Below are 57,510 nucleotides of genomic sequence, written 5' to 3'. Positions count from 1 at the left end.
ATCGACTGCAGTTGGATCTATTTTGCAAATTAGTGGCTACCTGCCTGGAGCAGTTTCGCCCGAAGACCACGCCGCCACTGGCAAATGCCGAGCGTCTGAACGGTCACTGTGAGGAGCTGTATGAGCTGATTTCATCGCTCAATAACATTCTTAATCTGTATATGCCCGCTACCCAGGAGGCAGAACACCGCTTCGCGATGGGCGAATTGCCTACGGAAGTGATGGAGATTTGTCAGCGTCTGGCAAAGCTAACAGAAATGCTGCGCGGTCTGGCGGAACTGTTCCTCAACGATCTCAGCGAAAAAACCGGCACTCACGATATCGTGCGTCTGCATCGGGTTATTTTGCAGATGAACCGGGCGCTTGGCATGTTTGAGGCGCAAAGCAAACTGTGGCGGCTGGCATCGCTCGCGCAGTCGTCAGGTGCACCGGTAAGTAAATGGGCGACGCGCGAGGTGCGTGACGGGCAGATCCACGTCTGGTTCCACTGCGTGGGGATTCGTGTGAGCGATCAGCTAGAACGACTGCTGTGGCGTAGCGTCCCGCATATTATTGTCACTTCCGCAACGCTGCGCTCGCTCAACAGCTTCTCGCGTTTGCAGGAGATGAGCGGTCTGAAGGAAAAAGCAGGAGACCGGTTTGTCGCGCTGGATTCACCGTTTAATCACGTTGAACAGGGCAAAATCGTCATTCCGCAAATGCGCTATGAACCGTTAATTGATAACGAAGAGCAGCATATCGCGGAAATGGCCGCCTATTTTCGTGAACAGCTGGAGAGTAAAAAGCATCAGGGCATGCTGGTACTCTTTGCCAGCGGTCGGGCGATGCAGCGTTTTCTTGAGCACGTTACCGATTTGCGCCTGCTGTTGTTGGTGCAGGGCGATCAGCCGCGCTACCGTCTGGTGGAGTTGCACCGCAAACGGGTGACCAACGGCGAGCGCAGCGTGCTGGTTGGGCTGCAATCTTTTGCTGAAGGTCTGGACTTGAAAGGCGATCTGCTGACTCAGGTGCATATTCACAAAATTGCTTTTCCGCCTATCGACAGTCCGGTGGTGATCACCGAGGGCGAGTGGTTGAAAAGCCTGAACCGCTACCCCTTCGAGGTGCAGAGCCTGCCTGCGGCGTCGTTCAATTTGATCCAGCAGGTTGGGCGACTCATCCGTAGCCATGGCTGCTGGGGAGAAGTGGTTATTTATGACAAGCGTTTATTGACCAAAAGCTATGGCAAGCGTTTACTGAACGCGTTACCCATATTTCCGATAGAGCAACCTGCTGTGCCAGACGTTATAGTAAAACCAAAAGAAAAAGCGAAACCCACGCGCCGCCGTCGGCGTTAACGATGCGAGCAACAGGCAAGGAGTTATCGATGGATTACCGCAAAATCATTAAAGAGATTGGGCGAGGAAAAAATCACGCGCGTGACCTGGACAAGGATACCGCTCGCGGACTGTATACCCATATGATGAACGGCGACGTACCTGACCTCGAGATGGGCGGGGTACTGATTGCGCTACGTATCAAGGGCGAAGGTGAAGCGGAGATGCTGGGCTTTTACGAAGCGATGCAAAACCACACCATTCGCCTGACTCCGCCGGTAGCCAAACCCATGCCGATTGTCATTCCCAGCTACAATGGTGCGCGCAAGCAGGCGAATTTGACTCCGCTGCTGGCGATTTTATTGCATAAACTTGGCTTCCCGGTGGTGGTGCACGGCGTCAGTGAGGATCCGACCCGCGTGCTGACTGAAACCATTTTCGAACTGATGGGAATTACGCCAACGCTGCATGCCGGGCAGGCGCAGGCAAAGCTGGATGGTCATGAGCCGGTGTTTATTCCGGTGAGCGCGCTGTGCCCTCCGCTGGAGAAACAGCTGGCGATGCGCTGGCGCATGGGTGTGCGTAACAGTGCGCACACGCTGGCTAAATTAGCCACGCCGTTTGCTGAAGATGCCGCGCTGCGTCTTTCCAGCGTGTCCCACCCGGAATACGTTTCGCGCGTGGCGAAGTTCTTCGGCGATATCGGTGGGCGCGGCCTGTTGATGCATGGTACCGAGGGCGAAGTGTATGCCAACCCGCAGCGTTGCCCGCAGATAAGCCTGATCGATTCATCCGGTGTGCGAGTGCTACAAGACCGACAGAGCGAGATGCCTGACGAGCCGGTACCGCTACCGGTAGCAAAAGACCCGGAAACCACCGCGCGCTGGATTGAGCGTTGTCTGGCTGGCAGCGAGCCTGTTCCGGCATCGTTGAAAATCCAGATGGCCTGCTGCCTGGTGGCAACCGGTGAGTCCGTCTCACTGGCTGAAGGACTTGCCCGCGTCGAGCAAAGTTTCTAAACCATTTGTTATCCCGACGGGCCTGTTGCCTGGCCTGTCGGTTCTCTCTTTTCGGCAATGTGAAATTTCTGCACGTTTATTGACCTCCAGCGCACCGTGGCGCAGCATAGTTTGTTGAAAAATAAGAAACACAACAAACACGCGACACAAAGGAGATAACAATGAACAGTGGACATCGCTTCCATGTGCCAACGCTGCACGCCTTTATCCAGGCCGTTTTTCATCAGATGGGAAGCAATGATCAGGAGGCGCGGCTGGTGGCCGACCATCTGATAGCCTCTAACCTCGCCGGTCACGACTCCCATGGCATCGGTATGATCCCAAGCTATATTCGCTCATTCTCGCAGGGGCATCTGCAGATCAACCGTCATGCCAAAGTGGTAAAAGATGCGGGGGCGGTGATTACGCTTGACGGCGACTGTGCGTTTGGTCAGGTGGCGGCGCACGAGGCAATAACGCTTGGAATCGAAAAGGCGCGTCAGTACGGAATCGCCGCTGTGGCATTACATAATTCGCACCATATCGGCCGTATTGGCTACTGGGCGGAGCAATGTGCGGCAGCAGGTTTTGTCTCGGTGCATTTTGTGAATGTGGTGGGGATCCCGATGGTCGCACCGTTTCATGGCCGCGATAGCCGTTTTGGCACCAATCCCTTCTGCGTCGTATTCCCGCGCAAAAATACCTTCCCACTGTTGCTGGACTATGCAACCAGCGCCATCGCGTTTGGCAAAACCCGTGTGGCATGGCATAAGGGCGAGCCGGTGGCTCCAGGATGCCTGATTGATGTGGCGGGTGTGCCCACTACCGATCCTGCGGTAATGCAGGTTTCTCCGCTGGGGTCGTTGCTGACCTTTGCCGAGCACAAGGGGTATGCGCTGGCGGCGATGTGCGAAATTATGGGCGGTGCGCTTTCTGGCGGTAAAACCACACATGAAGAGAGCCTGCAGACCAGCGCGGACGCCATCATTAACTGTATGACCACCATCATTATGAATCCACAACTGTTCGGCGCGCCGGACTGCGACAACCAGGTCGCGGCATTTGCTGAGTGGGTGAAAGCGTCCCCGCATGCTGAAGATGCCCCGATCCTGTTGCCTGGGGAGTGGGAGGTGAATACTCGCGAGGAACGGCTGGAACACGGTATTCCGCTGGATGCCGGAAGCTGGCAAGCGATTTGTGAGGCGGCACTGCAAATTGGGATGCCAGACACCGTGTTGCAGGAATTCTGTCAACGGCTGGAAAAATAGGCAAAAAAAAGCCCGTCTAGTGGCGGACGGGCAAACAAAGGGTAACAAACAGGGTCAATGAGGGTTGGAGCATTGGGTCGTACAGGTAATCTTTCGGTTATTTATAGATAACCGCGGTGCCGCTCATTTTGTCTTTGCCGATAGCGGAAGTGATGCTGTAGCCAGTTGCACCAGCTGCATTCGCTTTCTCAGCCAGTTTGGCTTCCAGGCCGTCCAGCGTAGTAGCGCCGTCAGCAGATACCACACCAATTTTGTTCATGTTTTGCGCCTGAGTAGAGGAAACCGGCTCGGCAGCGAAAACGCCAAATGACAGGGTAGACAGGGCGATGGCAGCAACAGCAAATTTGATATTTTTCATGATTAATCTCTCGCAGGGTTGTTCTGTTAGTCAGTGTTCTTTAAGAAGACGTTGTTCCGTCGATGCGATAAGTATCACGTTTTTTTTGGTGAGAGAAAATCGAATAGAATTGACCACATCAATCAAATAAATTGAATGACAAATAACTTATTGAATATTAATAAATTCGAGTAAGGGATTTACAGTTCTTGTCATTGCGCTTTACAGAGAAGGCGACAACGGCACATTTTGCTACACAGGGTGCAAAAAATCGTGCTCGTAAAGGAAATCGTATGCGCTGAAACTTTTGGTAAAGATAAGTCAACGTAGCTGGCTGTCTTTCGAACCTCTGCGATTATATCCTGAAAATGCTGAGTTATGTGAATCTTTATCCTGTTGGCAGGCGATGCACAAGCGTACCCCTGGCACGGCCTCACGTCTGGCCTGAGGGATAGGATTGCCGCATTCTTCGCATTCATACAGACTTTCCCCCGTCGGTAACTCACCGCGAGCGCGGGCAACAGCATCTTCAATAGTATTGTTGATCTGTTCGTTAACCGCGTCGTCATTTGCCCATCCGGATGCCATGTGTACCTCCTGCTGATGTCTACAGACTAAGTATAGCGAAGGTGATGGCTGAAAAACGACCACGCGCCAGCAGTATCAGATTTCAGACCATTCACGCAGCAGGTTATGGTAGAGATTGAGTAATGACAGGATCTCGCTGCTCTCCCCATGGCGAGCTTTCAGGGATTGAATGTTTTTATCCAGTTCAAAAAGCATGGCGCGATTTTTGTCGTCACGGACCATCGACTGTATCCACATAAAAGACGCTACACGAACGCCATGGGTCACTGGCGTGATGCAATGTAGGCTGCTGGAAGGGTAAAGCACCAGATCGCCTGCCGGAAGCTTCACCGCATGCTGGCCGTAAGTATCATTGACCAGCAGTTCTCCCCCTTCATAATCATTCGGGTTACTCAGGAATAAAGTTGCGGAAAGGTCCGTGCGCATCCAGCCGTTTTGCGGATGGCTACGCACCGCACCGTCAACGTGAAAACCGTAGGTCTCGTTGTCCTGGTAGCGATTAAACAGCGGTGTGGAGAGCGTTTTCGGTAGTGCTGCGGCGAAGAAAAGCGCGCTGTTATTTACCGCAGTCTGTACCGCCTGTTGTAAAACGCCGTAGCGTTCACTTTGCGTATTCACCTGCTGGTTGTTTTTTACCTGCGCCCCCTGAGCGCCGGTGGTTGCGCGGCCATCAACCCAGTCGGCAGCGTCCAGTTGTTCATGAAACCAGGCTACATCCTGCGCCGACAGAACGCCGGGAATGTGGTACATCATCAGTATTTCTCCTGAAAGTGGGGCTTACGCCCCACGCGATGGATTAGAAATGCATATTGGCGGTGAGCAGGAAAGTTCTTGGCTCGCCCGGATGATAACGGTATCCACTCTTGTTTATGGAGGATACATAATCGGTGTCGAACAGGTTATAGACGTTTAGCTGGAAATCGAGATTGTGATTCACGCGATAGCCCAGTTTGGCGTCAGCGACCCAGTAACCTTCAGTGTAGGATGGCGTACCCACTGCACCGTCGGAACCGCGATGCATACTACCCACGTAGCGAGCGCCTGCGCCAACGGAGATATCATCGGTAGCCTGATACTGGTTCCACAGCGTGAACGCATGTTCCGGTGTATATGGCAGGGAAGAGGAGCCATCCTGAGCAACGTTTTTACCGCTGTGGATGGTCGCGCGTTGCTGGGTGTAACCCCCAATAATCTGCCATGCGGGGGTGATGTTGCCTGCTACCGAGAGCTCGTAGCCTTCAACGCGTTTCTCTCCGTACTGGGAATAGGTACCGTCGTCGTTCTGCTCAACTTCATTCTCAATATCCGTGCGGAAAATCGCAGCGGTTAACAGCAGGCGCTTATCCAGCACCTCCCATTTGGTGCCGATCTCGCTGGTTTTCGCTTTCTGCGGTTTGAAATCGGTACGATTCGCACTGTTACCGCTGCCGCCCTGAGCAAGAGCAAAGTTGCTGCCGCCCGGCGGTTGCTGAGAAACGGCATAGTTGATGTACACGTTACCGTTATCGGTCAGGTGATACAGCGCGCCAGCTTTCCAGTTCACCAGATTGCCTGATTTGGCAGTATCCACAGTGGTGACCGGGGAACCTTTAGCCACGCCTGTCGGGCACGCGACTGCGCCGCGACCGGAAGCGCCGCAAGCGGTGGCGCTGTCATATTCTGTGCGGTAATTGTCGAGGCGAATACCACCGTTCAGCTCGAATTCACGGGTAATTTGTAGCGTATCAAAAGCGTATACACCGAAGGTGTCTGTTTGCCCGTTAGCGTTGGCGCCGTTACGAGACAATCCGCCGATATTCACATTGCTGTCGGGGTGATAGATATTCACCGGTGGTGGGGTGATCGGCGCCACGCCATAGTTGGTTTGTGTTTCGCGCGTCAGCTCCACACCGGTGCTGATGTCGTGACCGATGGAGCCCGTGTAGAACGTTGAGGTCAGGTTGGTCTGGTTGGTCAAGATCTTATTGCTGACATCCTTGGTATTTGCCAGGCGTGACCAGGTCCAGCTGTCGACGCTGCTGGTGGGTTGGGTGATGTTAGACGCGCCGCCCATCACCGCTGTCATCAGATAATCCTGTTTAATGCGCGACCAGCGGGTGGTGTTGCGAATAGTGGTGCTGTCGTTCAGGTCATGTTCAAAACGCATCGTCGCGGTATCGGTTGTCGAATCGTCATAATCCGAGTTGGTACCGTAGAAATTATGCGTATCCACTTTGCCTGAATGATTCAGTGCAGAAGTCCCCGCAGAAGGTGCGGAATATCCCGGCAGGCCAATGGTAGGGATGCCGCCATCCGGCGTGTTGTGCTGGGTGACATGTAGATAGTTCAGGTACAGTCGGTTCTCAGTCCCTAAGCCAAAAGCGAGAGAGGGGGCCACACCGTAACGTTCATTCTTAACATTATCGCGACCAGCATCATGCGTTTTTTCGCCCATCAGGTTTAAACGTGCGGCGGTGGTCTCGCCGATGACCTGGTTAATGTCCAGCGTACCACGGCGGAACCAGGCGCTACCGACGCTGGCCGAAGCATCGATTCCTGAGTCGGTGCGTGGCTGTTTGCTGATCATATTGATAGACCCAGTCGGTGCGCTACGTCCATAGTCGGTACCGGAAGGACCTTTGATTACTTCCACCTGTTCGGTATTGAAGGTGTCGCGCGTGATGCTGCCAATATCACGGATACCGTCGATATAAATACTGTTCGAGGTATCCGCACCACGCATGTAAACCGCGTCTCCGGTGCTGGAGTTACCATTCTCACCCGCGAAAAATGCGCCAACGCCCGGGACGTTTTTCAGCGCGTCGGTCAGATTTGTTGCGCCTTGATCCTTAATCACCTGCTCAGAAATCACCGTCATGGTGCGGGTTGTATCCGCCACCGGACGGGAGAATTTAGGGTCGGCAGACTGTGTTGGGGCGTACAGCGAAGGTTTGGCCGCTTCAACGACCAGAGTGTCTTCTTGTTTTTTATCCTGGTCGTCCGCAGCGACAGCCTGAGCTATAGGGGACAGGCCAATGCACAGACCGGCAAAAAAAGTCAGTGAGTGAAAGCTACTGGACGGCAAGTTGCGATTTTTATCCATGTTAATGAGTGACTTATTATTGTTTGAGTGGACGGTTTCACTCGCGCGAAGGGACATCTCTATGGATGTTATACCCTGCAGGCCTCGCGGAAATGAATATGTAATTGATAATGATTTTGATAAGCATTACTAATCAGTGCGACGTTTTAGCATTCATTAATTCAAAAATAAATACATTTATTTACATTGGATTCAAAATGCCAACATATTGATTACAAATTGAGCTGCAATGAAGTGAACCGCACGCAGAAAACTGCATTCGGGGTGAATGCAGTTGGGCTGAGATGGGGGTTACTTATAGATGGTTGCGGTACCGTACATCTGATTTTTGCCGCCCGCAGAATCAACGACAAAGCCTTTTGCCCCTTGCTCTTTCGCTTTCTCTGCCAGCTTGTCTTCGAGGTCGCTCAGGTTAGAGGCGCCGGTAGCGGATACTGTGCCGGAAGCTTGTAGCTGACCGGTAGCTGAGCTGGTGTATGGCTGTGCAGCAAAGGAGGCAAATGTCATGCCGGAAAGTACGGTAGCAGCAAGTAATGTGAGGCATTTCTTCATGGTGATATCCTCTGAAAAACAACAGGTGTGCCTGATAAGTTTAGGTCGTCAGCGGATGACATTTACCGCAAAAAATTGGTGATGAGCTGTCTGTTTTTTGAACAATTCGCAAAGCGTCAAACAGGTGTAAAAAATCAAATTTCCTTGTTGTGTGTGTTTACCGCGTGGCGTTATGCGGGTATCTTACGCCGCTGTTAAAAGGAGAATGCTATGTCCGCCCTGAAACCGGGATTACACCCACGCAACCGCCACAATGGCCGTTATGATCTTGCGACTTTATGCCAGGTTACGCCCGAGCTGACGCAATTTCTCACCCTCACGCCCGGCGGCGAGCAGAGTGTTGATTTCGCGAATCCGCAGGCAGTAAAGGCGCTCAATAAAGCACTACTGGCGCATTTTTATGCGGTGAAAAACTGGGATATTCCAGATGGTTTTTTGTGTCCGCCGGTGCCTGGTCGTGCTGACTACATACACCATTTGGCCGATCTGTTGAGTGAAACCAGCGGAACCATTCCGGCAAATGCGAGCGTGCTGGACGTGGGAGTTGGGGCAAACTGTATTTATCCACTGATCGGCGTGCATGAATATGGCTGGCGATTCACGGGTAGTGAAACCAGTAGCGAAGCGTTTAACAGCGCTCAGGCGATCGTCAACGCCAATCCGGGATTAACCCGTGCTATTCGTCTGCGTCGCCAGAAAGATGCAACGGCAATCTTCAACGGCATCATTCACAAAAATGAGCAGTATGAAGCCACATTATGTAACCCGCCATTCCATGATTCTGCGGCCTCAGCCCGCGCCGGAAGCGAGCGCAAACGCCGTAATCTGGGACAGGACAAAGACGATGCGCTGAACTTTGGCGGACAGCAGCAGGAGTTGTGGTGTGAAGGCGGTGAAGTGGCGTTCATCAAAAAAATGATCGCCGAAAGCCAGGCCTTTGGTCGCCAGGTGATGTGGTTTACCACGCTGGTTTCGCGCGGTGAGAACTTGCCTCCACTGTATCACGCGCTAACGGATGCGGGCGCGGTGAAAGTGGTTAAGAAAGAGATGGCCCAGGGGCAAAAGCAGAGTCGCTTTATTGCCTGGACCTTTATGGATAACGATCAGCGTCGTCGTTTTATGGCGCGTAAACGCTAAAGCGTTGGCTCGGTTGGCGGTAGCGGTTCGCTTGCAGCCGACGCAGGACCATTCCCTGGTGCAGGTAACACTTGATACGTCTGTACCGGGGCGCGTATGTTGGCCAGATCGAAGTATTTCTTCACCTGGCTGTCGAGCGCAAAACGTACCGTCCACTGCTTCAGCGGTAAGGTGGTAAACGAGACCCGTAGCGTGAATGCCGTATTGGTTAATCCTACAATCCCGGCAAACGACGGCTCGCCGATAATCAGCCCGCGAATATCATCTTTTTCCATCACCGCAGCAACTGCGTCTTTCAACGCCTGATTCGCTTTATCCGCATCCTCATGGCGGTCTACGTCGTAATTGGCGACGACCGATCCAATTCCACGCACAAAGTTGGCGAAGGTCGTAATCGATGACCAGGGAATGATATGGTACGCCCCGGTGTCCTGACGCACGCCCACAGAACGAATGGACATTCGTTCAACCGTACCGGTGAGTGGACCGATGGTCACCAGGTCGCCGGTGTTCATGCCATTTTCAAACTGAATAAAAATCCCGGTAATAATATCTTTTACCAGCGTTTGCGAGCCGAAAGAGATAGCCAACCCCAGCGCCCCGGCCCCGGCCAGCAATGGGGCGATATTAACGCCAATTTCCGACAGCACAATCATGATGGTGATCGTGCTGATGATCACCGCCAGCGCGTTGCGAAACAGCGTCAACAGGGTTCGGGTACGAGCGCTGGGTAGCGGGCGTCCGTGAATATCGGAAGCCAGACGATTTTCAATCAGGCTGGCAAGGATCGTCCAGCCGATGGCGGAGAAGAATAAAATCAGCACGATACGGATCAGAATATCCACTGTTTTTTCTCCTGCGCCGTAATGCAGCCAGTTCCAGAGGTCGAACAATCCCCAGGCATTCAATAGCAGCATCACCGCAACGCACACCGTCAGGATCCTGGCCACGCTTAACGCCGTCGACAGCCAGCCATTCAGTCGTTTTTGTAATTCCGGATAGCTGCGCTGGGTGTGTGGCGAAAGGGTAATAGTTTTGGCTATCCAGCGGGAAAACATGCCGGAAACAAAGGCGGCAATTCCAATGATTACCAGGCTGCGCAGCGTAGCGCCCATCATGAATTTCAGGCTGTTGCCCGGATCAAACAGCGAAAAGAAAAACAGCACAATGAAGTAGGCGCTGGCCAGCCAGTGCCATACCAACGCAAAGGCACGGATAAACAGGCTGAAAAAAGCTAACGATCTTTCTGCCAGATTCTGTAAATGCAGCGTTATCTCTTTCTTGTTTCTGAAAATCAGGTACAGCGCCCATAGCGTGATACACAGCATGATGATGACGTTGGCCATCGCGCCGACCTGCACATTGACCTGATTGGAGATAATGGGAACGGCAACTATAAGCCCGTAACCAATCAAACTGCTTAATGAACTCAAACGCCGATTCCAGTAGCGCGCACCGGCATCCTGAATGTTAAACGGGCGTAGTTCAGCCACCGTTGGGCAAAATATCAGACGCAAAATGGCTTTGAAGAACTCAATCAGGGCAAAGGCATTGAGAAACAGGCTTTGCTGAAAGGCGATGGTGCGACTGCCGGCATTCATTCTGTCGCTCAGTATCTGCCCGACAAACAATGTCAGCGCCAGCAGAAGCAAATCAATAATGAATGCGCCAACGATCATCGCCGGAAGCTGCAGCCAGTTGCTGCGTTCGCGGTTTTTCCGCCGTGCCCATTGCCCCATTTTGCGATACAGAGGCAGCGCGCACAGGCGGATCAGCCAGTAAAACCCGAACACTGACGCCGCCAGCATTAAAAAATGAGTCAGGGCATTGGTGAACGTTTGCGAGTTAAAGGTCTTGTGCGGTGCATCGGTAATATTGCGATAAAGCTGGGCAAAGCGGCTGGAGAGCGCCTCACCGTAGTGCCGGGTGACATCCGTGACGTTTTCCAGTACCGTTTTTTCTTCCGTTAACGTGGGTGGGACAATGGTTGGCACCGGCTCAGCAGGGGGCGCAGTTGCCACTTTGCGTAATTGATCGATCAGTTCCTTCCGCGAGGTGTCATTTTCCAGCACATCAGCCAGTGCGCCGTAAGCCGCTTTCTTCTGTTCAACATCTGGCTCCTTTGCCGGGGCGGTTTGTGCGTTGGTTGACGTTGGCGTGGTGACGCCAGGTATCGTCACTGCTTGTGCCGGAAGACTCAACAGACAAACAAAGATGAACAGGATCCAGCGCATGACTCCTCCCATGAGAAAATAAATTCAAAAGGATAAGTATAGATGTCAGGGCGGGAGGGAATTGAAATGAGAGGATTCTGGTGAAAAACCTCCCTTCGGGCGAAGGGAGGTTGAGCTATCAGGAAACGTGCTGCAAGAATTCCTGTAAGCGTTGGCTGGGTGGATTTTCAATCAGGGCCTGCGGATTACCGTCTTCGGCAATTCGTCCCTTATCAATGAAAATCAGGCGTGAAGCCACTTTTTCGGCAAAGCCAATTTCGTGGGTCACAATCACCATGGTCATCCCTTCTTCCGCCAGGTCCTGCATAACTTTCAGAACTTCATGGCGCAGTTCCGGGTCGAGTGCTGAGGTTGGCTCATCAAACAGCATCATTTTCGGTTTTACCGCCAGCGCACGGGCGATAGCCACACGCTGTTGTTGACCGCCGGACAGTTCAGAAGGGTAGTGATGTGCACGTTCGGCCAGACCCACTTTTGCCAGCAGCTCTTTCGCCAGTTTCTCGGCCTGTTCTTTATTCGCCCCGCGTACGCGCTGCGGTCCAAACATGACGTTTTCCAGCGCCGTCAGATGTGGGAACAGGTAAAACTGCTGAAATACCATTCCGGCTTCCTGACGGATTAAGCGCTCGTCTACCTTCGGATCGTTTACTTTCAGACCGTCGACGATCAGATCGCCGGAGGTTATCTCTTCCAGCTTGTTAATGCAGCGCAGCAGTGTAGATTTACCGGATCCTGACGGCCCGATAATCACCACGACTTCACCCTGCTGAATGTTCAGATCAATATTGTGCAGCACCTGGGTTGGACCAAAGTGCTTAGAAACGTTTTTAAATTCAATCACAGGATTTTCATCCTTCTTTCCAGACGACGCAGAATGAAGCTCAGCACCAGCGTAATGATCAGATAGAACACCGCAACGGCGCTCCAGATTTCCAGTGCGCGGAAGTTACCGGCAATGATTTCCTGGCCCTGACGGGTCAGTTCAGCGACGCCAATGACAATAAACAGCGAGGTATCTTTAATGCTGATGATCCACTGGTTGCCCAGCGGCGGCAGCATACGACGCAGTGCGAGAGGTAAAATAACGTGGCGGATCGTCTCTGTGCGTGAAAGTCCAAGCGCCAAACCGGCTTCGCTGAACCCTTTATGGATTGAGAGCACCGCACCGCGGGTGATTTCCGCAATATAGGCCCCGGAGTTGATCATGATGGTGACAACGGCGGCGCTAAAGGGGTCAATGCGTAAATCGTTAAATGCCATTGGCAGAGCGAAGTAAATAAACATTACCTGCACAACGATTGGCGTACCGCGAATGACTTCGATAAACACCAGCGCTACGTGGTTGGCGATCCAACCGCCGAAAGTGCGCGCAAACCCTGCTGCAAGTCCGATTATCAGACCGCCAGCCAGACCGAGGACCGAGATCCACAGGGTCATTTTGGCGCCTTCAATCAAAAGCGGGATGGCGGGCCAGATGGCACTCCAGTCAAACTGCATATGTCGTTCCTGTTACCGTGGTGTAAATATTCAAATGCCCGTTTTGCCGGATGTGCTGTGCTTATCCGGCCTACAGGTCTCAAAAATCCAGGCGTAGGCCCGGTAAGCATCACGCTACCGGGCAACGCTGCCGGTTATTATTTAGGTTCAGTACCGAACCATTTTTTGTAGATTTCGTTGTAAGTACCGTTCTCTTTCAGCGTTTTCAGTGCGCCGTTCACTTTCTCACGCAGGTCGTCGCTGCCTTTCGGGAAGGCGATACCGTACTGCTGGGCTTCCAGCGATTCGCCTACAGCTTTGAACTGACCATTGCCAGCTGTTTTGATGAAGTAAAGAATGTTTGGTGTGTCGTGCAGTACAGCGTCTGCGCGGTTGGTGCCCAGTTCCATATATGCGTTATCGATGTTCGGGAACTGACGCAGGTCTTTGGTTTTGATATTCGCTTTCGCGTAATCAACGGAACCGGTGCCACTCTTAACCGCAACGACTTTTCCATCCAGATCTTTTACGCTTTTGACGTCGTTGTTATTCGCTTTCACCATCACTAACAGACCGCTTTTGTAGTAGCCGTCGGAGAAGTCGATCGCTTTTTTACGCTCATCGGTGATGGTGATACCTGCCAGTGCCAGGTCGATATTTTTGGTTTGCAGAGCCGGGATGATGCCGCTGAAATCCATTGGTTTCAGTTCATAATCCAGTTTCAGTTCTTTGGCCACGGCAGCCCACAGATCCACATCAAAACCAACGTATTTGTCACCCTGTTTGAATTCAAACGGTACAAACGCGGTGTCGGTTGCGACAACCAGTTTCTTGTCTGCGGCATGGGAGGACACCGCAAAAGCCAGGGTAAGTGCAGCCAGTGAAACTTTTAATACAGACTTCATAGGATTTCCTTTTATATCCACGGGGCGATCCCCTGCGAGAACAAATGGCTTAATGAAAAAATCGTGCCAATTTTGCAACTCATTGTTTTAACAAGAGGGTGTCTCGTTTTGTTGCACAATAAGTAGGGCAAAGTGAGTAATCTGCACTGTTTTGGGGCACTCATTTGGTGCGAACCAGTCACGGTGCAAACGGTATGACTATTTAGCGTAAAAATTGTTGATAAAACAATCTTTCGTTAACGATTGTGTGAGGTGATTATTACAAATAATTTACTTTGGAGTGACGAGTGATCAATGTTATGCACCATAGATGTGCAAAACCCCCGCCGGAGCGAGGGTTATATAGGTAATTTTTATGTCTGCTGTTACTCAATGTTGGCTTCGATAAACCACAGGAATTTATCGAGGTCGCGAGAAGCTGCGGTAAAGATATCCGCGGTATCTTCGTCTTTTGCTTCGCTGATAGCTTTACGTACGCTGTTTGCAACTACGGCATAACGTTCGGCCAGCTCTTTTAAGTGGTCCTGTACGCTATGGATATCCAGCGGGTAACTTTTCAGAGGCGTTTTGCTATTAATAACCTGAGTTGTGCCCAGTGCCACACCGCCCAACTGTACGGCGCGTTCAGCCATGGTGTCGAGGTGATCGGTCAAAGCTGTACGGAAGCCATCCAGCATTTCATGTACTGCAATGAAGTTTGCACCGCGCATGTTCCAGTGAGCCTGTTTGGTGATCAATGACAGGTCAATGAATTGGATTACTTGCTGATTCAGCAGTTCTACGGTCGCTTTCTTTTCGCTATCAGACACATCGTTGCGGGTATAAAGGAGGGCGGATGCTTTTGTTTTTACCAGTTTCGCGGTACTCATATTTTCATATCCTCTTGATATTTATGTCCCAACTCTTCAACGGAATTAAGTATAGCGCTAAATTTGGATTTTTGTTTCCGGTGTTGCCTATCACTTTAATAGCGAAGACGAGGGTAAATATAAAATATCAAATAAAATCAATGCAATGAGTGTTTTGTTACTTGTGTGGTGTTATTTTTATGTTAATTTTAAGATTAAATGAAATATGCGGATGAGAAAATTATATTTATTAGAATTATTATCACGCAGATTTACAATTGGATATTCTGCATGATTATGCAAACCATGCAGAATATTACGTGGTTAATTCACGTCGACTTGTTTTATTTGTGGCTCTTTACGAATAGTGAGCGTAGAGCCCATTGATGCGACAATAATGGCGCCCAGAGCGAACGTCTGGATAAGCGTCAGCGTTTCACCGAGGAAGATCATTCCGGAAATCGCGGCCAGCGCAGGTTCCATGCTCATCAATGTACCGAAAGTACGCGTAGGCAGGCGCGTTAACGCAATCATCTCCAGCGAATAGGGAAGCGCAGTAGAGAGGACTGCAATGGCCAGACCTAACGGCAAAATGGACCAGTGCCACAGGGCATCTCCGGCCTGGAGTGCGCCGATTGGTACAAATACCAGTGCTGCAATAAATGACCCTACCGCGACGGTCGCAGGACCGTGTTCCGCGCCGGCTCGCTGCCCGGTAAGAATATAGATGGCCCAGCAGGCACCAGCCCCCAGCGCCAGTGCAGCACCCGTTAAATCTACGTGAGAAACGTCCTGACCCAGAGGCAGCAGGAACCAAAGCCCGAGCACTGCCAACGCAACCCAAATGAAATCCACCGGGCGTCGGGATGAAAACAGCGCTACCGCGAGCGGGCCGGTAAATTCCAGCGCCACGGCGATTCCCAGTGGGACGGTTTGGATTGACAGGTAGAAAAGGTAGTTCATCCCGCCCAGAGACAGGCCATAAAACAGTAGCGGCAGGCGTTGTTCTTTGGCGAATCGTAAACGCCAGGGCTTAAAGAAAGTGATAAGAATGAGCGTACCCAGCGCAAGGCGCAGCGCGGTAACGCCTGGCGCACCGACGAGTGGGAACAACGATTTTGCCAGTGATGCTCCGCTTTGAATGGAGGACATAGCAATAAGCAAAACCAAAATAGGCAACCAGACTGGCGCTTTACGTGACAACCCCGGCATCCTTTCTCCTGTCAAATGATGATTACACATCTCCATCTGTGCCACGCTTCAGCATTGTTACGACGCAGATGATTTTATGTATAGAAAAGTAAAACAGCGAGTGTAATGGAATTACGCTCAACTGGTTGAGTATTCGTTGAAAAAAAAATTGCTCAGTTCCGTACAATGGCATGAAAACGATGGATTAATAATCTGTGTGATTAGGAATGTTCTGGATGAATGTGCCATATTGTGCGCGCAATAATGGTATTTTCAATTGAAAAAGTGATGTTAATTGAAAGAGATAGCGGGTTTTTGAAATGTTCTGTTACATGAAAGACCCCGTTAGACATCGCGAATCGCAAAGAGTTTCCCATCAATTTTTGGTATATTTAAAACTTAAGATTTACTTGAAGCACATTTGAGGTGGTTATGAAAAAAATTGCATGTCTTTCAGCACTGGCCGCTGTTCTGGCTTTCTCCGCAGGTACTGCTGTAGCTGCTACTTCTACCGTTACCGGTGGTTACGCTCAGAGCGATGCTCAGGGCGCAGCGAACAAAATGAACGGTTTCAACCTGAAGTATCGCTACGAGCAGGACAACAACCCGCTGGGTGTTATCGGTTCCTTTACTTACACTGAAAAAGATCGTACCGATGCTTCTGGCGACTACAACAAAACCCAATACTACGGCATCACTGCTGGTCCGGCTTACCGTCTGAACGACTGGGCAAGCATCTACGGCGTTGTGGGTGTTGGTTACGGTAAATTCCAGAACGTAGAATCTTCGACTTACAACCACAGCACCAGCGACTACGGTTTCTCTTATGGTGCGGGCCTGCAGTTCAACCCGATCGAAAACGTTGCTCTGGACTTCTCCTACGAGCAGAGCCGTATTCGTAGCGTTGACGTTGGCACCTGGATTGCTGGCGTGGGTTACCGCTTCTAATCACTTCGGTGATATGAAAAATCCGCCTTTTGGGGCGGATTTTTTTTGTCTGTAATCCTGGAAGGAAGTTCGTTGTAGGCCGGATAAGACACAGTGCGTCTTATCCGGCCTACAAGCGTATTATTTGGTTGAGAAAATATCGGTACCCAGATGGTTGTAGTCCACCTTCTGCAGTTTGAAGTTGGTGATGTACACCGGCCCGGCTTTTTTCTCTGAGATAAAGCGGTAGCTGTTGGTGATTTCCTTTGCGCTGATCCCTGTCCACTGCGAGAAAAAACTGAGGAAATCATTGGCGGAGCGACGGGCTTTAATCACCCGATGCGCTTTATCATCGCTCGAAAGCACCATGAAAGGCACCTGGAAATTCTGCTGGAACTGATCGTCATGCGCCAGGTACTGCACCTCTTTTCCCCGCTCTTTAAACGCGAGGCCATGATCGGAGAAATAGACCATCGAGAAACTATTACCGCTGTTACGTAACTGCTCGTAAAGCTGGCGAAGCAGGTCATCCGTCTGCGTCATGGTGTACAGATAACAAGATGTCTCTTTTGACTGGACGAAAGTCTCGTATTTACCCTGTGTTCGGTCACAGGCCTGCGGATGCGAGCCCATTAAATGCAGCACGATGAGCTGTGGCTGAGTGCGCTCGGTTGCCAGCACCTGGGCAGTCATCTTCAACAGCGCTTCGTCACGGGTGTTTTTATCCGCTTCGAAGTCACCGCTTTTGAGGAACTGAACCTCATCAGCGCGCTTCGCAATGCTGGCGATGGCCGTATCGTATTCACCAATCTGTCCCTGATTGGAAAACCACCATGTCTGGAAGCCCGCACGGTTAGCCAGGGTGACAAAGTTATCCTGGAACTGGGGTTTATTATCCACTACCCGATTAAGCGTTAAGCCGAGCGATTTTTGCGTTGAACCGCTGGCAGCAATGTAATCCGCGAAGATATAGCCGTTAACGGAGCTGGCAAACGGGGTGTTATCCCAGTGACCGCCAAACGCGCCTAACGCATCGCGGCGGGCGCTTTCACCGATCACCACGACGTAGGTGTGATACTTCGGTTTAACGGCGGTTACCGTCCAGCTGTCTTTTACGCTCGACAGTTTCGCCATACGCTCTTGTTCGTCGAGCACTTCGTTGTTATTGACGATAACGTCCTTGGCGAAACGGAAAACCGGATAGCCAGTATCTTTCAGCTTGAACACGCCGCCCCAGGCCAGGTTTTGTACCGGGGTAACAAAGAATGCGACAACGCTAAACAGCAAACAAATGCTGTCGAACTTATTCCAGCTGCGCTGCTGCACATCTTTTTTACGGCGTACGGCGATAACGCCAAGGGCAAAAATAAACACTCCAACCAGATAACTGTACCAGGGGAAGATGGTCAGGATCTCGGTTGACTCTTCCATATTGGTTGAGTGCAGCGCCAGTAAGGTATTGAAGTTCGGTGAGCCGTAAGCCTGGCCGAACGGAAAATACATTGCCGCAACGAGTGAGCAAATGCCAATCAGTGCTTTCTGCGCGCGCGGCGCGCTACGCCACAGCAGCATCAATATACAGGTGAAAGCAACGCTATAGAGCAGGCTAAGTGGATAGCCCAGTGCAAGGTTGATCAGCAGAGACTGTAAGAAATAGAGGCCAGTCCACGGACTAATTGCCCGGCTACGAGCAATGATTGAATCTTTGAGGGTTAAATTCATATGCCACTGTTACAAAAACGCCATGTGCTTACCCTGGCGCTAAGGGTCATTGCCTGCCTGAGAGAGCGAGAAGAGGGATAGGGTCCGCATCCGCGAGCCGCAATATACGCAGGGCTGCGAAAAGATAGAGTGTGCGCAAGAGAAGGTCAACTACTACAAAGAAATTGTTTTGCGAGGGACGTGGCAAAACTGACAAAAAGAAGGGTTATTGAGACGAAAACCACCACCGTACCCGGATGACGGTAGGAAAATGAAGCGGCGTACCGCGACGCCGCATTATTTTTCTGAAGGTTTATCCTGCTCTGGTTTGCTGTTAATCATGTCACACAGCATAGAGATCAGCATCAACCGTACTTTAAAGGGAGAGTGGCTAAACACGCGTATACACCTCTTAAATTCATTCATGTAAACCTCCTGACTTCACGATCCCATCAGTCCTTGAGGGATGTCTTTATTATATACAGATATAGCACAGGCTATATTATATAGCTATTGCTAAAACGTTAATTTTTTGTGCCCACGCAACTCTGGTTTACAATGAGCGCTCTCTAATCAGATGCCGTTAACGCGTCACAGTAACGAGGAAGCAGAATGAGTCGTCGCGCAGGTATGCCAACAACAAAAAAAGTGACGCAATTGGTGAATGTCGAAGAACACGTTGAAGGATTTCGCCAGGTCCGGGAGGCGCATCGCCGAGAACTGATTGATGACTACGTAGAGCTGATTTCCGATCTCATTATTGAGGTGGGTGAAGCGCGCCAGGTGGATATGGCAGCGCGACTTGGGGTTTCTCAGCCGACGGTTGCTAAAATGCTTAAGCGCCTTGCTTCAGTCGGATTGATTGAAATGATTCCGTGGCGTGGGGTGTTTTTAACCGCAGAAGGTGAACGACTAGCCCAGGAGAGCCGGGAACGTCATCAGATTGTGGAAAATTTCCTGTTGATGTTAGGCATCAGCCCGGAAATTGCCCGTCGCGACGCGGAGGGGATGGAGCATCACGTCAGTAAGGAAACGCTGGAGGCTTTTAGCCGGTTTACGCAACAGCAAGGAACTGGCTCTGAATGAGTTTTCCTTTATTACGTGCCTTACAGCGCGATCGTTTTTTCCAGCTGTTAATCATCGTTGGGGTTGTACTGAGTCTGTTCACGCCATTTACGCCCCGGTCCTGGCCAGGGGCGATTGACTGGCACACGATTATCACGCTTAGCGGCCTGATGTTACTGACCAAAGGCGTAGAGCTAAGCGGTTATTTCGATGTGTTAGGGCGCAAGATGACCCGCCGCTTCAAAACAGAGCGCCAGCTGGCGATATTTATGGTGCTGGCGGCGGCGTTGTTGTCGACGTTTCTGACCAACGACGTTGCATTGTTTATTGTTGTTCCGCTAACCATCACGCTGAAAAAATTATGTGCCATTCCGGTGAATCGCCTGATTATCTTTGAGGCGCTGGCGGTAAATGCCGGATCGTTGCTCACGCCAATAGGCAATCCACAAAACATTCTGATGTGGGGACGCTCAGGCTTATCGTTTACCGCGTTTACCTGGCAAATGGCGCCGCTTGCGGGGGCCATGATGCTGACGCTGGTGGTGCTGTGCTGGTTCAGTTTCCCACCTAAAGCGTTGCACTATCATACCGGTACGCGCGCACCTGACTGGCAACCACGCCTGGTATGGAGCTGTCTGGCGCTGTATATCGTCTTCCTTGCGGCGCTGGAGTTAAAGCAAGAGCTGTGGGGTCTGGCGATTGTGGCGGCAGGGTTCATGGTGCTGGCGCGTCGCGTGATCCTCAGCGTGGACTGGACGTTGCTGTTAGTGTTTATGGCGATGTTCATTGATGTGCATTTGCTGACGCAGCTCCCGGCCTTGCAGGGGATTACCCACCAGATTGGCACGCTCTCAGCACCGCGACTTTGGTTAACGGCTATTGGCTTGTCGCAGTTTATCAGTAATGTGCCCAGTACGATTTTGCTGCTGAACTATGTCCCGCCGACGCTGCTGCTGGCCTGGGCGGTTAATGTGGGCGGCTTTGGGCTGTTGCCGGGATCGCTGGCGAATCTCATTGCGTTACGGATGGCAAACGACCGACGGATCTGGTGGCGTTTTCATTGGTATTCGGTACCGATGCTGATATGGGCGGCGCTGGTGGGGTATGGTTTGCTGCTGTTGATGTAATTGATGTGGTGTGCCGGATGGCGGCTGGCGCCTAATCCGGCCTACTGCGTGGGTAGGCCCGATAAGCGTAGCGCCATCGGGCATATATAGCAGATTAGTTCAGACGAACCGGCATACCTGAACGGTTCTGTACCGCCTGCTCAACGACGGCCTGATCGACGTCAGACTGGCCGGTGATGCTGGTAATGCTCTTGGTCAGGGTAATCGGTACGATTTCTCCGCCTTCGAACTGTGCTTCAGTCGTAGACAGTGGGTTATGTACTTCGATGTAACGGCTGCCGTCTGGTTCGGTAGTGGCTTTTACCGGCTCATCGATAAACTGTACGCGGGTGCCGACTGGCACATTTTCAAACAGGAATTTGATGTCGTCGTTACGCAGACGCACGCAACCGTGGCTGACGCGTAAGCCGACGCCGAAGTTAGCATTGGTGCCGTGGATGGCATACAGGCGACCGATATACAGCGCGTACAGACCCATCGGGTTATCCGGACCCGCCGGAACAACGGCTGGCAGTGGCTCGCCTGCAGCGCGGTATTCCGCATGCATTTTCGCCGTTGGCGTCCAGGTTGGGCCCGCTTTTTTACGTTCTACTTTGGTGGTCCAGTTGATTGGCGTGTCTTTGCCCAGCTGGCCGATACCGATCGGCAGAACAATTACGGTGTTGGTGCCTTTCGGGTAGTAGTACAGACGCATTTCAGCGCTGTTGATAACAATACCTTCATGCACAGTATCCGGCAGGATCAACTGCTGAGGAATGTTCAGCACGGTGCCGCCTTTCGGCAGGAAGGTATCCACGCCCGGGTTGGCTTCCAGCATGTTAGACAGACCCATCTGGTACTCTGCCGCATAGTATTCCAGCGGCTGGGTGTTGCCTTCAGGAATGGTGATAACCTGGTTTTGGCCAATTAAACGACTACCATCGGTAGGCAGCGGGTACGTGACGGCTGAAGCAGTGTTACAAAAACCAACTACCGCGAGCGCCGCCGCGAAAAGCGTTGTCAATTTCATATTCATTTTTGCGAGATTCTGAAGCCAAGCAGGCTAGTGGGTTGAGATTTATGTAGTGTTGGGCACGCATTATATGTGCATTCTGAGCAACAAGGAATTCGGATGTGTACTAAATCACATTTTTTTCCTTTTGCTTTCACTTTATCTGCGCAGCATGAACGGCGCGATCTTATTGCAGACTTATGGCATAATAAGCGGTTTGTCACATATTTCTTTCTCTTTCAGGATACGCCTGTGTTAGTTTCCAGCAACGTCACTATGCAGTTCGGCAGTAAGCCGCTGTTTGAAAATATTTCCGTCAAGTTTGGCGGCGGCAATCGTTACGGCCTGATTGGCGCGAACGGTAGCGGTAAATCCACCTTTATGAAAATTCTCGGCGGCGACCTCGAACCGACGCTGGGTAACGTTTCACTCGATCCGAACGAGCGCATCGGTAAGCTGCGTCAGGATCAGTTCGCCTTTGAAGAGTTCACCGTGCTTGACACCGTTATTATGGGTCATGCTGAACTGTGGGAAGTGAAGCAGGAGCGCGATCGTATCTACGGCCTGGCCGAGATGAGCGAAGAAGACGGCTATAAAGTGGCTGACCTCGAAGTTCAGTATGGCGAAATGGACGGCTACTCTGCGGAAGCGCGTGCGGGTGAACTGCTGCTGGGCGTAGGCATTCCGGTAGAACAGCATTACGGCCCGATGAGCGAAGTCGCGCCCGGCTGGAAGCTGCGTGTGCTTCTGGCGCAGGCGCTGTTCTCTAACCCGGACATTCTGCTGCTCGACGAACCAACGAACAACCTGGATATCGACACTATCCGCTGGCTGGAGCAGACGCTGAACGAGCGTGACAGCACCATGATTATCATTTCGCACGACCGTCACTTCCTGAACATGGTCTGTACGCACATGGCGGATCTGGACTACGGCGAACTGCGTGTTTATCCGGGTAACTACGACGAATACATGACGGCGGCAACCCAGGCGCGTGAACGTCTGCTGGCCGATAACGCCAAGAAGAAAGCACAGATTGCCGATCTGCAATCCTTCGTCAGCCGCTTTAGCGCCAACGCGTCTAAATCTCGACAGGCGACTTCTCGTGCGCGTCAGATTGATAAGATTAAGCTCGACGAAGTGAAAGCGTCCAGCCGTCAGAACCCGTTTATCCGCTTCGAACAGGATAAGAAACTGTTCCGTAACGCGCTGGAAGTGGAAGCGCTGGCGAAAGGTTTTGATGAAGGCCCGCTGTTTAAAAACTTCAACCTGCTGCTGGAAGTAGGGGAGAAGGTTGCCATCATTGGTGCCAACGGCGTGGGTAAATCCACTATGCTGAAAACGTTGGTTGGCGACTTGCAGCCGGACAACGGTACCGTTAAGTGGTCTGAGAACGCCCAGGTCGGTTACTACGCACAGGATCATGAATACGAGTTCGAAAACGATCTGACTGTTTTCGAATGGATGAGCCAGTGGAAACAAGAAGGCGATGATGAGCAGGTAGTACGTAGCTTCCTTGGCCGTCTGCTGTTCAGCCAGGACGATATCAAGAAACCTGCGAAAGTGCTCTCCGGTGGTGAAAAAGGACGCATGCTGTTCGGTAAACTGATGATGCAGAAACCGAATATCCTGGTTATGGATGAACCGACCAACCACCTGGATATGGAATCTATCGAGTCGCTGAACATGGCGCTGGAAATGTACCAGGGCACGCTGATCTTCGTTTCTCACGACCGTGAGTTCGTCAGCTCGCTGGCAACCCGCGTGATTGAAATTACGCCGGAACGCGTAATCGACTTCACCGGTAACTACGAAGATTACCTGCGTAGTAAAGGCGTCGAATAATTATCCCGTCGTTCTCGTGTTACAGGTGTGATGGTTGCACCTGTAACACGAGATACTTAGGGATAAGGGTATATAAAATTAAACAATCCCCAGCGCGCGTTTGCCGTGGATATTCAAATCCTCCAGCGTGAAGCGTCCTTCCCAGTTAGTTTCATAATCCTCCCGTGGAAAATCACCCGGCGACGCACCTTTTTCCAGTGCGGCCTTCACTTTGTGGGCGTAGGCCAGATTCTTTTCGCACATCGGTGCGGCAGGAATGTACATCACGTTACCCCAACCCTGCTGATTTTCCACCGGTGCGACGGAGTGAATCACATCACAATGCCACCAGACGGAGTCTCCGGCGTCCAGTTGTGGAATGCTGGTTAACGCTTCAATCAGCAGAGGATGCCATTGCGTGGAAATCGGCAGCACCCGGCCGGGCGCAACGCCGCAAAGTTCATCTTCTGGCACATCGTCAAGCAATGGGCGTAACAGCACATACGCCATCGCTTCAGGGATCGGGACCACATGCAACAATCCCTGACCTGGCAGCATATCGGACAATGCAGTCCAGCCCTGGAAGGTACGGAATACCGAACATTTGGTGGTGTTATCCACCGTGTACTCTTCTACCTTGGTGCGATGCGCCGCCTGCCACGGATCGTAATCTTCCAGCTTGCCATTGAATACATGAGCAAAGACCTGCTGATATGCCGGAAGAAGCCAGCGTTCCAGCGCGCCGGAATCCGTATGCGCGCCCAGCCCTTTGGACGTGGTTCCCGGCGGTCGACGGCGAATGCGGTCAGGGTAAATAACGCTGACATCCGGGTTAAACCATTGTTTACCTTCGCTTGTAAAGGTCCACAAACGATTGAGAAACGACTGTGCATTGGCCATTTCTTCACTCTGGCGGGCTTGCATCTGCGCCTGGGACCAGTAGATGGGGTAGATTTCAGGTCGTGATGCGCTCAGGGTACCGAAGAAATTATCGCCTGGTCCTTTATAGACGTCGTCAAAGTGGTTGCGGTCCAGATAGTCCAGCATTGAGCTGTCCCAGCCGAGAGCCTGTTCGCGAGGGAAATGACCTTTAATAACCGCGCATCCGCGACGCTTAATTTCTTCACGCTGCTCTGCATTTACGTGGCCAGCTTTGATATCTGCATAAGATATCACTGGCCACACCGGGGCACCCTGCGCTTTGAGGGCGTTGATTTCTGCCACGCGGGCGGCGATAGCGTCGCTCAACTGATTGAAGATCAACTGAACATCCCCAAGCTGTGCCCGCAGTTGCCGTTTCATCTGCCGGATTGCCGCTTTGTGATCGGCGGGCAGCGTGTCGCTGGTAAAAGTAAAAGCCATATCCACCTCGCATTAACTTTCATTCGAAACAAAAATAACTTACAGATGATAATATAAGTTAAAATTTAGTTAACGCAAGTTTAAAACTTGATGGAGTGAGCAAAATGGAAAAAGAGTGAAAACCGGGATGAGGGATACCCCGGTTGGCAGGATTAGACGTTAAAAGGAGAGGTGTTATCCAGCACTGCCTGAATTACGTTCAGCGCGCCCTGATGGTTGTTGTCGTCGGTCTGATAGCGAGCAATCGCTTTAATACTCTCTGCCGCGTTGGCCATGGCGAAAGAGTAGTGCGCCATTTTCAGCATTTCCGCGTCGTTGCCGCTATCGCCAATGGCGACTACGTTTTGCGGTGACAGGTTCCAGCGTTTAAGCAGGCGGCTGATCCCGTTGGCTTTATGTAAGCCCGGAATGATCAGATCGATAAACCCGAAGCCGCTGGTGACGGGCTTCATGATGCCGTCCAGCGCAGCATGCAGGTGATCGATAACCAATGGGATTTGTTGGTCCGGTAAATTTAGCGAGAACTTGAACAGCACATCGTCGATATCCTGATAATCTTTTACAGGTTTCAGGCGATGGTAGTGTTTTGACATCAATGCGACAAAGGACTCCGGCGCATTTTCGCTAACGTAAGCGCTTTGCAGCCCACAAGCCACAAAGTTGAGCTGCTTATCTTTTAGCAGTTCACTAATGACAATACGGGACTCGTGGCGGGTTAGCTCGCCGTGAAATAGCTGTTTGCCATGTTCAAAAACTAACGCCCCGTTCTCGGCGACAAAGGAAATTTCCTCTTTGAGCTCCGGGAAAAAGGAGATCAGCTGGTAATACTGGTTGCCGCTGGCCACGACAAATTCAATATTTCGTTTTTTTAGTTCCTGATACTGCGCCATAAAACGTGCACGATCGTATTTCTTGGCGTCGTCGAGAAAAGTTCCGTCCATATCGGTGACGATAACTTTGATGGTCATAAAGATAGGCTCCTGGCGATTACTGCAACCAGAAACATTCTAATAACAATGTGACCTGTAGCACAAATTTAATTTCGAATGAAAGTAAAAAGCCGGGTGGTAGCTTCGCCTTACCCGGCTACGGGGAGAATCGTTGTAGGCCGGATAAGCGTCAGCGCATCCGGCAATGGGGAGGGTAGCGTGCCGGATGGTGGTGCGGAATCTCATCCGGCCGACAATATTGTTTACAGCATATGTTCAGTACGCGCGATGATGTCGTCTTGCGCATCCGGAGAAAGCGCAGTGAAGAAGGCGGAATAACCTGCTACACGGACCACCAGGTCACGATATTGATCCGGGTGTTTTTTGGCTTCCAGCAGCGTTTCACGGGAGACAATGTTGTACTGAATATGCCAGCCTTTGTGCTCTTCGAAGAAGGTGCGCAGCAGGATCATCAGCTTTTGCTTATCGGATTCATTTTCCAGCGTGGCCGGGTTGAGCTTCTGATTTAACAGCACGCCGCCAAGAATCGAACCGGTCGGCAGTTTACCCACCGAACCAATTACCGCCGTTGGGCCGAGATGGTCCGTACCGGAAGCCGGACTGGCGCCTTCTGCCAGTGGAGTGTGTGCTTTACGGCCATCCGGCGTTGCCATCGTTGCTGCGCCAAAAGGCACGTTTGCAGAAATAGACGAGGTCCCGGCGTAGTAATTGCCGCCAACCGGGCCACGTCCGTAACGCGGATTATGATACTGTTTCAGTTCATCGATATAGGTCTGATAAGCGCGGGCCAGCAGCGTATCAACGCTATCGTCATCGTTACCGTATTTCGGCGCGCCGTTGATCAGTCGTTGGCGTAACTGCTCATGGGTCAGACCGTCAAAATCATCGGCCAGCGCGGCGGCCAGCTGTTGTTGACCGATAGCACCCTGTTCAAAGACCAGTTTCTTCACTGCAGCCAGGCTGTTACCGAGGTTGGCAATACCCACCTGCAAACCCGATACCCAGTCATACTTCGCGCCGCCTTGCTTAATGCTTTTCGCCCGCTCAATGCAGTCGTCTACCAGCGCGGAGCACAGAATATCGTGCACGTTCTCTTCCAGCATGGTATCGACGACATACTCAATTTCGATGGATTTACGCGTGTAGTAGCGGATCTGTGTATCCCAGGCGTCCATCACTTCGTCGAAATTGTTGAAGTTACCGGCTGAGAGCGCTTTTTCCTGTGGCAGAAAGACTTTGCCACTGGTGGCATCGCGCCCACCTTCCAGTGCCGCCAGCATCACGCGGGCAAAGTTAATAAAGCTCATGCCGGTGCAACGATAGCCCCATTTCCCGCCAACAGCGGTTTCGATACATCCAATAGCCGCATAGTCATAGGCGTCCTGCGGTTCAATGCCCAGCTTAATGAATTCCGGTATGACGATTTCATCGTTGTTAAAGGCGGGCATCCCGAAGCCGCAGCGGATCACCTGCACGCAGGCATCGAGGAAGTCATTACTCATCCCCGCGTGATAACGCACGCTCAGGTTTGGCTGCGTAGAACGCAGGCGGCCGCAGGACTCCAGAATGGCGTAGGAGAGCGGGTTGACGGCATCCATCGGCTGACCGTTGACCAGATTTTGACCACCAATGGTCACGTTCTGATACAGCGGACTGCCCGCCGAGGCTTTCGAATGGGAGCCGGAACGGATTTTGTTCACTTCCAGCAGTTTCAACCAGCAGCTGTGCAACAGTTCAATAGCGTGCTCACGATCAAGGCTCTGGTTCAGTTCGACGTCGCGACGATAGAATGGGTAGAGGTATTGATCCATACGACCAAACGACACCGAGTGACCGTTAGATTCAATTTGCAGGATCAACTGGATGAAATAGCACAGCTGCAGCGCCTGCCAGAATGTTTTTGGCGGCTCATGGGCGATAACATCACAGTTTTCCGCCATGGTCAGCAGTTCATCTCGACGACTGGCGCGAGTTTCTGTGGATGCCATTTTACGAGCCAGCGCGGCAAAGCGCTCAATGTGCAGGCTGACGGCCTCCAGCACGATATCTATCGCTTTCAGGAACTGATCGCCATGGAGGTCTTCCAGACATGTCAGATTGATGCGGGAGCGACGTTCATCGACTTTGTGACGCAGGCCGTCGAGACCTTTTTCCAGCAGCAGCGGGAAGTTTACCGCCAGGTGCGCGTCGCCGGAGGTCATGTTACCTTCGGCTTTGATAATGCCGGTTTCCAGCAGCCCTTTCTGCTCATCAGTGAACATCCCGTAGCAGCGATCCTGCACGGTTTGACCACGCCACCATGGGCACACCTCATGCAATACACGTTTGTTCTCTTCGCTTACCGCAAATCCTGCACCCGGTCTGTCGGCGAGGTCGTCGATCTCTTTTTCAATCCAGGAGACGGTGTATTCCGGGAAAATAGGCGCGGCACGCACTTCGCTTGCCTGGTTACCAATGATCAGTTCGTCATGTTTGATCCAGATGGTGCGTTCCGCCAGATGATGGGCTAGTGCCAGTGCGCGACGTACCGGGATAGGCTTATCCAGGTGTTGCTGATACATCTCGGTATAGTGCTGGGCGCGCTCGGTACAAACCGGTGGTTTCACGATGTGGATCAGGGCCGTTTTATGCGCTTTGATACGGTCGCTGAGTGTGTCCAGTTTCAGAGTGGTCATGGCGATTATCCTCGTAGGGTCGCGGTTAAACCTTTAAGGCTGGCGTACTGCTGGGCAAATTCGAGCAGTGCTGGCGCATCAAGCGGTTTATCCGGTGCGTTGTAGGGTTGACTGAGTAAGTGGTATTTGTTGATGCCCAGGGTGTGGTAGGGCAAGAAATGGATCTCACCGACGTGAAGCTCATCGGCGGCAAAATCGGTAATGGCCTGAATAGCAGCTTCGTCTGCGTTGAATCCCTGAATCAGCGGTACGCGGATAATCATTTTTTTACCGGCGGCAGCCAATTTTTTTAGATTTTCCAGTACGCGAGAGGCACGCCCATCGGTCCATTGTTTAAACGGCGCATCCGCCACGTGTTTTAGATCGGCCAGAAATAGATCGACGTCAGGTAATGATGGTTCAATATACTTCCACGGGACATGCAGACAGGTTTCCACTGCGGTATGAATGCCGGCGTCGTGGCTGGCCTTGAGTAACGCTGCCGCCAGCTCTGGCTGCATAAACGGTTCGCCGCCGGACAGGGTGAGGCCCCCTCCGCTGCGATCGTAAAACGGTTTATCTCGCAATACGGTCGCCATGATATCGTCCACGCTTTTTACCTCTCCGCAGACGGTTAACGCCTGAGTCGGACAGCAGTCGGTCAGTACGGTGAGAGCGTCATCGGTCAGTTTTTCGCGATGAATAAGTAATCCGCCCAGCGCCCGTTCAATCACCGCGGGTGCAGCCTGAGCACAGAGATCGCAACCGTCGAGGCACAAACGCGCGTCATAAAGCAGGTCCTGCGTGCGGGCGCGGCTTTCCGGATTCTGGCACCACCGACAGCCCAGGGAGCATCCCTTAAGGAACACCACGGTACGAATACCGGGGCCATCATGCGTGGAGTAGCGCTGGATATTGAAAATCATAAGCGACCTCTTTTCTTTCGTATAAAGATTAAATTACTTTCGAATGAAAGTTATATTGACATGCGTCAACTAACCGTGAGGTTTCGCCGTGCTACCTTTTATTCATGCTAATTATTCGTTTGAGGAAAGCTTATGGAACTCTATTTAGATACGTCTGATGTTGATGCGGTAAAAGCTCTGGCGCGCATTTTCCCGCTGGCAGGGGTGACCACTAACCCGAGCATTGTGGCGGCAGGGAACCAGACGCTGGAAGTACTACTGCCGCAACTGCAGGAGGCGACGGGAGGGCAAGGGCGTCTGTTTGCTCAGGTGATGGCGACCACCGCCGAAGGGATGGTCAGCGATGCGCGTAAGCTGCGGGCAATCATTTCTAATATCGTGGTCAAAGTGCCGGTGACAGCAGAAGGTCTGGCGGCTATAAAATTGCTGAAAGAAGAAGGGATCCCGACGTTGGGTACTGCGGTATACGGTGCAGCTCAAGGGTTATTGGCTGCTCTGGCGGGTGCGGAATACGTTGCGCCATACGTTAACCGCGTGGATGCGCAAGGAGGGGATGGCATCCAGACGGTGACCGACCTGCAGACGTTACTGAAAATGCATGCCCCGCACGCCAAAGTACTGGCAGCCAGTTTTAAAACACCGCGTCAGGCGCTGGATTGTCTGCTGGCGGGCTGCGAGTCCATCACGCTACCGCTGGATGTTGCTCAGCAGATGATTAGCTCTCCGGCAGTTGATGCTGCCGTCGCGAAGTTTGAGCACGACTGGCAGAGTGCATTTGGACGCACGTCGATCTGATGCTGTTACCGGATGGCGCTAACGCTTACCCGGCCTACGTTGGAGCCGTTGTAGGTCGGGTAAGGCGAAGCCGCCACCCGACTTTTTTACTGCCCGCAAACCTCACACCCCGGGTTGCGCATTAGCTTCATTTCGCGAAACTGGCAGGTCATGGCGTCGTACATGACGATTTTTCCAGACGCCGGTTTACCATAGTTTGCCAGCAACTTAATGGCCTCCATCGCCTGTAACGAGCCAATCACGCCGATCAGCGGGGCCATCACTCCTGCCTCGACGCAGGTCAGGGCGTTTTCACCGAACAGACGACTCAGGCAACGGTAGCATGGCTCTCCTTCCTGATACGTAAAGACGGTAATTTGTCCTTCCATGCGAATTGCCGCCCCAGAAACCAACGGAACCCTGGCGGCGAAGCATCCGGCATTCAGCTGATTGCGGATGCTGATGTTATCCGTACAGTCCAGCACCAAATCGTGCTCGGCGATCAGCGCGTGAATCTGGTTTTCTTCCAGCAGCGCATTCACTGGCGTAATGGCGATGTAAGGGTTAATCCGCGCCAGTGCGTCGCGGGCGGAGAGCACTTTGGGCTGTCCAACGGTCGCATCGCTATGCAGCGTCTGGCGTTGGAGGTTCGACACGGAGACTGTGTCAAAGTCGAGCAGGGTTAAATGCCCGACGCCAGCGCCCGCAAGGTACTGGGTTGCTGCGCATCCCAGCCCCCCCAGACCAACGACCAGTACCCGCGCATCTTTGAGCGCTTCCTGACCTTCGAAATCGAAGCCGCGTAGAATGATTTGCCGGTTATAGCGCATCATCTCCTGGTCGCTGAGTTCTGCCATTACAGGCCTCCAAACAGTGCGTTAAACGGCTCGACCTCAACCCATTCTCCGGCCTCAACGTTACCGCGATCGCGCTCCAGCACGATAAAGCAGTTGCCCTGGCTAAAGGAGCTAAAAATATGCGAGCCCTGGTGTCCGGTGGTGGTGACTTCCAGTTCGCCTTCCGCGGTACGCTGCAATACACCACGTTGAAAATCCAGACGCCCTGGCGTTTTCTTCAGGCGTGAGGCGGTGCGCACGCGCTGGCGCGGAGGTAACCCACAGGCGGTGTTTCCGCTGAGTTTCGCCAGCAGCGGTTGCACCAGCTGATAAAAGGTGAGGGCTGCAGACACCGGGTTACCCGGCAGGCCGCAAAACCAGCTGTTGCTCAGTTTACCAAACGCGAACGGTTTACCCGGTTTGATGGCAAGCTTCCAGAAGGCAATTTCTCCCAGCTCTTCCAGAATGGTTTTGGTGTAATCCGCTTCGCCTACCGAAACACCGCCAGAGCTGATGACGACGTCGGCCTGGCTGTCGGCTTCGATAAATGCGGCTCGCAGCGCGTTGGGATCGTCGCGAATAATTCCTAAGTTGATCACTTCGCAGCCCAACTGCTGCAGCATCAGGTGAACGGTCAGACGGTTTGTGTCATAAATCTGCCCGTCGCCCAGCGGTTGACCCGGCAGTTGCAGCTCATCACCGGTGGAGAACAACGCCACGCGAACTTTGCGAACGACCGGTACTTCGGCAATGCCGAGTGAGGCCAGAACCGGAAGCTCGGCGGTTGTCAGACGAGTTCCGGTGGGGAATACCACCGCGCCGTTTGCGATATCTTCACCGCGCAGACGAATATTTTGTCCGCTGCGGACCTCGGCGGTAAAACGCACACCGTCGTCAGTTTGTTCCGTTTGCTCCTGCATCACCACCGCTTCACAACCGGCAGGCACCGGGGCACCGGTCATAATGCGGATGCAGGTTCCCGCAGGCCACTCGCCGTGGAATGGTTGACCAGCAAAGGCTTTGCCAGCCACCGCAAGAGGCTGGTCTGATTGTAAATCGGCTAATCGCACCGCATAGCCATCCATTGCCGAGTTATCGAATCCCGGCACATCAATCGGGGAGATGACGTCGGTGGCCAGAATGCGACCAAAGCATTGAACCAGCGGCAGCGTTTCGACGGCGGTGAGTGGGGTAATACGCGAAAGCATCTGAGAGAGAGCCGTTTCAAGCGGCATCAGTCCGGCGGTAAATTCCATGAGAAGACTCCTGCGGGGCAAAATCGAATCTGCTCATTATGTCAGAAAATGGACGCGGACAGTATGCTACCTCAGGCTTAGGATCCGATCTGAGACAGGTTTTCTGCCAGAGAATAGCGCTACAGGAAAAATGCAGTATAGACTCATTATTTCGGCTTTTTTCCAGGAGGCTAAATGGCTGCGATTATCCCGAATTCAATTCGACAACAGGTGAATGCCGCCAGTGCACTGATTGCGCGGATTATCGAGGGCGACCTGGTTGCTGTTCATTTGTATGGCTCTGCTGTTGAAGGTGGCTTAAAGCCCCAAAGCGATATCGATTTACTGGTTACCATTAGGCTGCCACTGAATACCTGGCAAAGAAAAGATCTGATGCAGGGTTTTCTGGAAATATCAGCACCGCCTGGCAGCGTTGATAACTATCGGGCGCTGGAAGTGACCATCGTGGTCTATTCACAACTTGTGCCGTGGCGATTCCCTCCGGCGAGAGAGATGCAGTTTGGCGAATGGTTGCGTGATGATATCTGCGCTGGCGTGTATGAACCGGCGCAGGTGGATCCTGATCTTTCCATCCTGCTGACCCAGGCCCGGCGCGTCAGCGTAGCGTTGTTCGGTGAACCCGCTGAGACGTTATTCAACGTCATCCCTTTTAGCGATGTCGTGCAAACATTTCGGCATATCCTTGATATGTGGCAGCAACCGGGCGATTTAGAAGGTGACGAGCGAAATATCATCCTTACTCTGGCGCGTATTTGGTACAGCGTAGTTACGGGCAATATTGTCGCTAAAGATGAAGCCGCCTCCTGGCTTATACCGCAATTACCCGATGAGTATGCGGATACGCTGCAAGCCGCACGTGCGGAATACCTGGGGTTAACCAAAAAGAACTGGACTGCATCTATGCCGTCTGTTGAACGCTTTGTGTTTTATGCAAAAAAACAGATTGCCGATCGGCTTGAATAATATATTCAACGATGTTGGAAGATACACTTTCTGTTTAACTCATTTAAATAACCTGATGGGATGGGGCGTGAGGTACGGGCCTTTACCTTTACATGACGTCTGCATCTTTCTATATTCAAAAATCGAATCAATAAGTCACAGAAATTCTGATATTTATAACCCGGTACCTGCCACCTAATGGACGAAAAAAATGGGTAAAGCAGTCATTGCAATTCACGGCGGCGCAGGGGCTATCACCCGTTCGCAGCTGAGTCAGGAGCAAGAGTTGCGTTATATTCAGGCGCTGTCGGATATCGTTGAAACCGGCCAGCGGATGCTAGAGGACGGTCGTAGCGCACTGGATGTGGTGACCGAAGCCGTGCGCTTACTGGAAGAGTGTCCGTTGTTTAATGCCGGAATTGGCGCGGTATATACCCGTGATGAAACCCATGAACTGGATGCCTGCGTGATGGACGGTAACACGCTTAATGCGGGAGCCGTCGCCGGAGTCAGCCATTTACGCAATCCGATTCTCGCGGCGCGCCTGGTAATGGAACACAGCCCACACGTCATGATGATAGGTGAAGGGGCTGAGAACTTTGCCATTGCGCAGGGTATGGAACGCGTATCAGCGGATATTTTCTCTACGCCAGAACGCTATGCTCAACTGCTGGCGGCGCGAACAGCGGGTGAAACGGTGCTGGACCATAGCGCGAGCCCGCTGGATGAAAACAACAAAATGGGTACCGTGGGGGCGGTCGCGTTAGATATGTTTGGCAATCTGGCGGCCGCAACATCGACCGGTGGAATGACCAACAAATTACCGGGGCGGGTGGGTGACAGTCCGTTGGTCGGCGCAGGCTGTTATGCCAATAACGCAAGTGTGGCAGTCTCCTGCACCGGAACCGGGGAAGTCTTTATTCGTGCGCTGGCGGCCTATGACATTGCGGCGTTGATGGATTACGGCGGCCTGAGTTTATCGGAGGCGTGTGAACGCGTAGTAATGGAAAAATTACCGGCGCTCGGTGGCAGCGGCGGTTTAATTGCTATCGATCATGAGGGCAATGTCGCCTTGCCGTTTAATAGCGAAGGCATGTACCGCGCCTGGGGATACGCAGGCGATACGCCAACCACCGGTATTTATCGGGAAAAAGGAGATAGCGTTGCCACACAGTGATGAGCTTGATGCCAGCGACGTGCTGGCAGTCAACAATCTGAATATTGCCTTTGAACAGGAGCAGCAGCGCGTCAGTGCGGTGCGCAATCTGTCATTTCGCCTGAAGCGTGGCGAAACGCTGGCGATCGTGGGCGAATCCGGTTCAGGAAAATCGGTAACAGCCTTGTCGCTGATGCGTCTGATTGAACAGGCCGGCGGCGAGGTGACCTGCGATGAAATGCTGCTACGACGCCGTAACCGACAGGTTATTGAGCTGGGTGAACAGAGCGCATCACAAATGCGTCACGTGCGCGGTGCGGATATCGCGATGATCTTCCAGGAGCCTATGACATCGCTCAATCCGGTGTTTACCGTGGGCGAGCAGATTGCCGAGTCTATACGCTTGCACCAAGGCGCCAGCCATGAAGAGGCGATGGTAGAAGCGAAGCGAATGCTCGATCAGGTGCGTATCCCCGAGGCGAAGGCGATTTTATCGCGATATCCACACCAGCTTTCCGGCGGTATGCGCCAGCGGGTGATGATCGCCATGGCACTGTCGTGTCGCCCTGCGGTTTTAATTGCCGATGAGCCGACGACCGCGCTGGATGTCACCATTCAGGCGCAGATCCTGCAACTAATAAAAGTGTTGCAGCAGGATATGTCGATGGGAGTGATCTTCATTACCCACGATATGGGCGTCGTGGCGGATATTGCCGACCGCGTGCTGGTGATGTATCAGGGCGAGGCGGTAGAAACCGGCAGCGTTGAACAGATTTTTCACAATCCCCAGCATCCCTATACCAAAGCGCTGTTGGCAGCCGTGCCGCAGCTTGGGGCGATGAACGGGCATGAGCTTCCACGCCGTTTCCCGCTTATTTCATTGCACGATCCCAGTCATGTAGAACCGCAGACCGAGCAGGACACCGTGGTTGAAGGCGAGCCTATTCTGCGGGTACGAAATTTGGTGACGCGTTTTCCTCTGCGCAGCGGCATTCTAAATCGCGTGACTCGCGAGGTGCATGCAGTGGAAAACGTCAGTTTTGATCTGTGGCCGGGAGAAACGCTCTCGCTGGTGGGGGAGTCAGGCTGCGGGAAATCCACCACCGGGCGGGCGCTGCTGCGCCTGGTTGAGTCTCAGCGTGGGGAAATCATTTTCAACGGACAGCGTATTGATACCCTTGCTGCCAGCAAGTTGCAGCCGCTGCGTCGGGATATTCAGTTTATCTTCCAGGATCCGTATGCCTCGCTCGATCCGCGCCAGACTGTGGGATATTCCATTCTGGAGCCGCTACGGGTACATGGGTTATTGCAGGGCGATGCGGGGTCAAAACGGGTTGCATGGTTGTTGGAACGTGTAGGCTTGCTACCTGAGCATGCCTGGCGCTATCCGCATGAGTTTTCCGGCGGTCAGCGTCAGCGTATCTGTATTGCACGGGCATTGGCGCTCAATCCCAAAGTGATTATTGCCGATGAATCTGTCTCGGCGCTGGATGTTTCAATTCGTGGGCAAATCATCAACCTGATGCTCGACCTGCAGCGAGAATTGGGTATCGCATATCTGTTTATTTCCCACGATATGGCGGTAGTGGAACGGATCAGTCACCGTGTGGCGGTGATGTATCTGGGGCAGATCGTTGAGATAGGCACCCGGCGGGCGGTGTTTGAAAATCCGCAACATCCGTACACTCGCAAGCTGATGGCGGCAGTTCCGGTCGCCGATCCATCCCATCACCGTCCCCAGCGCGTGCTGTTGTCGGACGATATCCCCAGCAATATTCGCAAACGTGGCGAAGAGATTTCCCCCGTTTCGCTCCAGTTAGTTGGTCCGGGGCATTATGTTGCGCGTGGGCAACCAGAAAATGCGCTTTCGCGTTTATAACAGGCAGGCAGGGTTTAGGAGAATAACATGACAAAAATTGTTGCTCGAAAATGGCTGGTTGCTGTGGGAGTGGTCTCTGCACTGGCCGCATCGCCTGGCTGGGCCGCCAAAGATGTGGTGGTGGCGGTGGGATCCAATTTCACGACGCTCGACCCCTATGACGCGAATGACACGTTGTCGCAGGCGGTAGCGAAGTCGTTTTATCAGGGGTTGTTTGGCCTTGATAAAGAGATGAAACTGAAAAATGTGCTCGCGGAGAGTTATACGGTTTCTGATGATGGGCTGACCTATACCCTTAAGCTGCGTCAGGGGGTGAAGTTTCAGGATGGCACCGACTTCAACGCCGATGCGGTTAAAGCTAACCTCGATCGGGCCAGTAACCCGGAAAACCATCTGAAACGTTACAACCTGTATAAGAATATCGATAAAACCGAAGTCGTCGATCCGTCGACGGTGAAGATTACGCTGAAACAGCCGTTCTCTGCCTTTATCAATATTCTGGCGCATCCGGCAACGGCGATGATTTCTCCCGCCGCGCTGGAGAAATACGGTAAGGAGATCGGTTTCCATCCTGTGGGGACCGGGCCGTACCAGCTTGATACCTGGAATCAGACGGATTTTGTGAAGGTTAAGAAGTTCGCGGGCTACTGGCAGCAAGGGTTGCCAAAGCTGGATACGATTACCTGGCGTCCGGTGACCGACAACAACACGCGTGCGGCCATGCTGCAAACTGGGGAAGCGCAGTTTGCCTTCCCAATCCCTTACGAGCAGGCGGCGTTACTGGCGAAGAACAAAAACCTGGAACTGGTGGCCAGTCCGTCTATTATGCAGCGTTATATCAGCATGAACGTCACGCAAAAACCGTTCGACAACACAAAAGTGCGTGAGGCGCTGAATTATGCCATCAACCGCCAGGCGCTGGTGAAAGTGGCTTTTGCTGGTTACGCGACGCCGGCAACCGGCGTTCTCCCCCCGTCGATAGCCTATGCGCAAAGCTATACGCCGTGGCCCTACGACCCGGCGAAAGCGCGCGAACTGCTGAAAGAAGCAGGTTATCCGAACGGTTTTACCACTACGCTATGGTCTTCGCATAACCACAGTACCGCGCAGAAAGTGCTGCAATTTACCCAGCAGCAGCTGGCGCAGGTGGGCATTAAGGCTCAGGTTACAGCGATGGATGCTGGTCAGCGCGCCGCGGAAGTTGAAGGGAAGGCGCAGAAAGAGAGCGGGGTACGGATGTTCTACACCGGCTGGTCGGCGTCTACGGGTGAAGCTGACTGGGCGCTGTCACCGCTGTTTGCATCACAAAACTGGCCGCCAACTCTGTTTAACACGGCGTTCTACAGCAATAAGCAGGTGGACAGTGATTTATCGGCAGCGTTGCAAACTAACGATCCGGCGCAGAAAGCGAAGCTGTACAAAGACGCGCAGGATATTATCTGGAAAGAGTCGCCGTGGATCCCGCTGGTAGTGGAAAAACTGATTTCGGCGCACAGCACCAGGTTGACCGGATTCTGGATCATGCCGGATACCGGATTTAGCTTTGATGATGCGGATTTAAAATAAGCTATTCATTCGGCCCCGCAGCCCAGGGGCCGGCGAAGGGAGCGTGATGCTTAACTATGTTTTCAAGCGCCTGCTGGGGTTGATTCCAACTCTGTTGATTGTTGCGGTGCTGGTATTTTTATTTGTTCATCTGCTACCCGGCGATCCGGCCCGGCTGATTGCCGGACCGGAAGCTGACGCCGAGGTGATTGAACTGGTGCGCAAGCAGCTGGGTCTGGACCAGCCGTTGCATGTTCAGTTCTGGCATTACATGACCAACGTGTTGCAAGGCGATTTTGGCACGTCGATGGTTTCTCGTCGCCCGGTTTCTGAAGAGATAGCCAGTCGTTTTATGCCATCACTATGGCTGACTATTGCCAGTATGGCGTGGGCGGTATTGTTTGGTATGACGGCGGGGATCATTGCTGCCGTATGGCGAAATCGTTGGCCGGACAGATTAAGCATGACGCTGGCGGTCACCGGGATCTCGTTCCCGGCGTTTGCGCTTGGCATGCTGCTGATGCAGATATTCTCCGTTGAGCTCGGTTGGTTACCCACCGTTGGCGCTGACACCTGGATGCACTATATCCTCCCGTCTATTACGCTGGGCGCGGCGGTGGCTGCGGTGTTAGCCCGATTTACTCGCGCCTCGTTTGTTGATGTGCTCAGCGAAGATTATATGCGTACCGCGCGCGCTAAAGGGGTGAGTGAAACCTGGGTGGTGTTAAAACATGGTCTGCGTAATGCGATGATCCCGGTGGTCACCATGATGGGACTACAGTTTGGCTTTTTGCTTGGTGGATCAATCGTGGTTGAGAAGGTGTTCAACTGGCCAGGGCTTGGGCGACTGTTGGTGGACTCCGTCGAAATGCGCGACTACCCGGTGATTCAGGCCGAGGTACTGTTGTTTTCTCTGGAATTTATTCTTATTAACTTAGTGGTGGATGTGCTCTACGCTGCCATTAATCCGGCTATCAGGTACAAGTAAGGATGCGATTTTTTAACTGGCGCCGACAGGCGATTTTAAATGCGATGCCCCTTGTTAAGCCAGAGCAGATACGCACACCGTGGCATGAGTTCTGGCGTCGGTTCCGTCGACAGCACATGGCGATGGTCGCTGGGCTGTTTGTATTGCTCCTGATCATGGTGGCGATTTTTGCCCGCTGGCTGACGCCATTTGATGCCGAGAATTACTTCGATTATGACCGTTTGAATGATGGGCCGTCGATGCTGCATTGGTTTGGCGTTGACTCACTGGGACGGGATATTTTTAGCCGCGTGCTGGTTGGCGCGCAAATCTCGCTGGCGGCAGGGGTCTTTGCCGTGTTTATTGGCGCGGCGATTGGTACGGTACTGGGGCTGCTGGCGGGATACTACGAAGGCTGGTGGGATCGACTGATCATGCGAATCTGCGATGTGCTGTTCGCCTTTCCGGGGATATTGCTGGCGATAGCCGTGGTCGCCGTGCTGGGCAGCGGAATTGCTAATGTGATCATTGCCGTGGCCATTTTCTCCATTCCAGCCTTCGCGCGCCTGGTGCGCGGGAATACGCTGGTGCTGAAGCAACAGACGTTTATTGAGTCTGCGCGCAGTATTGGTGCCAGCGATGCGACCATCATCTTCAACCATATTCTGCCTGGAACTGTCTCATCGATCGTGGTCTTCTTTACCATGCGAATTGGTACGTCGATTATCTCTGCCGCGAGCTTGTCATTCCTGGGATTAGGCGCACAGCCGCCGACGCCGGAGTGGGGGGCAATGCTTAATGAAGCGCGCGCTGATATGGTGATCGCGCCGCACGTGGCGATTTTCCCGGCGGTAGCGATATTCCTGACGGTGCTGGCGTTTAACTTACTGGGAGATGGTCTGCGCGACGCGCTGGACCCGAAAATTAAAGGGTAAACCGTAGGCCTGATAAGACGCTTCAGCGTCGCCATCAGGCATTGCCTGATGCGGCATAAATGCCTTATCCGGCCTACGTTGGGTTACGCTAATTAAACGCGGGTGCCCCACAGATCGTATTCATCTGCGTTTTCGACCTTCACGCGGATGATATCGCCAGGTTTCACCTTGGTTTCACCATTCAGGTATACCGCGCCGTCGATTTCTGGAGCATCAGCCATGCTACGACCAATTGCGCCTTCTTCGTCAACTTCATCAACGATAACCAGAATCTCGCGGCCCACTTTCTCCTGCAAACGTTCAGCAGAGATCTGCTGCTGCAATTGCATAAAGCGGTTCCAGCGTTCTTCTTTCACCTCTTCCGGGATTTGATCCGGCAGGTCATTAGCGCCAGCGCCTTCTACCGGGCTGTATTTAAAGCAGCCCACGCGATCCAGACGCGCTTCCTTCAGGAAGTCGAGCAACATCTGGAAGTCTTCTTCCGTTTCACCCGGGAAACCAACAATGAAGGTGGAGCGCAGCGTCAGTTCAGGGCAGATTTCACGCCACTGCTTGATGCGCGCCAACTGTCTGTCCACGGAGCCCGGGCGTTTCATCAGTTTAAGAATACGCGGGCTGGCATGCTGTAACGGGATGTCCAGATACGGCAGGATTTTGCCTTCCGCCATCAGCGGGATCACATCATCAACGTGCGGGTAAGGGTAGACGTAATGGAGGCGCGTCCAGATCCCCAGTTTTGATAACTGTTCGCACAGATCAACCATGCTGGTTTTGACCGGCTCGCCGTTATGGAAACCGGTACGATGCTTCACATCTACACCGTAAGCAGAGGTATCCTGGGAGATTACCAGAATCTCTTTCACGCCCGCATCGACCAGACGCTTGGCTTCGCTGAGGACGTCGCCAATCGGACGGCTCACCAGATCGCCGCGCATGGATGGAATAATGCAGAACGTGCAGCGGTGGTTACAGCCCTCGGAAATCTTCAGATAGGCGTAATGGCGAGGAGTCAGCTTAACGCCCTGCTCTGGAACCAGGCTCTGGAACGGGTTGTGTTTTGGTTTTGGCACATAGTGGTGAACGTGCTCCAGAACCTGTTCATAGCTATGCGGCCCGGTGATTTCCAGTACCTTCGGGTGGACTTCACGGATCTGATCGACTTTCGCGCCCAGACAGCCGGTGACAATCACCTTACCGTTCTCATTCAGCGCTTCGCCAATTGCTTCCAGGGACTCCTGAACCGCACTGTCGATAAAGCCGCAGGTATTAACGATAACCATATCCGCGTCGTCGTAGCTTGGCACAACATCATAGCCTTCGGTACGAAGTTCGGTCAGGATGCGCTCAGAATCGACGAGGTTTTTCGGACAACCTAGTGATATAAAACCAATTTTTGCCATTTTCTTATACTGTACATTGCTCGTAATCGGGGGATTATACAGATGCCTTCACGGTACATCTATATCTGATCAGCATAAGACGGAGAGAATAAAGAGCGATACCTATAAAGAGTAGATCGGTCAGTGAAAGGTGTTTAGTGAGTCTAATTCCGGCTTTAAGTGCCGCTTCTTGGCTATAGACACTCATTATCGTAAATTTTATCTCGTCGAGCGTTACTAATGAGGTTTAATTTGAAAGATATTGTTTTGAAGTCGAAACTTGAAATGGCTAAAACTCTTTATGCTAATGGTGTGAGTTTATATTATATTTCACTTGCCACAGGCTTAAGTTGGCGTGTATTAATGACAGAATTAACGTTCATCGCCAGTCATGAAAATATTCGACAAAAAGCTAACGCTCACGTACCCAAACTTTAAATAATTCACCTGTCTATTACCATCCTACAAAATTTGAAAGGTAACGTTAATATGTATATTTCGCCACTTCCGGTCGCCACGGACTCTGATGTTGATAAACTTAGAGATGATATTGCTAATAAACTTTTATTCACTATTGGCAAAGATCCCGCAATCGCCACGAAACGGGAGTGGCTTAATGCGACGTTATATGCGGTACGCGATCGGATGGTCGAGTGCTGGCACCGTTCTAATCGGGCGCAATTCTCTCAGGATGCGCGCCAGGTATATTATCTGTCGATGGAATTTTTAATTGGTCGTACGCTATCCAATGCATTGCTCTCTTTAGGTATTTATGACGAAGTCAGAAGCGCGCTGGAGGCAATGGGGCTTGAACTGGAAGAACTGATTGATGAAGAAAACGATCCCGGGTTAGGTAATGGTGGTCTCGGTCGTCTGGCGGCCTGCTTCCTTGATTCACTGGCGACGCTTGGGTTGCCGGGATGTGGATACGGTATTCGTTATAACTACGGTATGTTCAAACAAAATATCGTTAACGGTGTACAAAAAGAGTCGCTGGATTATTGGCTGGAATACGGTAATCCCTGGGAGTTCAAACGTCATAATACGCATTATAAAGTACGTTTTGGCGGGCGTGTTCAACAGGAGGGGAATAAAACCCGCTGGCTTGAAACTGAGGATATTCTGGCCGTGGCGCATGATCAAATTATTCCAGGTTATGCGACGGACACGACTAATACGTTACGCTTGTGGAACGTGCAGGTGAATAGCGAAGTTAATGCGGGCAAACTGAATCAGCAGGCCGACTTTGCTACTGAAGTGGAAAACAAATACCACTTCGATCGTATCTCGCGGGTTTTGTACCCGGATGATTCCACCGATGCGGGGCGTGAATTGCGTTTACGCCAGGCCTATTTCCTGGCCTCGGCGACGATTCAGGATATTCTGAGTCGTCATTATCAGTTGCACAAAACATACGACAATCTGGCCGATAAAATTGCGATTCACCTTAATGATACGCATCCTGTACTGGCGATCCCTGAGTTGATGCGTTTATTGATTGATCATCATCAGTTTAGTTGGGATAACGCGTTTGACGTGACCTGTCAGATTTTTTCTTATACCAACCATACGTTGATGAGTGAGGCGCTGGAGACCTGGCCAGTAGAAATGCTAAGTCGAATTTTGCCGCGCCATTTGCAGATTATTTTTGAGATTAACGATCGTTTTATGAAGACCTTACAGGAACGTTATCGTAATGACAGCGATCTACTGAAACGTGTGTCGTTAATTGATGAATCCAATGGTCGCGTCGTTCGTATGGCCTGGCTGGCAGTAGTTGTCAGTCATAAGGTTAACGGCGTGTCGGCATTGCATTCAAAACTGATGACCGAATCACTGTTTGCAGATTTTGCGAATATTTTTCCCCTGCGTTTCACCAACGTAACCAATGGTGTGACTGCGCGTCGTTGGCTGGCGCTGGCGAATCCACCGCTTGCCAAAGTGCTGGACGAAAATATCGGTGACAGCTGGCGGACTAAATTAATGCAGTTGGGCGAGCTGAAGCAGTTTATAGATTATCCGTCGGTGAATGAGGCTGTGCATCGTGCGAAACGTGAAAATAAGCAGCGGCTGACGCACCATATTGCCACTCACTACGGCGTGGTGGTGAATCCTGATGCGCTGTTTGATGTGCAGGTGAAACGCATCCACGAGTACAAGCGGCAACTCATGAATGTGCTCCACGTTATTACACGTTATAACCGGATCAAAGCCGCGCCGGATGCCAACTGGGTACCGCGAGTGAATATCTTTGCCGGAAAAGCAGCCTCCTCTTATCACATGGCAAAACAAATTATTCGCTTGATTAACGATGTGGCGCAGTTAGTCAATAACGATCCGCAGATTGGCGGCAAACTGAAAGTAGTATTTATTCCGGATTACAGCGTCAGTCTTGCTCAGCTAATTATTCCGGCAGCCGATCTGTCAGAGCAAATTTCCCTGGCCGGGACGGAAGCCTCCGGGACCAGTAATATGAAATTCGGTATGAATGGTGCGCTGACTATCGGTACGCTCGACGGTGCGAATATCGAAATGCGCGAATACGTTGGGGAAGATAACATCTTTATCTTTGGCAATACGGCGAATCAGGTTGAAACTCTGCGACGTGATGGCTATGACCCGAGGCACATCTTTGAAAAGGATGAGGAACTTCATCAGGTGCTGACGCAAATCGGTACGGGGGTGTTCAGTCCGCAGGAGCCAGGGCGTTATAGAGAGGTGTTGGATTCATTGATTAACTTCGGCGACTACTATCAGGTGTTGGGCGATTATCGCAGCTATGTAGATTGCCAGGATTCGGTGGACGAGTTGTATCGTACTCCCCGGGAGTGGACGACAAAAACCATGCACAATATTGCTAACATGGGGTATTTCTCGTCGGACAGAACGGTTCAGGAATATGCCGACCATATCTGGCGCATAGCAAAAATTCGCGTGTAATCAGTTTTTCTAACGCTCAGCCTCTCTAGTTTTCATCACAGGGAGGCTGTTTGCAAATCAGCCAGAATAGGTGAGAGAATTTTGTGGGTATTGCTTTCTTTGCGCGATGAGGCAAACACGCTAAATTGTGGCAAGGGAAACGGAGTGTTTATTTTTTTTAGTCCATACAGCTGAGCGTGTGTTTCAAATACCTTTTCCGGGATCACCCCTAAACAATGGGTATTGGACACAATCGTCAGAATCGCCGTAAACGATGAGGTAAGCAGGCAGCGTTCTCCGGTTCTGAATTTTTTATCCACAATACTACGATGATAAATGATTTTCTCATTCTTAGTATTGTAACCGACCAGGTTAGCGTTTCTGAATTGCGCTTCACTGATGGTGTTACCATATAAAGAATTATTCTGCGAGGCCGCCAGCACCAGGCGCATATCGCATATTTTCTGGCATGAAAGACTTGCTGACTCTACAGAAAAGGTAGAAAAAACGACATCTGCCTGACGCATATTCAGCAGTTCAATAATACTCTGTTCATTCAGGTCGGCGGTAAGGTGCAGGAGGCTGATATCGGCGTCAGTCTCGATTATTCTGGCGGTGACATCTGGAATAACGATAGGGGAAATAAAAGATTCCGTATAAAGCGTTAACCTTTTCTTGGCGGCAGGCGTGGAAAGCGGCATCAGCGTTGACAGCTTATCGATAATTGGGATTGTATTATCATACAGTTCATCAGAATAGACCGTCGGTAACAGTGCATTCCCGCTACGGACAAAAAGATTATCACCCATCATTTCGCGCAGTTTTCTTAATGACTGGCTGACGGCGGAAGGTGATATGTTCAGCATGTCAGCAACTCTGGAAATGCTACCCACGCTATAGATCAAACAGAAAATGGTCAGCAGATTGAGATCTATTTTTGATAGTGTGCGTATTTTTTCTGCATCATTTGCTTTCGACATAGACCCCTCATCATCAACACCATGGCAGTAACCACATCAGGTATAGCAAAAAAAGTCAGGCGAGTCAGACACTGGGCGCCTTCGATAAGCGTACAGAATGAAGTTGTAACATTGTAAATTATGTTAATCAATTGGGCTTTATTGATGTAGGACATCTATTTGTTCAAAAAACAACCATACTATTAAGTTGCACCATAGTTGGAAAGAGGAGGAACAAAGTATGGTTGTTGACAGACTGAGAACCGATCTTCTCAACAAATTGATAAACGCCCGTATCGAACTTGCCGCTTATCTGCAGTTGAGAAAAGCGAAAGGCTACATGTCAGTTAGCGAGAGCGATTGCCTGCGTGATGTTTTTTTTGCACTGAATCGCGAATTGCACGAACAATCACAGCTTCACGGTATGCATCTTGATCAGGAAGAGTGGAATGCCCTTCATCGTGCTGAAGGGGCGTTAGCCGCCGCCGCTGTTTGTCTTATGAGTGGACATCACGATTGTCCAACGTTTATCGCCGTTAACGCAGAGAAACTGGAAAACTGCCTGACAACGCTGACGCTAAGTATCCAGAGTTTGCAATCTTACCCAACGCTGGAACACGTCTGAATCAGGGGGAGGGCGCTCCCCCTTTTCGTTAAGCTTATGTAAATGTGGCAGGATAATTCCCCTTGCTGGCTACGCTTTATGCAGAGCTATTCAGGAGGTGTTATGCGTCGACTCTTTCTCTGTGCTGCCTCATTCGCGCTACTTTCCACTTATGCCGCCGCGGTAAAAGTGGAAGTGCTGCAAACTAAACTCGATCACCCATGGTCACTGGCTTTTTTACCCGATAACCGCGGTATGCTCATTACGCTCAAAGGTGGACAGCTTCGACTCTGGCAGCCTGATAAAGGGCTTTCCGACCCGCTGACCGGCGTACCAAAAGTCTGGGCGAATGGTCAGGGAGGACTGCTTGATATGGCGTTAGCACCGGATTTTGTACAATCTCGCCGGGTATGGCTAAGCTTCGCTGAAGCCGACCGCGAAGGCAAAGCGGGCACCGCGGTAGGCTACGGGCGATTGAGTGACGATCTCAAACATCTGCAAGGATTTCAGACCGTTTTTCGCCAACAGCCAAAGCTTTCCACCGGGAACCATTTTGGTGGACGTCTGGTATTTGATGGTAATGGTTATCTGTTTATTGGCCTGGGAGAGAATAATCAACGCGCTACCGCCCAGGACCTGGATAAATTGCAGGGTAAATTAGTCAGACTGACCGACGAGGGCAAAATTCCGCCGGATAATCCGTTTGTGAACAAGGCGGGAGCGCGGGCAGAGATTTGGTCGTATGGCATCCGCAACCCGCAGGGGATGGCGATGAATCCGTGGAGTGATGTGCTGTGGCTCAATGAGCATGGTCCACGCGGAGGCGATGAGATTAATATCCCCCAGAAAGGGAAAAACTACGGCTGGCCTATCGCGACCTGGGGGGTTAACTACAGTGGTTTGAAAATTCCCGAAGCAAAAGGTCAAATTGTTGCTGGCACGGAACAACCCATCTTTTACTGGGAAAAGTCGCCGGCGGTTAGTGGAATGGCTTTTTACAATAGCGGTACCTTCCCGCAGTGGCGGCAAAAGTTGTTCATCGGCGCGTTGAAAGATAAAGAAGTGATCGTGCTGAGCGTTAAAGGGAATACGGTGACTGAGGATGGTCGTCTGTTGCAGGAAAGGGGGCAGCGGATCCGTGATGTGCGCGTCGGACCAGACGGTTATTTGTACGTGCTAACCGACGAGTCCGACGGGGAATTACTGAAAGTGAGTCCCTGATTTGGTTAGCTGACCGGGATCATCACGATTTTTTGAAACGCCGGGCGCTCGGTCAGTTGTTGATACCAGCGTTCCAGATGCGGGCGCGGGGTCCAGCTCAGGCCAACGTTGAACAGGTTATAGATGAACGGTGCCACAGCGATATCCGCGGTGCCAAATTCAGCCCCGGAGAACCATGGCTGGTCTGCCAGCGCGTTATCCAGAATGGCAAACAGGTTATCGCAAACTTGCTTACTTGCCTCAATGGCCGCCATATCGCGCTGATCGGCAGGTGTTCTGACCAAACCAAATAAGATAACCCGATGCGCAGGGCTTAGCGTCTGATTTGCCCAGTCCATCCATTTTTCACCGACGGCGCGCGCGGCCGGGGCGTCAATCCACAAACGTTTTTGTCCGTACTGAGCGGCCAGATAGCGGACAATGGTATTGGATTCCCACAGAACAACGTCCGTTTCATCATCGCGTAGTAGCGGGACCAGTCCGTTCGGGTTCAGTGCCAGATAGTCGGCATCGCGGTTACCGCCATGCTGCCCGCCCGCCAGAATTTGGTTATATGGCAGTTCCAGTTCCTCGAGCGTCCACAATACTTTTTTTACGTTGGTCGAGTTATTGCGACCCCACAGTGTAATCATAGTAACCCCGCAAATTAATTGAGCAGCTTTATGGCTGCAGATGCCATCTGACTAGCTCACATGGTGGGGTAAACCTAATATTTACGCAACAAAGTCTAAAAAAATCGTGCCAGGAGCAGCGCAGCGCGGCGTTATTGCATAAACTTTAAAAACTTTACCAACTTACGGTTTCTTTAAGCTCGTTAGTGCGTTATTACTCACCGCACTTATTTTACACGTCATCCATCAGACTTTTTCTGCATGGGGTGGTCGAGGTCGCTTGGCCGGTTTTGTGTAAACACGGTGTGGTATGACGTGGTTTTTTGGAATGGATACTCGGGTGGCATTTATGACGCAATACTTCTCTTCACTTCGCAGCTTTGCTGCAGGTTCTGCACTCTTAATCCTTTTGGCGCCGACCGTACAGGCGGCGGAGCAACCGACGGCCCCGCCGAGCGTGGACGCGCGTGCGTGGATTCTGATGGATTACGCCAGTGGTAAGGTGCTGGCGGAAGGTAATGCTGATGAGAAACTGGATCCTGCCAGTCTGACCAAAATCATGACCAGCTATGTGGTTGGGCAGGCGCTGAAGGCCGGAAAAATTAACCTCAACGACATGGTCACCGTGGGCAAAGACGCCTGGGCGACCGGTAATCCAGCCCTGCGCGGTTCGTCGGTCATGTTCCTCAAGCCCGGCGATCAGGTTGCGGTGTCCGATCTGAATAAAGGCGTTATCATTCAGTCAGGTAACGATGCCTGTATTGCACTCGCTGATTACGTTGCTGGCAGCCAGGAATCCTTTATTGGTCTGATGAACGGCTATGCGAAAAAACTGGGGCTGACTAACACGACTTTCCAGACGGTGCACGGCCTGGATGCGGCAGGACAGTTCAGTACCGCACGTGATATGGCGCTGCTCGGGAAGGCGTTAATCCACGATGTGCCGGAAGAGTACGCTATTCACAAAGAGAAAGAATTTACCTTCAATAAAATACGTCAACCGAACCGCAACCGTCTGTTGTGGAGCACCAACCTGAACGTGGATGGTATGAAAACCGGGACCACTGCCGGGGCGGGATACAACCTGGTGGCCTCCGCGACACAGGGCGATATGCGCCTGATCTCCGTGGTGCTGGGAGCAAAAACCGACCGCATTCGTTTTAATGAGTCAGAAAAGCTGCTGACCTGGGGCTTCCGCTTCTTTGAAACCGTTACGCCGATCAAGCCGGATGCGACTTTCGTGACCCAGCGCGTCTGGTTTGGCGATAAGAGTGAAGTGAATTTGGGCGCCGGAGAAGGGGGGGCTGTGACCATCCCGCGTGGCCAGCTCAAAAACCTGAAGGCCAGCTTTACCCTGACTGAACCACAGCTAACAGCACCGCTGAAGAAAGGTCAGGTTGTGGGCACTATCGACTTCCAGTTGAACGGAAAATCCATTGAGCAGCGTCCGTTGATGGTGATGGAAGATGTGGAAGAGGGTGGTTTCTTTAGCCGCATGTGGGACTTTGTGATGATGAAATTCCACCAGTGGTTTGGTGGTTGGTTCTCTTAATCTTATCTATTGCCGGATGGCGCAATCGCCGTCCGGCAGTATCTGTTAGTACTTCAGCGTGATACGTTGCGCTTTAGCGTACTCAACAAACGCATCGTCAGGGCGGTTATCACTGATGATGGTATCAAAGCGTTTTAATTCCCCCATCCTTGCAGGTCGCACCTTACCAAACTTGCTGTGATCGACCACCAAAACGTGATGCTGCGCCATCGACATTGCCCAGTGCTTCACCGGCAGTTCTTCCAGATTAAAGCAGGTCGCGCCTTTTTCGATGTGAACACCTGCTGCGGAATAAAAGGCGATATCCGGACAGAGGTTGTTCAGCGTTTCCTGGAAATCGAGCGGTTTAAAAATCGCGTTACTGGCATGGAATTCACCACCACACAGAATGACGCGGCACTGCGGTTTTTCCTGCAGTACCAGAAACGTATTCAACGAGTAGCAGATTGCGGTGAAGGGCAGTTCATTGTCGATCGCTTCAATGATCCACGGCGTGGTCGTACCGCAATCGAAAAAGATGGTCTGATGCGCCTGCACGAGACTCGCCGCCTGCTGGGCAGCGCGACGCTTTTCATCAACCAGACGGGATTTTTGATCGCTGATTAAATAGTGGTTAGCGCTGCGGGGTTCCAGAACAATATAGCCCCCGAGCAGCACGACGGGAGCATCATGATTATTCAGGTCGCGACGAATGGTCATCTCAGATACGCCCAGCAACGTCGCGGCTTCTTTGAGGTGTAATTTATCGCTGCGTTTCAGCGCCTGCAGTAATTGACCAATACGCTCGTCGCGTCGAGTTTCCATAGTTCCCCTGGAGAATAGATTAAGTGCTCAGTTTCGCGCTTAATACTACTCTTTTTACCGCGGGTTAGTCACGTACCCAACCTTTACGGATGGGGAGAGCGAAGCAGGTGCGATAGCACGTCTGCAAGCCGAGGTACAAGGTTGTGCCGAACCGTTGCCAGATCATCTGGGCGCTCAGGCAACCGATCAACCCGGCCAGTAATCCGCCCAGCATATCCAGCGGCCAGTGAACGCCAAGGTAAACACGTGACCAGGCAATCGCCACGGCGACAACCATCAGCAGAGCACCCGTCCACAAGCGATGCCAGAACAGAAAGGCCAGAGCAAAGGTAAAGATAACCGTACCGTGGTCGCTCGGGAAAGAGTCATCTGCCGCATGGTGCAGGAAGTTATAGCCGATGTGGTTAACGAACGGACGATCGTGGGGGAAAAGATGCCCCATCAGCCAGGAAATCGTCAGACCGACTACTAACGCAATGGCCATTTTGATGACCAACTGGCGCTGGAGCGTAACCTGACCACGAGGTCCCCAAAGCCAGAGCACAACGGCTAACAGCGGCACAATGCTGATCAGATCTTTGGCAATGAAAATGGCGAGCGAAATTGCCCATTGCGCAGAGTCGGGTGTTGCATTGATCAAGTAAAAAAGAGAATTGTTCAGATTTTCCAGCATAACGTCCAGACTCAGTGTAATCGTTAAAAAGGCCCATAGGGGGAAGAGCATAAAATTGCTTTCACGGGATAAAAAGCGGTCTTGTCTTATTTGCCTGTTAAATGACGATTTTTAAGACAATTTATGAGGCTTATTGAGCATGATAGCGGTCTCAACTTAAATTAACCTTAAAGCAAAATGTTCTTGAGCAAATGAGTGTAAAAATGTGCGCATTTTGCTTTCAAATCACATAATTCACTATCACCAGTACGGCGCATTTATTACACTTTGCGCGATTTTTCTATAGTTAAGAGATTGCATGCAGAACCGTTTATCTTCAGGCGTCCGTTTGGGGCGTCAGGCATTACTTTTCCCGCTCTGTCTGGTGCTTTACGAATTCTCCACTTATATCGGCAACGATATGATCCAGCCCGGAATGTTGGCGGTGGTGGCGCAATATAACGCCGGATTAGATTGGGTACCTACGTCTATGACCGCCTATCTGGCAGGCGGCATGTTTTTGCAGTGGTTGTTAGGACCGCTGTCGGACCGTATTGGTCGTCGTCCGGTAATGTTAACCGGCGTGATCTGGTTCATCGTTACCTGCCTTGCAACCCTGCTTGCACAGAATATTGAGCAATTTACCTTCCTGCGTTTTTTGCAGGGGATAAGCCTGTGCTTTATTGGTGCGGTGGGTTACGCCGCCATTCAGGAATCTTTTGAAGAAGCGGTCTGCATAAAAATTACCGCGCTGATGGCAAACGTGGCGCTGATTGCGCCACTGCTGGGTCCGTTGGTAGGCGCAGCCTGGGTACATGTTCTGCCGTGGGAAGGGATGTTTATCCTGTTTGCTGCTCTGGCGGCCATCTCCTTTTTTGGTCTGCAACGCGCGATGCCGGAAACGGCAACCCGGCTTGGTGAAAAGCTGTCCATTAAAGAGTTGGGCAAGGATTATAAGCTGGTGCTGAGGAACGTGCGCTTCGTTGCAGGCGCACTGGCGTTGGGTTTTGTCAGCCTGCCGTTACTGGCGTGGATTGCGCAGTCCCCGATTATTATCATCAGCGGTGAACATCTCAGCAGCTACGAATATGGTCTGTTGCAGGTGCCGATTTTTGGCGCGTTGATTGCTGGTAACCTGATGCTGGCGCGTCTGACTTCGCGAAAAACCGTGCGTTCGCTAATTATCATGGGCGGCTGGCCAATCGCCGTTGGCCTGATTATTGCCGCTGCGGCCACGGTGGTGTCATCCCATGCATATCTATGGATGACGGCGGGTTTGAGTATCTATGCGTTTGGCATTGGCGTGGCGAATGCGGGGCTGGTGCGCCTGACGCTGTTTGCCAGCGAAATGAGTAAGGGTACCGTTTCTGCCGCAATGGGTATGCTGCAGATGCTGATTTTTACCGTTGGTATTGAGCTGAGTAAACACGCGTATCTGCTGGGAGGGAACGGCTTGTTCAGCTTGTTCAATCTGGCAAGCGGCGTACTGTGGCTGATTCTGATGGTTATCTTCCTGAAAGATAAACGGGTAGGGAATTCCCGGGAAGGTTAAGGACCGGATTTCCGCAATCCAGCGCAGATAAGCATAATGACGCCGATAAATTCATCATTATGTTGATAAGAGAATCACGCTGTAGGCCGGATAAGCGAAGCGCCATCCGGCGGCCTGTAGCAAATTACCGGATGGCGGCGTAAACGCCTTATCCGGCCTACCGCTCACCAAAGATCTTAACTGACCAGTATTACGGTTGTCCGGGCCTGGCGACAACTTAGTGGTGGTCGTCAATCTGATGTTCGATAACCATCCCTTCACCAACGCTTGCCACATGTCGCGCATAAGGATGTGCGCGATAGACAGGGGCCGGAGCAGGCGCTGGAGCAACATATACCGTTTGTGGTGCGGTCGTTACGCTGACCGCCTGGGGCACGCTGACGGAAGAGGGTACTACCACCACTTTATAACCGCTGGGGACATCAACGGTAACGCTTTGTGCAAATGTTGTCCCCGCAAAGCCCAGCAACAATGTCGCCATCAGTACACTTTTCTTCATGATCCGCTCGCCTGAAATATTCACTGGAAGTAATAATCCAGCGGGTTAATTTGAGGCGGATTATGAATAAATCATGCCATCATTTTGTTGCCGTCTGTGCTGAGCCGTTAATGCGTAAACGGTGCTTCATTCTTTAACACGCGGTCGATAATATCCAGAACGCCCTCTTCGTTGTTCGAGCCTGCGCGATATTTTGCCGCCTCGATCACCGGCTCATGGGCGTTGGCCATTGCAAAACTAAATCCTGCCTGACGCAGCATCTCAATATCATTTCCGCCATCGCCAAACACAACAACTTCATTGTCGTTAATATTCCAGCGTTGTTGCAGCAGGCGCAGACCGTTAGCCTTATGCACGCCGGGAATTATTAAGTCGATGCTGCCGTAGCCGGTATGAACCGGTACCATAATATCGCCAATCGCCTCGTGGAGATCGGCCTGTACCTGTGGAATTCGGTCGTCGGAAATATTCAGCCCGAACTTGAAGAAAACGTCGCTGAGGTTGTCAAAATTATCTACAAATTCAAGACGATGATAATACATGGCGGAAACGTTCTTATGCTCATCGCTGTACTGTTTCAATGTATAGGCGCTGTTTTTACCACAGGCAATAATGTCGATATCGGCGCGGGTCAGCAGATGCTCTACGATGGCATGGAAATCGTCTTTAGCCAGTTCGCCGTTAAAGACATCTTCTCCTTCACTGACCACCCAACCACCGTTTTCGGCGACAAATGAGATCTCATTGGCCAGTTCGGGGAAAAAGGAAATCAACTGATAATATTGGTTGCCGCTGGCGACCACAAAGCGGATCCTTTGTTCTTTCATCTGGTGGTATTGCGCCATAAAGCGCTCACGGTTATAGGTTTTTTGGTCGCTTAAAAATGTGCCGTCCATGTCAACTGCAATTAATTTGATACTCATTAGCTGTTCTCCATCACCGTAGTATTTTTGAGATCCGGTTTCGCTACCGCTTTCGCGACGACGGCGGCGACAAGCACCAGCGCCAGCACCACTAACATAGCGCTGCGCAGGCCATAGTGTTCACCCAGATAGCCCAGCAGCGGCGGTCCAACAAGGAACGCCAGGTAACCGGTGGTCGCCACAACGCTGACGCGGGTTGGGGCATCGGGACCGGTGTCGCTAGCAGCTGAAATGGTCAGCGGGAAGCCGAGCGATGCGCCGAGTCCCCACAGAATAACGGACACACCAGCCACCCAAGAGCTGTCGACAAAAATAATCAGGCTAATCCCGAGAGCGCCCATCAGTGCACTGGCGCGCACCACCGCAACGCGGCTGTAACGGTCGATGAACCAGCCACCGGTAAATCGCCCAACGGTCATACCCAGCGTAAAACCGGCATAAATCAGCGAGCCTGATGTCGGGCTAAATCCATGTCCGTCCACCATTAACAGTGGAAGCCAGTCGTTGGCGGAACCTTCAGCAAATGCCATCGCCAGCACTACAACGCCGATCAGCAATAGCTGGATATCACGATAAAAAGGCAGGCCTTTTTCACCGGAGTGAGAACCGTCAGCGGCATTTTTGCCCGTGCCGTCAGGAATAGCTTTGATGGCGATGAAAATAGGTGTGATAGCAACCATTGCAGCCAAAAGAATATGCGCGGTAGCCGGGACGCTGAAGGCGGTAAGCATCATTCCAACTCCAGCCCCTGCCAACGTTCCCAGGCTGTAAAAACCGTGCATCATCGGCAGCACGGTTTTGTTCATTTCACGCTCAACTGCCGCACCTTCGACGTTGATGGCAACTTCTGCCGCGCCAAAGCTGGCGCCAAATACGCCCAGGCCAAACGCGAAAAGCCATGCGGAATGCAGCCAGAGCGCTACGCTGAGGATCGCCATTCCGAGAACGGCACAAGACATGGTGGTGCGGATCACCTTACGCGTGCCAAATCGTTTCACCAGCCAGGCCGAACAAAGTATGCCACTCATCGAACCAATAGAGAGCCCAAACAACACCGCGCCCATTTCGGCAGTGGAGATGGAGAGGATATCTCTGATGGCAGGGGTACGCGTTGCCCAGGAGGCCATTAATAATCCTGGTAAAAAGAAGAACGTGAACAGCGCCCAGGTGCGACGTCTTAAGGCTTTGCGTGATGAGATGCCAGTCATGAATTCGGGCCAAAGAAAAGAGGGAAGGAGACAACATTAGCAAGACTGTGTACATTTGTACACAAATGCAATAAGAGGAAATGTAGTGCGACGTGCAAACGATCCGCAGCGGCGGGAAAAAATAGTTCAGGCGACTCTGGATGCAGTAATAGCCCATGGTATTCATGGGGTTACACACCGTAAAATCGCTATGATTGCCGAGGTGCCACTGGGTTCTATGACCTATTACTTTTCGGGAATTGATGAGCTTTTGATGGAGGCATTTGGCCGTTTTACTGACAGGATGATGCTGCAGTATCAGGACTTTTTTGCCGATGTTAAGGATGCGTCGCAGGCTTGCCATGCCATTACCGATATGATTTACGGCTCTCAGGTTACAACGCCTGATAATATGGAGCTCATGTATCAGCTGTATGCTTTTGCCAGCCGTAAACCAGCGTTGAAAACGGTGATGCAGAACTGGATGCTACGCAGCCAACAAATGCTGGAGCAGTGGTTTGACCCGGTTACGGCGCGGGCGCTGGATGCGTTTATTGAAGGAATGACGCTGCATTTTGTCACGGACAAAAAACCGCTGCAGCGAGAAGATATCTTGCTGATGGTGGAGCGTACCGCAGGGATACCCGCGACAGTCAGCTGTGCGTAGCGCCTCCGGTAATATTCACCACCGTCGCGGTCATGGCGCTGGCATGATCTGAAGAGAGAAAGGTCATGACCTCAGCGATTTGTGCAAGCGTAGGCAGGCGCGCGAGCATGGTACTTTGCGCCGCACCCCCTAACCATTGATCGACGGTTAAACCCATTGACTGTGCTTTAGCGGAGAAAATTTCTCCGGTATAGGAGCCAGCTGCAACAGCATCCACAATCGCATGCGAGCGCACGCCGACGACCCGGATATTTGCCGGTCCTACCTCGCTGGCGAGCGCTTTAATAAAAGCCTCTGTTCCTGCACAACCAACAATATGACCCAGATGACCAGGCATCGCCATCGGAGCCGCGGGGGCAACAACGCTGAGAATGACGCCCGCACGATTGCCGCCCATGTGCGGCGTTACGGCTTTAGCGATATTGAACTGCGCCGAGAGGAAAGGGGTGATGCCGCTCATAAACTCAGAGAGGGATAATGCGTCAAGGTGTTTGCCCTGTTCGTGCATAAATCCCGTTGCGTTAACCACCACATCTATTCCACCAGTTTGCTGCGCAAGGCGGGTAACTTCCTTCGATGCGTTGTGCTCGTCGAGTACATCGGTGATAAAGGTTTCGACTGTACCACCTGTCGTTCGGATAATACTGGCCGTCCGTTCAAGTTTTTCCTGGCTGCGAGCACCCAGACACACATGGGCTCCTTCGCGCGCCATGGCCTGCGCAACCGCACTACCAATAGCCCCGCTACCACCAAAAATTACTGCGACTTTGCCAGTAAGCAACATGACTAACCCCCATCCCCGATAAAGCACCGTTTTAAAGTATGTGCCATAACCGGCATGCTGCAAATTTGGGAGGAGTTTCAGAGGTGGAAGGCGATGAACGCAAATTTCAGGCAACAAAAAAACCATTTATGTCAATGGGTTAATGAAAACAAAGACTTGCAGGATAATCAATAAGTTAGTTTGGTGGTGAGAAGTGACGATTACGGGGTATTACCAACCGCTGTCGCCACTTTGTCGCCACTTGGCAGCGTAGCCAACGGGTTGAAGCGCAGGGCGGTTTCAAGATGGTCAGGGGCCAGGTGAGCGTAGCGCATGGTCATTTTAATGTCGTGATGACCCAGGATTTTCTGCAAGGCAAGGATGTTTCCACCTGACATCATAAAATGAGCAGCGAACGTGTGGCGCAAGACGTGGGTAAGCTGCCCGCGCGGCAGTACGATAGATGTCTTATCCATCACAGATAAAAACTGGAAATAGCAGTCGGTAAAGAACCTGAAGCCGTCCAGGGCAATGATTTCCTCATACAGCTCTTTACTGATCGGAATGCTGCGGTTCTTTTTACCTTTGGTCCTGACAAACGTGATTCGGTATTTAGTGACTTGGGAGCGTGTGAGATTTACAGCTTCGCGCCAGCGTGCTCCGGTACTCAGGCATATCTTAACGACCAGGGCGAGCAGGGGACTTTGGCGGTTGCAGTCGTACAAAAGCTCAGTAATTTGTTCATGCGTCAGCCAGGCCATCTCCTTTTCTGCGATGGTGAATTTGCGCATGTTCTCCAGCGGGTTCGGTGCTGTCCATTCACCTAGTCGGGCCAGCTCGCTAAAAACGCCGCTAAGGTAGCTTTGCTCAAGGTTGATAGTTACCGGGCTGGCACCTTTCTTCCATTTGTCGCTAAAGTAAATTTCACCCGTTAGGCGTTTATCACGGTAATGCGCGAACAATTTGGAACTGAGATCTGTCGCGAGGGGGTTTCCGAGAGCCTCGACCATCAAGAGCAGCTTGTCGTAAACATGCTCGCCAGCGGTAAGGGATTTGCCGTGCAGTTTAAACCAGAGTTCAACGACATCTTTCAACGTCCGACGGTCTACCGATTCACCCAGCCAGGGTTTCGCCTCCGTCTCATCCATAGTGTGACGTTCAAAAGCTAATGCTTCACCTTTGGTGGCGAACTGCTTACGCACACGCCGCCCGCTGCGCCCAGCGGGGTAGCATTCGCATATCCATTTACCTGTGTCGAGTTTTCGTACTGCCATAAAAAAGCCCTCATGTCTGATGGCTAAATTTAACTGTATGTTTGAACAGTGGTCAATGTTTGTTAAACACAAAACCAACATGTCTTGGGTAGCAACATTCTCAAAATTTGGGATCTTTTAGGGAAGGTGCGAATAAGCAGGTCATTTCTTCCCAAGCTGACTCGCTGATTAAAATTTCGCGGATCTGGGCCGATT

Annotated in this window: 52 protein-coding genes (1 of these 52 only partly in view); 22 read left to right on the top strand and 30 right to left on the bottom strand. The window is 51.9% G+C overall.

Going from position 1 to position 57,510, the window contains the following annotated elements:
* The 3 genes from dinG to OGX94_RS01900 form a co-directional block, all read left to right on the top strand.
* A protein-coding gene (dinG, locus tag OGX94_RS01910) for an ATP-dependent DNA helicase DinG (RefSeq protein WP_071445151.1) crosses the window boundary here: on the top strand, nucleotides 1-1,337 show its 3' portion. 814 nt of this gene lie to the left of the window's left edge; only the last 1,337 of its 2,151 coding nucleotides appear in the window; its start codon lies beyond the left edge, outside the window; it ends in the stop codon at nucleotides 1,335-1,337.
* Nucleotides 1,338-1,366: 29 nt separating this feature from the next.
* A complete protein-coding gene (ybiB, locus tag OGX94_RS01905; RefSeq protein ID WP_198578990.1) occupies nucleotides 1,367-2,335 on the top strand; it encodes a DNA-binding protein YbiB in 969 nt (322 codons plus the stop codon).
* A 161-nt stretch (nucleotides 2,336-2,496) separates the two neighbouring features.
* Nucleotides 2,497-3,582: a malate/lactate/ureidoglycolate dehydrogenase gene (locus OGX94_RS01900; RefSeq protein WP_003831560.1), complete on the top strand. Its 1,086-nt coding sequence runs from the start codon at nucleotides 2,497-2,499 to the stop codon at nucleotides 3,580-3,582.
* Between the two features lie 97 nt (nucleotides 3,583-3,679).
* Here OGX94_RS01900 and ybiJ read toward each other — a convergent pair whose 3' ends face one another.
* The 5 genes from ybiJ to mcbA all read right to left on the bottom strand — a co-directional run bounded on the left by ybiJ (nucleotide 3,680) and on the right by mcbA (nucleotide 8,141).
* Nucleotides 3,680-3,940 (bottom strand): DUF1471 family protein YbiJ, encoded by a 261-nt coding sequence (ybiJ, locus tag OGX94_RS01895; protein ID WP_003831561.1) that lies wholly within the window; start codon nucleotides 3,938-3,940, stop codon nucleotides 3,680-3,682.
* 300 nt (nucleotides 3,941-4,240) lie between these two features.
* Nucleotides 4,241-4,507, bottom strand: a complete 267-nt coding sequence (locus OGX94_RS01890; protein ID WP_003831562.1) for a DksA/TraR family C4-type zinc finger protein — start codon at nucleotides 4,505-4,507, stop codon at nucleotides 4,241-4,243.
* Nucleotides 4,508-4,582: 75 nt separating this feature from the next.
* Nucleotides 4,583-5,260: a PKHD-type hydroxylase YbiX gene (ybiX, locus tag OGX94_RS01885; RefSeq protein ID WP_257661521.1), complete on the bottom strand. Its 678-nt coding sequence runs from the start codon at nucleotides 5,258-5,260 to the stop codon at nucleotides 4,583-4,585.
* Between the two features lie 43 nt (nucleotides 5,261-5,303).
* Nucleotides 5,304-7,589: a catecholate siderophore receptor Fiu gene (locus OGX94_RS01880; protein WP_200920633.1), complete on the bottom strand. Its 2,286-nt coding sequence runs from the start codon at nucleotides 7,587-7,589 to the stop codon at nucleotides 5,304-5,306.
* A 291-nt stretch (nucleotides 7,590-7,880) separates the two neighbouring features.
* Complete coding sequence (mcbA, locus tag OGX94_RS01875; RefSeq protein ID WP_063940658.1) at nucleotides 7,881-8,141, bottom strand: DUF1471 family periplasmic protein McbA; 261 nt, start codon at nucleotides 8,139-8,141, stop codon at nucleotides 7,881-7,883.
* Nucleotides 8,142-8,351: 210 nt separating this feature from the next.
* Here mcbA and rlmF point away from each other — a divergent pair, with 210 nt between their 5' ends.
* The gene (rlmF, locus tag OGX94_RS01870; protein ID WP_063940657.1) at nucleotides 8,352-9,278 is read left to right on the top strand and encodes a 23S rRNA (adenine(1618)-N(6))-methyltransferase RlmF; all 927 of its coding nucleotides are present in this window, start codon (nucleotides 8,352-8,354) and stop codon (nucleotides 9,276-9,278) included.
* Here rlmF and ybiO read toward each other — a convergent pair.
* The 6 genes from ybiO to rhtA all read right to left on the bottom strand — a co-directional run bounded on the left by ybiO (nucleotide 9,275) and on the right by rhtA (nucleotide 15,953).
* Nucleotides 9,275-11,512, bottom strand: coding sequence for a mechanosensitive channel protein (gene ybiO, locus OGX94_RS01865; protein WP_063940656.1), 2,238 nt, complete (start codon nucleotides 11,510-11,512; stop codon nucleotides 9,275-9,277). The two genes, rlmF and ybiO, sit on opposite strands and share 4 nt — an antisense overlap.
* Before the next feature lie 118 nt (nucleotides 11,513-11,630).
* The gene (glnQ, locus tag OGX94_RS01860; protein ID WP_003035246.1) at nucleotides 11,631-12,353 is read right to left on the bottom strand and encodes a glutamine ABC transporter ATP-binding protein GlnQ; all 723 of its coding nucleotides are present in this window, start codon (nucleotides 12,351-12,353) and stop codon (nucleotides 11,631-11,633) included.
* Nucleotides 12,350-13,009, bottom strand: a complete 660-nt coding sequence (gene glnP, locus OGX94_RS01855; protein ID WP_003035248.1) for a glutamine ABC transporter permease GlnP — start codon at nucleotides 13,007-13,009, stop codon at nucleotides 12,350-12,352. The genes glnQ and glnP overlap by 4 nt, the downstream gene beginning before the upstream one ends.
* Before the next feature lie 137 nt (nucleotides 13,010-13,146).
* On the bottom strand, nucleotides 13,147-13,893 hold the full coding sequence (glnH, locus tag OGX94_RS01850; protein WP_003035251.1) for a glutamine ABC transporter substrate-binding protein GlnH: 747 nt from the start codon (nucleotides 13,891-13,893) through the stop codon (nucleotides 13,147-13,149).
* 365 nt (nucleotides 13,894-14,258) lie between these two features.
* Nucleotides 14,259-14,762: a DNA starvation/stationary phase protection protein Dps gene (gene dps / locus OGX94_RS01845; protein ID WP_003035253.1), complete on the bottom strand. Its 504-nt coding sequence runs from the start codon at nucleotides 14,760-14,762 to the stop codon at nucleotides 14,259-14,261.
* Between the two features lie 303 nt (nucleotides 14,763-15,065).
* A complete protein-coding gene (gene rhtA, locus OGX94_RS01840; protein WP_003831578.1) occupies nucleotides 15,066-15,953 on the bottom strand; it encodes a threonine/homoserine exporter RhtA in 888 nt (295 codons plus the stop codon).
* Between the two features lie 411 nt (nucleotides 15,954-16,364).
* Here rhtA and ompX point away from each other — a divergent pair, with 411 nt between their 5' ends.
* Nucleotides 16,365-16,880 (top strand): outer membrane protein OmpX, encoded by a 516-nt coding sequence (ompX, locus tag OGX94_RS01835; RefSeq protein WP_003831579.1) that lies wholly within the window; start codon nucleotides 16,365-16,367, stop codon nucleotides 16,878-16,880.
* Between the two features lie 120 nt (nucleotides 16,881-17,000).
* Here ompX and OGX94_RS01830 read toward each other — a convergent pair whose 3' ends face one another.
* Nucleotides 17,001-18,581: a phosphoethanolamine transferase gene (locus OGX94_RS01830; RefSeq protein ID WP_126318725.1), complete on the bottom strand. Its 1,581-nt coding sequence runs from the start codon at nucleotides 18,579-18,581 to the stop codon at nucleotides 17,001-17,003.
* Nucleotides 18,582-18,857: 276 nt separating this feature from the next.
* Nucleotides 18,858-18,986 (bottom strand): manganase accumulation protein MntS, encoded by a 129-nt coding sequence (mntS, locus tag OGX94_RS01825; protein WP_003831584.1) that lies wholly within the window; start codon nucleotides 18,984-18,986, stop codon nucleotides 18,858-18,860.
* Between the two features lie 186 nt (nucleotides 18,987-19,172).
* Here mntS and mntR point away from each other — a divergent pair, with 186 nt between their 5' ends.
* Both mntR and OGX94_RS01815 read left to right on the top strand, forming a co-directional pair.
* Nucleotides 19,173-19,646, top strand: coding sequence for a manganese-binding transcriptional regulator MntR (gene mntR / locus OGX94_RS01820; RefSeq protein ID WP_003831586.1), 474 nt, complete (start codon nucleotides 19,173-19,175; stop codon nucleotides 19,644-19,646).
* The gene (locus OGX94_RS01815; RefSeq protein WP_286568566.1) at nucleotides 19,643-20,752 is read left to right on the top strand and encodes an anion transporter; all 1,110 of its coding nucleotides are present in this window, start codon (nucleotides 19,643-19,645) and stop codon (nucleotides 20,750-20,752) included. The genes mntR and OGX94_RS01815 overlap by 4 nt, the downstream gene beginning before the upstream one ends.
* Before the next feature lie 94 nt (nucleotides 20,753-20,846).
* Here OGX94_RS01815 and ldtB read toward each other — a convergent pair whose 3' ends face one another.
* Nucleotides 20,847-21,767: a L,D-transpeptidase gene (gene ldtB / locus OGX94_RS01810; RefSeq protein ID WP_063940654.1), complete on the bottom strand. Its 921-nt coding sequence runs from the start codon at nucleotides 21,765-21,767 to the stop codon at nucleotides 20,847-20,849.
* Between the two features lie 228 nt (nucleotides 21,768-21,995).
* Between ldtB and OGX94_RS01805 the strand changes: the two genes are divergently transcribed.
* Complete coding sequence (locus tag OGX94_RS01805; protein WP_032934551.1) at nucleotides 21,996-23,588, top strand: ABC-F family ATPase; 1,593 nt, start codon at nucleotides 21,996-21,998, stop codon at nucleotides 23,586-23,588.
* Nucleotides 23,589-23,666: 78 nt separating this feature from the next.
* Here the strand turns inward: OGX94_RS01805 and OGX94_RS01800 are convergent, their stop codons facing one another.
* The 4 genes from OGX94_RS01800 to OGX94_RS01785 all read right to left on the bottom strand — a co-directional run bounded on the left by OGX94_RS01800 (nucleotide 23,667) and on the right by OGX94_RS01785 (nucleotide 29,459).
* Nucleotides 23,667-24,929: a DUF1479 domain-containing protein gene (locus OGX94_RS01800; RefSeq protein WP_257661522.1), complete on the bottom strand. Its 1,263-nt coding sequence runs from the start codon at nucleotides 24,927-24,929 to the stop codon at nucleotides 23,667-23,669.
* A 152-nt stretch (nucleotides 24,930-25,081) separates the two neighbouring features.
* Nucleotides 25,082-25,897, bottom strand: coding sequence for a Cof-type HAD-IIB family hydrolase (locus tag OGX94_RS01795; protein ID WP_257661523.1), 816 nt, complete (start codon nucleotides 25,895-25,897; stop codon nucleotides 25,082-25,084).
* A 224-nt stretch (nucleotides 25,898-26,121) separates the two neighbouring features.
* Nucleotides 26,122-28,554: a glycyl radical protein gene (locus tag OGX94_RS01790; protein ID WP_003831600.1), complete on the bottom strand. Its 2,433-nt coding sequence runs from the start codon at nucleotides 28,552-28,554 to the stop codon at nucleotides 26,122-26,124.
* A 5-nt stretch (nucleotides 28,555-28,559) separates the two neighbouring features.
* Complete coding sequence (locus tag OGX94_RS01785) at nucleotides 28,560-29,459, bottom strand: glycyl-radical enzyme activating protein (RefSeq protein ID WP_008784219.1); 900 nt, start codon at nucleotides 29,457-29,459, stop codon at nucleotides 28,560-28,562.
* Between the two features lie 132 nt (nucleotides 29,460-29,591).
* Between OGX94_RS01785 and fsa the strand changes: the two genes are divergently transcribed.
* On the top strand, nucleotides 29,592-30,254 hold the full coding sequence (gene fsa, locus OGX94_RS01780; RefSeq protein ID WP_063940650.1) for a fructose-6-phosphate aldolase: 663 nt from the start codon (nucleotides 29,592-29,594) through the stop codon (nucleotides 30,252-30,254).
* 86 nt (nucleotides 30,255-30,340) lie between these two features.
* On the opposite strand, the gene moeB is transcribed toward fsa, so the two are convergent.
* Both moeB and moeA read right to left on the bottom strand, forming a co-directional pair.
* The gene (moeB, locus tag OGX94_RS01775; protein ID WP_126318713.1) at nucleotides 30,341-31,090 is read right to left on the bottom strand and encodes a molybdopterin-synthase adenylyltransferase MoeB; all 750 of its coding nucleotides are present in this window, start codon (nucleotides 31,088-31,090) and stop codon (nucleotides 30,341-30,343) included.
* Nucleotides 31,090-32,325 (bottom strand): molybdopterin molybdotransferase MoeA, encoded by a 1,236-nt coding sequence (moeA, locus tag OGX94_RS01770; RefSeq protein ID WP_008784221.1) that lies wholly within the window; start codon nucleotides 32,323-32,325, stop codon nucleotides 31,090-31,092. The genes moeB and moeA overlap by 1 nt, the downstream gene beginning before the upstream one ends.
* A gap of 174 nt (nucleotides 32,326-32,499) precedes the next feature.
* Here moeA and OGX94_RS01765 point away from each other — a divergent pair, with 174 nt between their 5' ends.
* The 6 genes from OGX94_RS01765 (at nucleotide 32,500) to gsiD (ending at nucleotide 39,749) form a co-directional block, all read left to right on the top strand.
* The gene (locus tag OGX94_RS01765) at nucleotides 32,500-33,288 is read left to right on the top strand and encodes an aminoglycoside adenylyltransferase family protein (RefSeq protein ID WP_257661524.1); all 789 of its coding nucleotides are present in this window, start codon (nucleotides 32,500-32,502) and stop codon (nucleotides 33,286-33,288) included.
* 190 nt (nucleotides 33,289-33,478) lie between these two features.
* Nucleotides 33,479-34,444, top strand: coding sequence for a beta-aspartyl-peptidase (iaaA, locus tag OGX94_RS01760; RefSeq protein WP_003836974.1), 966 nt, complete (start codon nucleotides 33,479-33,481; stop codon nucleotides 34,442-34,444).
* Nucleotides 34,431-36,302, top strand: a complete 1,872-nt coding sequence (gene gsiA / locus OGX94_RS01755) for a glutathione ABC transporter ATP-binding protein GsiA (RefSeq protein ID WP_257661525.1) — start codon at nucleotides 34,431-34,433, stop codon at nucleotides 36,300-36,302. The genes iaaA and gsiA overlap by 14 nt, the downstream gene beginning before the upstream one ends.
* Nucleotides 36,303-36,329: 27 nt before the next feature.
* The gene (gene gsiB / locus OGX94_RS01750) at nucleotides 36,330-37,868 is read left to right on the top strand and encodes a glutathione ABC transporter substrate-binding protein GsiB (RefSeq protein WP_257661526.1); all 1,539 of its coding nucleotides are present in this window, start codon (nucleotides 36,330-36,332) and stop codon (nucleotides 37,866-37,868) included.
* 46 nt (nucleotides 37,869-37,914) lie between these two features.
* Entirely contained in the window at nucleotides 37,915-38,835 is a 921-nt protein-coding gene (gene gsiC, locus OGX94_RS01745; protein WP_048235754.1) for a glutathione ABC transporter permease GsiC, read from the top strand.
* Nucleotides 38,836-38,837: 2 nt separating this feature from the next.
* The gene (gene gsiD, locus OGX94_RS01740; protein WP_003831612.1) at nucleotides 38,838-39,749 is read left to right on the top strand and encodes a glutathione ABC transporter permease GsiD; all 912 of its coding nucleotides are present in this window, start codon (nucleotides 38,838-38,840) and stop codon (nucleotides 39,747-39,749) included.
* Nucleotides 39,750-39,841: 92 nt separating this feature from the next.
* Here gsiD and rimO read toward each other — a convergent pair whose 3' ends face one another.
* Nucleotides 39,842-41,149, bottom strand: coding sequence for a 30S ribosomal protein S12 methylthiotransferase RimO (gene rimO / locus OGX94_RS01735; protein WP_003831616.1), 1,308 nt, complete (start codon nucleotides 41,147-41,149; stop codon nucleotides 39,842-39,844).
* A gap of 231 nt (nucleotides 41,150-41,380) precedes the next feature.
* Between rimO and OGX94_RS01730 the strand changes: the two genes are divergently transcribed.
* Nucleotides 41,381-41,566, top strand: coding sequence for a glycine cleavage system protein T (locus OGX94_RS01730; RefSeq protein ID WP_223240755.1), 186 nt, complete (start codon nucleotides 41,381-41,383; stop codon nucleotides 41,564-41,566).
* Nucleotides 41,567-41,617: 51 nt separating this feature from the next.
* Nucleotides 41,618-44,068 (top strand): glycogen phosphorylase, encoded by a 2,451-nt coding sequence (glgP, locus tag OGX94_RS01725; protein WP_286568559.1) that lies wholly within the window; start codon nucleotides 41,618-41,620, stop codon nucleotides 44,066-44,068.
* 35 nt (nucleotides 44,069-44,103) lie between these two features.
* Here glgP and OGX94_RS01720 read toward each other — a convergent pair whose 3' ends face one another.
* A complete protein-coding gene (locus OGX94_RS01720; RefSeq protein ID WP_063940643.1) occupies nucleotides 44,104-45,027 on the bottom strand; it encodes a LysR family transcriptional regulator in 924 nt (307 codons plus the stop codon).
* A 220-nt stretch (nucleotides 45,028-45,247) separates the two neighbouring features.
* Between OGX94_RS01720 and bssR the strand changes: the two genes are divergently transcribed.
* Both bssR and OGX94_RS01710 read left to right on the top strand, forming a co-directional pair.
* Nucleotides 45,248-45,631, top strand: a complete 384-nt coding sequence (gene bssR / locus OGX94_RS01715) for a biofilm formation regulator BssR (RefSeq protein ID WP_286568557.1) — start codon at nucleotides 45,248-45,250, stop codon at nucleotides 45,629-45,631.
* Nucleotides 45,632-45,733: 102 nt separating this feature from the next.
* On the top strand, nucleotides 45,734-46,831 hold the full coding sequence (locus tag OGX94_RS01710) for a PQQ-dependent sugar dehydrogenase (protein ID WP_286568555.1): 1,098 nt from the start codon (nucleotides 45,734-45,736) through the stop codon (nucleotides 46,829-46,831).
* A 5-nt stretch (nucleotides 46,832-46,836) separates the two neighbouring features.
* Here OGX94_RS01710 and OGX94_RS01705 read toward each other — a convergent pair whose 3' ends face one another.
* The gene (locus OGX94_RS01705) at nucleotides 46,837-47,463 is read right to left on the bottom strand and encodes a glutathione S-transferase family protein (RefSeq protein WP_003831628.1); all 627 of its coding nucleotides are present in this window, start codon (nucleotides 47,461-47,463) and stop codon (nucleotides 46,837-46,839) included.
* A 328-nt stretch (nucleotides 47,464-47,791) separates the two neighbouring features.
* On the opposite strand from OGX94_RS01705, the gene dacC reads away from it, so the two are divergent.
* Nucleotides 47,792-48,994: a serine-type D-Ala-D-Ala carboxypeptidase gene (gene dacC, locus OGX94_RS01700; protein ID WP_200921611.1), complete on the top strand. Its 1,203-nt coding sequence runs from the start codon at nucleotides 47,792-47,794 to the stop codon at nucleotides 48,992-48,994.
* A gap of 45 nt (nucleotides 48,995-49,039) precedes the next feature.
* Here the strand turns inward: dacC and deoR are convergent, their stop codons facing one another.
* On the bottom strand, nucleotides 49,040-49,798 hold the full coding sequence (gene deoR / locus OGX94_RS01695) for a DNA-binding transcriptional repressor DeoR (RefSeq protein WP_003831632.1): 759 nt from the start codon (nucleotides 49,796-49,798) through the stop codon (nucleotides 49,040-49,042).
* 64 nt (nucleotides 49,799-49,862) lie between these two features.
* Nucleotides 49,863-50,471 carry an undecaprenyl-diphosphate phosphatase gene (gene ybjG, locus OGX94_RS01690; RefSeq protein ID WP_003831635.1) on the bottom strand — a complete coding sequence of 203 codons (609 nt, stop codon included), beginning with the start codon at nucleotides 50,469-50,471 and terminating at the stop codon, nucleotides 49,863-49,865.
* Nucleotides 50,472-50,769: 298 nt separating this feature from the next.
* Between ybjG and OGX94_RS01685 the strand changes: the two genes are divergently transcribed.
* Nucleotides 50,770-52,002: an MFS transporter gene (locus tag OGX94_RS01685; RefSeq protein ID WP_218667530.1), complete on the top strand. Its 1,233-nt coding sequence runs from the start codon at nucleotides 50,770-50,772 to the stop codon at nucleotides 52,000-52,002.
* A 217-nt stretch (nucleotides 52,003-52,219) separates the two neighbouring features.
* Here OGX94_RS01685 and OGX94_RS01680 read toward each other — a convergent pair whose 3' ends face one another.
* From OGX94_RS01680 to OGX94_RS01670, 3 genes are all read right to left on the bottom strand, one after another.
* Nucleotides 52,220-52,501: a hypothetical protein gene (locus tag OGX94_RS01680; RefSeq protein WP_003831642.1), complete on the bottom strand. Its 282-nt coding sequence runs from the start codon at nucleotides 52,499-52,501 to the stop codon at nucleotides 52,220-52,222.
* Between the two features lie 107 nt (nucleotides 52,502-52,608).
* A complete protein-coding gene (locus OGX94_RS01675; protein ID WP_257661529.1) occupies nucleotides 52,609-53,424 on the bottom strand; it encodes a Cof-type HAD-IIB family hydrolase in 816 nt (271 codons plus the stop codon).
* Nucleotides 53,424-54,632, bottom strand: a complete 1,209-nt coding sequence (locus tag OGX94_RS01670; RefSeq protein WP_032934393.1) for an MFS transporter — start codon at nucleotides 54,630-54,632, stop codon at nucleotides 53,424-53,426. The genes OGX94_RS01675 and OGX94_RS01670 overlap by 1 nt, the downstream gene beginning before the upstream one ends.
* Before the next feature lie 85 nt (nucleotides 54,633-54,717).
* On the opposite strand from OGX94_RS01670, the gene OGX94_RS01665 reads away from it, so the two are divergent.
* Nucleotides 54,718-55,278, top strand: a complete 561-nt coding sequence (locus OGX94_RS01665; RefSeq protein ID WP_286568551.1) for a TetR/AcrR family transcriptional regulator — start codon at nucleotides 54,718-54,720, stop codon at nucleotides 55,276-55,278.
* Here the strand turns inward: OGX94_RS01665 and OGX94_RS01660 are convergent.
* On the bottom strand, nucleotides 55,265-56,062 hold the full coding sequence (locus OGX94_RS01660) for an SDR family NAD(P)-dependent oxidoreductase (protein ID WP_063940640.1): 798 nt from the start codon (nucleotides 56,060-56,062) through the stop codon (nucleotides 55,265-55,267). The two genes, OGX94_RS01665 and OGX94_RS01660, sit on opposite strands and share 14 nt — an antisense overlap.
* Before the next feature lie 200 nt (nucleotides 56,063-56,262).
* Nucleotides 56,263-57,315 (bottom strand): phage integrase, encoded by a 1,053-nt coding sequence (locus OGX94_RS01655; protein WP_286568549.1) that lies wholly within the window; start codon nucleotides 57,313-57,315, stop codon nucleotides 56,263-56,265.
* Nucleotides 57,316-57,510: the final 195 nt, after the last annotated feature.

It is taken from the genome of Citrobacter sp. Cpo037, assembly GCF_030332945.1.
Classification (GTDB): domain Bacteria; phylum Pseudomonadota; class Gammaproteobacteria; order Enterobacterales; family Enterobacteriaceae; genus Citrobacter; species Citrobacter portucalensis.
Note: the sequence above shows the minus strand (reverse complement) of the source record. Positions and strands in the feature narration are given on the sequence as shown.

Bases quoted from the DNA above. Each gene is read 5' to 3' on its own strand.
- OGX94_RS01890 (WP_003831562.1), bottom strand. From the start codon at position 4,507: ATGGCATCCGGATGGGCAAATGACGACGCGGTTAACGAACAGATCAAC.
- ldtB (WP_063940654.1), bottom strand. From the start codon at position 21,767: ATGAATATGAAATTGACAACGCTTTTCGCGGCGGCGCTCGCGGTAGTT.
- OGX94_RS01680 (WP_003831642.1), bottom strand. From the start codon at position 52,501: ATGAAGAAAAGTGTACTGATGGCGACATTGTTGCTGGGCTTTGCGGGG.
- fsa (WP_063940650.1), top strand. From the start codon at position 29,592: ATGGAACTCTATTTAGATACGTCTGATGTTGATGCGGTAAAAGCTCTG.
- moeB (WP_126318713.1), bottom strand. From the start codon at position 31,090: ATGGCAGAACTCAGCGACCAGGAGATGATGCGCTATAACCGGCAAATC.
- OGX94_RS01720 (WP_063940643.1), bottom strand. From the start codon at position 45,027: ATGTCGAAAGCAAATGATGCAGAAAAAATACGCACACTATCAAAAATA.
- rhtA (WP_003831578.1), bottom strand. From the start codon at position 15,953: ATGCCGGGGTTGTCACGTAAAGCGCCAGTCTGGTTGCCTATTTTGGTT.
- gsiB (WP_257661526.1), top strand. From the start codon at position 36,330: ATGACAAAAATTGTTGCTCGAAAATGGCTGGTTGCTGTGGGAGTGGTC.
- OGX94_RS01830 (WP_126318725.1), bottom strand. From the start codon at position 18,581: ATGAATTTAACCCTCAAAGATTCAATCATTGCTCGTAGCCGGGCAATT.
- gsiC (WP_048235754.1), top strand. From the start codon at position 37,915: ATGCTTAACTATGTTTTCAAGCGCCTGCTGGGGTTGATTCCAACTCTG.
- ybiO (WP_063940656.1), bottom strand. From the start codon at position 11,512: ATGCGCTGGATCCTGTTCATCTTTGTTTGTCTGTTGAGTCTTCCGGCA.
- moeA (WP_008784221.1), bottom strand. From the start codon at position 32,325: ATGGAATTTACCGCCGGACTGATGCCGCTTGAAACGGCTCTCTCTCAG.
- rimO (WP_003831616.1), bottom strand. From the start codon at position 41,149: ATGGCAAAAATTGGTTTTATATCACTAGGTTGTCCGAAAAACCTCGTC.
- OGX94_RS01785 (WP_008784219.1), bottom strand. From the start codon at position 29,459: ATGATTTTCAATATCCAGCGCTACTCCACGCATGATGGCCCCGGTATT.
- OGX94_RS01900 (WP_003831560.1), top strand. From the start codon at position 2,497: ATGAACAGTGGACATCGCTTCCATGTGCCAACGCTGCACGCCTTTATC.
- ybiX (WP_257661521.1), bottom strand. From the start codon at position 5,260: ATGATGTACCACATTCCCGGCGTTCTGTCGGCGCAGGATGTAGCCTGG.
- OGX94_RS01790 (WP_003831600.1), bottom strand. From the start codon at position 28,554: ATGACCACTCTGAAACTGGACACACTCAGCGACCGTATCAAAGCGCAT.
- OGX94_RS01655 (WP_286568549.1), bottom strand. From the start codon at position 57,315: ATGGCAGTACGAAAACTCGACACAGGTAAATGGATATGCGAATGCTAC.
- ybjG (WP_003831635.1), bottom strand. From the start codon at position 50,471: ATGCTGGAAAATCTGAACAATTCTCTTTTTTACTTGATCAATGCAACA.
- dacC (WP_200921611.1), top strand. From the start codon at position 47,792: ATGACGCAATACTTCTCTTCACTTCGCAGCTTTGCTGCAGGTTCTGCA.
- OGX94_RS01880 (WP_200920633.1), bottom strand. From the start codon at position 7,589: ATGGATAAAAATCGCAACTTGCCGTCCAGTAGCTTTCACTCACTGACT.
- ompX (WP_003831579.1), top strand. From the start codon at position 16,365: ATGAAAAAAATTGCATGTCTTTCAGCACTGGCCGCTGTTCTGGCTTTC.
- gsiD (WP_003831612.1), top strand. From the start codon at position 38,838: ATGCGATTTTTTAACTGGCGCCGACAGGCGATTTTAAATGCGATGCCC.
- mntS (WP_003831584.1), bottom strand. From the start codon at position 18,986: ATGAATGAATTTAAGAGGTGTATACGCGTGTTTAGCCACTCTCCCTTT.
- OGX94_RS01670 (WP_032934393.1), bottom strand. From the start codon at position 54,632: ATGACTGGCATCTCATCACGCAAAGCCTTAAGACGTCGCACCTGGGCG.
- mntR (WP_003831586.1), top strand. From the start codon at position 19,173: ATGAGTCGTCGCGCAGGTATGCCAACAACAAAAAAAGTGACGCAATTG.
- OGX94_RS01800 (WP_257661522.1), bottom strand. From the start codon at position 24,929: ATGGCTTTTACTTTTACCAGCGACACGCTGCCCGCCGATCACAAAGCG.
- OGX94_RS01660 (WP_063940640.1), bottom strand. From the start codon at position 56,062: ATGTTGCTTACTGGCAAAGTCGCAGTAATTTTTGGTGGTAGCGGGGCT.
- ybiB (WP_198578990.1), top strand. From the start codon at position 1,367: ATGGATTACCGCAAAATCATTAAAGAGATTGGGCGAGGAAAAAATCAC.
- glgP (WP_286568559.1), top strand. From the start codon at position 41,618: ATGTATATTTCGCCACTTCCGGTCGCCACGGACTCTGATGTTGATAAA.
- OGX94_RS01675 (WP_257661529.1), bottom strand. From the start codon at position 53,424: ATGAGTATCAAATTAATTGCAGTTGACATGGACGGCACATTTTTAAGC.
- deoR (WP_003831632.1), bottom strand. From the start codon at position 49,798: ATGGAAACTCGACGCGACGAGCGTATTGGTCAATTACTGCAGGCGCTG.
- OGX94_RS01815 (WP_286568566.1), top strand. From the start codon at position 19,643: ATGAGTTTTCCTTTATTACGTGCCTTACAGCGCGATCGTTTTTTCCAG.
- rlmF (WP_063940657.1), top strand. From the start codon at position 8,352: ATGTCCGCCCTGAAACCGGGATTACACCCACGCAACCGCCACAATGGC.
- glnH (WP_003035251.1), bottom strand. From the start codon at position 13,893: ATGAAGTCTGTATTAAAAGTTTCACTGGCTGCACTTACCCTGGCTTTT.
- iaaA (WP_003836974.1), top strand. From the start codon at position 33,479: ATGGGTAAAGCAGTCATTGCAATTCACGGCGGCGCAGGGGCTATCACC.
- OGX94_RS01765 (WP_257661524.1), top strand. From the start codon at position 32,500: ATGGCTGCGATTATCCCGAATTCAATTCGACAACAGGTGAATGCCGCC.
- OGX94_RS01685 (WP_218667530.1), top strand. From the start codon at position 50,770: ATGCAGAACCGTTTATCTTCAGGCGTCCGTTTGGGGCGTCAGGCATTA.
- glnP (WP_003035248.1), bottom strand. From the start codon at position 13,009: ATGCAGTTTGACTGGAGTGCCATCTGGCCCGCCATCCCGCTTTTGATT.
- mcbA (WP_063940658.1), bottom strand. From the start codon at position 8,141: ATGAAGAAATGCCTCACATTACTTGCTGCTACCGTACTTTCCGGCATG.
- ybiJ (WP_003831561.1), bottom strand. From the start codon at position 3,940: ATGAAAAATATCAAATTTGCTGTTGCTGCCATCGCCCTGTCTACCCTG.
- bssR (WP_286568557.1), top strand. From the start codon at position 45,248: ATGGTTGTTGACAGACTGAGAACCGATCTTCTCAACAAATTGATAAAC.
- OGX94_RS01705 (WP_003831628.1), bottom strand. From the start codon at position 47,463: ATGATTACACTGTGGGGTCGCAATAACTCGACCAACGTAAAAAAAGTA.
- OGX94_RS01795 (WP_257661523.1), bottom strand. From the start codon at position 25,897: ATGACCATCAAAGTTATCGTCACCGATATGGACGGAACTTTTCTCGAC.
- dps (WP_003035253.1), bottom strand. From the start codon at position 14,762: ATGAGTACCGCGAAACTGGTAAAAACAAAAGCATCCGCCCTCCTTTAT.
- OGX94_RS01710 (WP_286568555.1), top strand. From the start codon at position 45,734: ATGCGTCGACTCTTTCTCTGTGCTGCCTCATTCGCGCTACTTTCCACT.